Consider the following 51,825-nt stretch of genomic DNA (forward strand, 5'->3'; position numbering starts at 1 on the left):
GCTGGAGCGTACGGCGCTGCCAAAGCAGCAGTTGCGACGTGGAATGTCGATCTGGCCGCCGAACTGGGCCCAGAAGGCATCACGGCGAACATCGTCTCCCCCGGTTACATCGCCGACACCGAGTTCTTCCGGGACTTTCTGACGGACGAGCGTCGCGCGATGCTGATCGAATCCACCAGCACCAAGCGCGCCGGAACCCCGGACGACATCGCATCAGCCGTCCATTTCTTGGCCTCACCGGGTGCCCGGCAGATCACCGGTCAGGTATTGGCAGTCAACGGCGGTGAGAGAACCAGTCGCTGATCACGCCAGGTGGCGCTCGAAGAACGAGTCGATTCGCTTCCAGGCATCCTGCGCTGCAACAGGATCGGGACCGATTCCGAGGATGCGCTCCAAAGGACGAAGCACCTTGGGTCCGGCCTCCGCGTCGTTGAGGAACGCGTGGCCGGCGGTGGGGTACTCCTTGACGTCGTTCTCGATACCGGCATTGCTGAGCGCCGTCTCCAGCTTCGCTGCCGCGCCCCGGAGCGAAAAGTCCTTGCCTCCGAAACTCCCGACGATCGGGCACGCATCCACCACGGCCTCATCGAGTTTGCGTGGAAGCTGACCGTAGTTCACCGAGGCAGCGTCGAAATCTCCGGCGCTGACCATCGCGAAGCCGCCGCCCATGCAGAATCCGATGACACCGATCTTTCCGGTGCAGTCCGGGGATTCCACCAGCCAACTGCGAGCGACTTCGATGTCGGTGAACGCCTTGCCGTGTCCTCGAAGCATCGACGTCATGGTGGGCACGAGGCACCGCTTCGCCCCGCCCGCGCTGTAGAGGTCGACAGCAAGCGTCAAAAACCCCGCAGCGGCCAGCCGCTTGGCTTGCCGCTGCGTCACCTCCTCGAGCCCGAAGGCCTCGTGAATCATCACTACCCCCGGCCACGGGCCGGGGGTAGTGGGGGTTTCGAGTATCGCTCGCAGCGGTTGTGATCCGCCGACTACTGCGGCGCGGCCCGTCAGATCTATGTCCACCATGTTTCGATGCTAGGCCGACGCGGCGTCAATAGGCTCGGAAGCGAGGTCAGGGGAGCTGTTTTCCCTGGCCCGCCGCAAGCCCGGTCAAGACCTCGGCGAGCTGCGGCAAGGCGTACGGCGCGCTCAGTGGACCGAAATTGTCGACAAAGGCATTCGAGAGCAGAAGTTCGACCGGCGCATAGGCTCGCGCCTTCACCGCGGGGAGGTTCTGGAAAACTGCGAAGTTCTCCAACCTCGTCGTCGCTTCCTGATCAGAAGCGAGGCTGAGCAAAATGTCTGCGGGTGCGAGTACCTCCGCCTGCTCCATCGACAGCGCAGTCATCTGCTCGGCGTTGTATCCGCGATAGTCGAGTCCGAGTTCGCGCAGCAGAACCCCGGGCGCACTGGCATCCCCCTGCACATACAACTGATCGCCGTACATCGAGCCGATCATGATCGTCTTGCCACCCAAGCCGTTCAGGGAAGCTGCGGTGTCGGAGATCAGAGCGTCGGTCCGGGCGATCGCTGCAGCAGCAGCCTCGTCGACAAAAGCTGCCTGCCCGACCGTGGCGACGCCGTCACGCCACGAGGTGGTCCAGTCCAGCGCGATGACCGGCGCGATCTGGCTGAGCCTCTCGGCTGCCGGTTCGAGATAAGTCTTCATTCCGATGATGAGATCCGGTGAGTAGCGCGCGATGATTTCCGGGCTGATTTCGCCTGTGGTGTCGAAGCTTTCGAGATCGGCTATTCCAGCGGTGCTCTGCCACGGCAGTGCACCGCGGTCCCACGCACCCGTATTGCCGTAGGCGACTGGGTGAACGCCGAGAGAGAGCAGGAATTCGAGATCCGTGAAGTCGCTGGCAACAACGATCCTTTCCGGCTTCCCCGAGATCGTGGTGGTGCCGAGCGCATTGACGACTTGGCGTTGCTCACCGGCGTCTGCGGCATCTGACGCCGTCGAACAACCCGCAAGGATGGCGGCCGCTGCCACTGCGCCGACCCCGAAGAACCCACTGCGGCTGAGCTGGTCCACAAGTTCAGCGGTCGTCGGTGATTCGCGAATCGTTCCGTACACGTGTGCACTCTCCTTCTCGGCGTCTGCTGCGCGCACCGAGGGCACAGCGAAAGAGAGGTTAGCCCACCCTCATCTTCCATAGGGTTCCTACGTTTGCGATTCCGAGAGATCGGAGCGATAAAAATGGACCGTTCTCGAGCGGACAAGTACATTCCCGCTGATCTATCACCGCAGGCAGTTGGGCGAGCCACCAGTCCCTGCCTTCGGCGATCGGGTCGCTCCAGCATCGAAAATCAGTTGAAGATCAGTTGCCATTCCCTCCTCGAAAGCTTCCGAATTACCGTCTTTTGCACGTCGCCCACCGTTCGACTTGCGCGGCGTGGGAGGATAGACATATCGAGATCGGGACTTCGATGTGAGGGCCCGGATCGAGTTTGTAGGGAGTATCGGTATGGCACAGGGCATCGTGAAGTGGTTCAACGGCGAAAAGGGCTTTGGTTTCATCGCTCCCGACGACGGAACACCGGACGTGTTCGTTCATTACTCTGAAATCTCGGGCAACGGCTACAAGTCGCTCGACGAGAACCAGCGTGTGGAGTTCGAGGTTGGCCAGGGCCAGAAGGGTCCTCAGGCCACCAATGTGCGCGCTGTCTGATCAGTGACACAAGAAGAGGGCCGCACCCGCAAGGGTGCGGCCCTCTTCTGCATCGGATTCACCTCTGAATCACTGATCCTGAATGACGGCCAACGCTCCAACGATGTTCGACTCCGCCACCGACTTCAAGATTCCGAGATCAGCCAGAACACCTGATCCGTCTTCGAGTTCGAGCAGTGCGAGCAGGATGTGCTCGGTTCCGATGTAGTTGTGGCCCAGGCGAAGAGCCTCGCGGAACGTCAGTTCCAGGACCTTGCGCGCACGAGCGTCGTACGGAATGAGTTCTGGTAGTTCGGAAGTCGGAGCCGGTAGTACACCGGCCACTGCAGCTCGGACGGATCCGAGCTCCACCCCCTGCGCCACTATCGCCTTCGCAGCCAACCCGGCAGGCTCCTCGACGAGCCCCAGGAGCAGGTGCTCCGGCCGGATCTCTGCGTTACCGGCGGCGCGGGCTTCGTTCTGCGAGGCCATGACGACGTTCTTCGCCCGGGGAGTGAACCGGTTGAACCCTTCGTTCGGATCCATCGGCTTCTGATCACTCGGCGCCTTGGGAACAAAACGCTTCTGCGCAGCCTGCTTCGAGACACCCATGCTCGCGCCGATCTCCGTCCACGACGCTCCCGACCTACGCGCCTGGTCGACGAAGTGGCCGATCAGGTGATCTGCAACTTCACCGAGATGATCAGCGGCAATCACGGCGTCGGAAAGTTGGTCGAGAGCATCGGTGTGCACCTTCTTGATCGCGTCGATGAGGTCGTCGAGTCGAACCTTGTTGATCATTTCCACTGGTTTGCTCATGCGTCAACCATAGGTTGACGCAATCGAAAACGTCAACCCTAGGTTGACGATCGTCTTCGCCGCCCAGTGCTCAGCCGGAAAAGAATTCACGCAGAGCCGGGACAATAGCGTCGTCGGCGACGCCGTGGCCCTGACCGGGGATCTCCAAAGTCTTTGTCCCCGAGACTTTTGCAGCGATTCTCGTCGCCGAGGCAGGTGCCCATTGACCACTGTCACCGCCGTACATGACCAACGTGGGGACGGTAATGGAGGCAAGCCAGTCGAGCGACTGACAGCCGTGATCACACACAGCGACGTCGTAAGGCAAGGTGTGCGCGATGGCGCACATGTCGGGCCAATCGGCACTCCGCTTGATCTCGTCGACCATCTCCGCGGATGCACCGGTCAGATCCAGAAAACGCGTCACAGCACCTTCCCTGTCGCCGCCCGCAATCAATCGCTCCAGGTCACTTTGGGCAGTCTCGTCACGCTGGTCGTCGTCCATGTACGGCGCCTCGTAGACGGCGAGCTTACGCATCGGAACGGCCTGCGCAGCGGCCTCCAAAGCCAGCGCGGCACCCGACGACAATCCGTAAACGAGCGGTGTTTCACCGGTGGCAGCGACGACCGCCCGCAAGTCCTCCACCTCGGCGTCGATCGAGAACGCGCGACTGTCACCGCTGTCCCCGCGTCCGCGCCTGTCGTACGAATACACCGTGAAGTCCGCCGCCAACTCTGCAGCCAGGGAATCGAACCATCCGCGGTCGCAGAACGCTCCGGCGACCAGGACCACTGCTGGTCCGGCACCGGAGCGTTCGTATGCGATGGTCGTACCGTCGCGGGATTGCACTACCGCAGGGGATTGCTCTGTTTGCACGTCGATCTCCTCAGGTCTGGTCAATGCCTACCTGATTAGACCGCCCGCGCTACCGAAACTCATCGGTCCGGTCGGCAGAGGCTTCAGCTGATCTTGTTGTACAGGGCATCCCAACCCTGTGCCACGTACGAAATCGTGTAGATCGAACCGTAGAACGTAGAGCCACCCAGACTGGTGACGTTGCCCGCCTGCACTGCCGGGAGTCGCTGCCACAGCTTGCTCGCCACCAATGCCTGGTACGCGGCACTGTCCTCGTTCTCGGTGATCATGAAGCCGTCGACGCCGGCCAGCACGTCGAGGCCTTCGAGGCTGACGCCGCCCTCGGGATCGAGCCCCTCCGAGGTGGCGGTTTTGCCACCGATGTCGCCGAGCGTCATGTCGCTGGGCTTGTCGCCCTTCTCGGAGGTACGGATGCTCGTGACGTACAGCGTGTTCGTGTCCGGCATGAACGAGACACTGGCGACGGTCTTGGACGCAATCTTCTCGGCATGACGACTGCGGATGTCGGAAATCAGATTGTCGTAGTCGAGCGTCAATCGATCGAGTGTGGCCGTTCGACCGAGCCAGCCCGACAACCGCGAGAGGTTTGTGCGCCAGTCGTCGGTGAACTCTGTCGTCAGAACCGGTGCGATGGTGGACATCTCGGCCACCGGCCACCACTCGCTCTCGTAGTTCAGGCACACGATCAGGTCGGGCTCGAGCGCCAAGATCTGCTCGCGGTTGGGGATCTCCGACAGGAACGGTACCGACGAATCGATAGGCACCCACGGTGTCGCCTGGGCGTACGTGTAGCCGACGAGCGGAAGTTCCAGCGCTACAGCAGGTTCCAGATCGAGCCGCGAGTCGATCGCGACAACCCTCTTCGGATTGACAGGAATGTCGTACGTTCCGAGAGGTGTCGTCACAGAACGCATTTCGGTTTCACCCGAACTGCTCCCGCTGTCACCGCAGGCCGCCAGGAACGCGCCCAGCCCGGCGATTCCGGCACCGAAGCCGAACTGCCGACGTGTGAGGTCCGAAACGAGGCGGTTGTCGGAGTAGCCCTCGGGAAGCAAGAGCGTGGATTGAGCGGGCATGCGTGTCGAACCTCCAAAAGAAATGAATCATCCACTGTTGCGAGCGGATAAGGATGCCCTAACAGCGTACGCAGGGAGGGTCGTCGCGATCGGCCCAGAAATAGTCGAATCAGGCCAATTCGCACCCCTTACTTGTCGAGTTTGCGCATCTCGACGAAGTAGACCGCACTGAACGCGAGGTAGGTGCCGACGATTCCGAGGACCGAGATGATCAGGACGAGAGCGAGAAACATAGCCATGATGGTCTCCACTGACACGGGTTGTTCACGATGTCGATCGAGAGAAAATGGCTTCGAACTGCGGCGCTGCGACTCGAAGCGGGGCCGAAACTTTCGGTTACACACACCACGCTAGCCTCAGGCGTCTCGAGTTTTGATGAACTCGAGGTGAACTCTCCTACGGCTACGTCACACTTTTCTGTCGGACGGTCAGTTCGGTCCGAGCACCTGTCCGGACCATTCGACCAAAGGCGTCAGTGCGCGCCACGCTGTGCGAACTTCCTTCAATGTCCTGGCGCTGTCCAGCCACGACGGGCTTGGGTAACTACGACCAGCAGTCAGCGACTTGTGACGCAGCAATTCGATCCGCGGGTGATCGACCGTGTATCCGCGAGGCGCCGTCTTGAGCTTGTCGCCGCCGATCGTGAATCCGGCCTTCTCGACGGAGGCCAGGATCTTCTCGAGCTCCGGCCCTCGAACGTCGTCGTCGACAGCCGCACGATAACGCGCGATGGTCTCCGAACTGCTGGCGTAGAAACCACCGGCCACCATCAACCCTGCCGCGTCGATCTGCACGTAGTAGCCGCAGCTCTCGGCGAGACCGACGAACGCTCCCTGGTGCGTCTTGTACGGGATCTTGTCCTTCGAGAATCGAACGTCACGATACGGCCGAAAGAGCTTGGCCGTGCCGAATTCGTCCTCCAACGCTGCGGTCAACGACGCCATCGGACGACGAACCACTTCGTCGTACGTCTCCTTGTGCGCTGCCCACCAGGTCTTGCTGTTGTCGGCTTCCAGGTCTTCGTAGAAGTCGAGTGCAGCAACGGGTATGCCAGTGAACGCAGCCATGGCGTAAGCCTAGCTGCCTGTTCGGCTTTGGACCGTCTGCCCTGCACCGATGCCCGGATCGGCCCGAATCCGTAGACTGCATGGAGATGATTTCCGAAATACAAGCATGGGAACTGACCGATACCAACCGAGACTGGTTGATTCACCGACCCGTCGAGATCGCGATCTACGTGGCACTCGCAGTCGTTCTGCGCTTCGCACTGCACCGCGGGATCGATCGAATGTCGAAGCCTCGCAAGTCTCCGAACGCCAAGGTGAACGAGCGCAGATCGCAGCGAGCCCGGACCATCGGTTCGGTACTCAAATCGACGGTGTCCATCGTCATCCTGGTCTGGTGTGTGCTGCAGATTCTCGGCATCCTCGGGATCAACGTCGCGCCGTTCATCGCATCCGCCGGAGTCATCGGCCTTGCCATCGGTTTCGGTGCACAAAACCTGGTGCGTGACTTCCTCTCCGGTATCTTCATGTTGCTCGAGGATCAGTACGGTGTCGGCGACGTCGTCGATCTCGGCGACGCGGTCGGCACCGTCGAAACAGTGGGCCTGCGCGTCACCACGATTCGAGATGTGAACGGCACCTTGTGGTACTGCCGCAACGGCGAAATCCTGCGAGTGGGCAACATGAGTCAGGGTTACGCCACTGCAGTTCTCGATCTCCCGATCGCCCACAATGCGAACGTGCACAAAGCGTGTGAGGTGGCGACGCGAGCTGTCCTCGAGGCGGCAGAGTCCGAACCGATCAGGGCGGACATGATCGACAAGCCGGAGATGCTGGGAGTCAATTCGGTTACTGCCGAGGCAATTACCATTCGAGTGACGGCGCAGGTCAAGCCTGGGCGCCAATGGGCAGTCCAGCGCGCATTTGCGCGCTCGGCGCTGACTGCGTTCGAAGAGCAGGGTATCGAGGCACCGTACCTGCCTGTTCTGCGATGACGGTTGAGACGGAAGCGTCTGCCCTTTCCATCAAGTGCGCGAGCCCCCGGCGCGGTCGATACCGCCGGGGGCTCGCTGGTGCCTGAAGCATGATTCAGACGGTGGAGGTCGAGACCTCCCGATCAGCCGATCTGTTGCCAAACGCCTTGTGCAGGAACATCGTCAGTGCAATGGCTACCACGATTCCGATCAGCGGCGGGATTCCCACCTCGAACTCACCGGAAAGCCAAGCGAGGAACGCTGCGACGGCATAGACGGCCAGGTTTCGCCAGTGGACCGGCTGCGGGGTGTACCCCTCGGGTATGCCTCGCCGCCACCGGCACAGGAAGTCAGCGATGATCACGCCGCCCAATGGCGGGATGAAAGTTCCGAGCAGGCTCAGGTAGTCGACCAGATGGTTGTGCACACCGGTCAGAGCGAGCGCCGTGCCGATCACACATCCACCGATGACGAACGGGGTCTTGCGGGGCTTTCTGAACAGTTCGGCACCGGCCACTCCGAATGCGTATGCGGTGTCTGCGTTGCTCTTCCAGAGGTTTCCGAACAGCAAGACCAGGCCCCAGCCGACAAGCCCGAGGTTGTAGAGGATCAACACGAAGTCACCCTCGTGGAACGTGATGGCTCCGATGGCGCCGAACAGGATCATCAATCCGTTTCCGAGGAGGAACCCGATAACGCAGGCCCACACCGCTTGTGATCCGGAGCGAGCAAATCTGGTCCAGTTGGGCGCTTGCGTTCCCGCCGATACAAACGTGCCGACGACAGTGGTGATTGCGAGCGCGATCGTCATGGTCGTCTGCGGTTGAACCGAGACCAGGCCGGAAAATCCACCGACCTCTTCGAGGGACCGGAACACGACCCAGCAGGCCAACGCCAGGATCAAGGGCGTCGAGACGAGCGAAACCCAGTACATTCCGCGGTAGCCGTAGCAGGCGGTGACGCACATCAAGATGCTCGCCGCGATCATCACCGACGCCCGCGCGAGATAGGACTCCCAGCCCAATGCCTGCGCGGTGAGATCACCGATCGTGCCGATGATGACTCCGTACCAGCCGATCTGAGTACCGCCCAGCAGGATCGAAGCGAGCTTGGACCCGCGAGTGCCGAAACTGTAGCGCGCCATCACAACTGTAGTCAGTCCGGTTCGGGCTCCGACGAACCCCATCATGGCGACGTAGACCCCCAAGATGGCGGATCCGGCGGCGATCACCACCATCAGTTTCCAGAACGAGAACGCGGTACCGAGCGCTGCTCCGGCCAACATCGTCGGCGTGAAGATGGTGAACCCCAACAACACGACTGCGAGCGAGAAGAACGGCTTTCGTGCATGAAGCGGAACCGGAGTGACGGGATAGTCTGGATCGATCGGGGGGCCTGCGCTCTCCGAATCGCCTGCGACCGTGGCAGGTTCGACGGCGCTGCTCATACAACTTCGCCGATGTCTTCGAGCCACAGGCTCGGGCGCTCGGCCAGCATGCGGTCCATCAGTGCCACACACTCCGCGTCGTCGACGACGTCGACCTGAATTCCGCTGCTGCGCAACCATTCCTCCGACGCCTCGAACGAACGATTTTCGCCGACCACGATTCGAGGGATCTCGTACAGGCGCGCAGTTCCGGCGCACATGAAGCACGGCGACAAAGTCGTGTAGAGGACACACTCGCGATACACCGAGGCCGGCAGTCGTCCGGCGCGCTCGATGCAGTCGGTCTCGCCATGACGGATGGCGCTGTTCATCTGGACCCGACGGTTACGTCCGACTGCGAGAACCTCGCCCCGGTGAATCAGCGCCGCGCCGATCGGCACGCCGCCCTCCTCCCAACCGATCTTCGCCTGTTCGATCGCAAGTCCGAGAAAATACTCATCGGTGTGTGCCGGATGATTCATGTGCGCTCCTGGAGTCTGACCAAAATCGTCGATTGTGGCTCGTGTCACAATCCGACCACGGTGGTAACAGCCCGACAAGGGACAACCTGTCAGTTCGGCAGAACTAGCTCTATGACGAAGTGCCCCCTCGGCGGACGATATAGAAATGCTCCCGACTCTGCGACAAGTTCTTGCGATGCCCTCGTTCAAGGCCGCCGCAATCGAGGTGCTCGCGGGCGACATCGATACCGCGGTGGTCCGCTGGGTCCATTCGTCCGAGGTGTACGAGATGGGTGGGCTGCTGTCCGGAGGTGAGGTCCTTCTGACCACGGGCCTCGGTCTGCACGGGCGATCTCCCGAGCAGCTCACCGCCTACATCGACCAATTGGCGGACGCGGGATGCGTCGCACTCGCGATGGAAGTCGGGCGCTCGTTCCTCACGGCCCCTCCCGAACTCGTCGAAGCTTCGCGCCGACGGGGACTCGCGTTCTTGGCCTTGCACGCAGTAGTGCCCTTCGAGCGGATGGTCGAAGACTTTCACGACCTCATGCTCCGCCGCACTCTCGGTTCGGCGCAAGCGGGCGAGCCTGTCTGGCAAGAACTTCTGAGTCTCGTGGTGGCGGGCCAGGGCATGACCGCGCTGCTCGACAAGGTGTCACGACTCGCGGGGTGCGGCGTCGATCTGCTCGACGCGGATGGCAGAACCGTCGAGCGCAGCACAACCGGCGCAGAGCGATCCGAGACCGAACGCACTATCCACGACGTACGCGGCCCGACGAACTCACTCGGTCGACTTGTCCTGTGCGGGCCGGCAACCACACGCCGAACCGCCGTCGCAAACTGCGCCGCCGTCGCGGTAGCTCTGGAACTCGGCCGTCACGGCGATCTCGGCCCAAGACAGTCACTCGCCCAATCGGTGATCACCGACGTGGTGGGCGGTGTGCTCACATCGCACGGCGACTTGTCCGAGCGACTGACAGCGGCCGGGTGGACGCCGTTGTCGGAGGGGCACCACGTCCTCGTCGCCGCTGTCGACATCGATCGGCAAACCCCGGTTCGAGAGCTCGCTGACCGAGTACACGACGCCGTGCGGGCCGTATTCGGCTCCTGTGTCGTCGGGACTGCGGCCAATCACGTCATCGTGCTCGCGCACGGGTGGGCGTCCGCATCCCCCGCTCGAGTGCGGACTGCGTTCACCGAAGCCGACGAACTGCTACGCCGCGGGCCGGGCGGTTCCGCGGTACGCACGCTCGGAGTGGCGACGCCGGTCGCGGACCTGTCGGGCGTCGGGGCTGCGGTCGCGCAAGCTCGCGAAGTCGTCCAGATCGCGCGGCGCTTCGGCACCCGGACCGGAGTGATCCTCGCGAGGGACGTCGGCGTCCAACGACTGCTCGCCGCCGGAACGACACCCGCTTCGCTGTCCGTATTCGTAACCGAGCAACTCGGTTCGCTGATCGCATACGACACAGCACATTCCGCCGATCTCGTCCGAACGCTCGACGCGTACCTCGCACATCGGGGCGGCAAGGCGAGAACCGCGGATTTCCTCGGCATTCGGCGTCAGTCGCTTTATGCACGGCTCACGCGTATCGAGAAGCTGATGGGTGTTTCCCTCGACGATCCGGCACAGGTGGTCTGCCTCGGGCTTGCGCTGACCGCATGGCGCATGCGCACCGGCCTTGATCCACAAGCAGCGTTCGAGCGTCTCCCCGGGTGAGCGACAACCTCTGCGATGATGAACGAATGACCGGAGCAGCGGAGTTGATGATCGAGATCCCTGCCGGCGAGGTGCACCTTCGGGACGACCGCAAAGGTACTGCGTGGACCTCGAAAGTCGAATCCTTCCGCCTCGCACGCCATCTCACCACCAGGGCGCCGCTTCACGGAGATTCGTCGGACGATTCGAGCAAACCAGCGGTCGACCTTTCATGGAAGGACGCCATCGCAACCTGCAACGCACTTTCGGTCGCGGACGGTCTGACACCCGCATATCGAGACGTCGACACCGATTCTCCGCAGTGGGACCGGGGCGCAACTGGCTACCGGCTCGCCACCGAGGCCGAGTGGCAGTACGCATGCAAGGCCGGCACCTCCGGCTACCGCTACGGCGAGATCGACGAGATTGCCTGGTACAGCGACAATTCAGAGGGTAGGGCTCGTCCCGTCGGAACGAAGGCACCCAACAACTGGGGCCTGTACGACATGATCGGCAATGTCTGGGAATGGTGCTGGGATCTCTACGACCCCGAGGTCTACGGCACGTACCGGATCTTCCGCGGCGGCAGTTGGGCCGAAAGTGAGCGCGGTTGCGGCGCTACCGTAAGGCGGCGAAGCCACCCGACGTTTGCTATCGACGACCTGGGATTTCGCCTAGCTCAAACGATCTGAGGGCAGACGGCCGAGGACTTCGAGCACAGCCTCGATCTCTTCTCGACTGCGCAGCCGAACTATCGGCAACGACGGCACATCGACAAGAACCGTGGCCATTCGCTCGGCGTTGCGTCCGTCGCTTCGCCAGGCCCACCGAACCACATGATCCGGATCGAAGAGAATGGTGTGCAGAGGCGGTTCCATGTTGCGGTTCCACAACACCTCTCGCTGCAGACGCCGACGTACGGTTCGTGTGATCACCTGGCGCATCACCGTCCGCCGAGGCAAATCCAACCACAGCATCAGGTCCGCACGCTCGGCCAGAAGCTCACGCACCGCACCGTACTGCCACTCGGTCACCCAGGCCGGCTCGCTGGAAAAGCGTCGTACTTCGGTTTCGAAACTGTCGAGCGGAATCCAGTCGGGCCCGTGGAACAGCGAGTCCAGCTCAGTGTGTTCGATCTCGAGAAGCCGCCCGATTCGACCGGCGAGAGTCGTCTTTCCGGCACCGGAAGTCCCCGCGACAAGGATCTTCTGCGGACGAATCGTCAGCGCGGCGGGGTCTACGAAAGGCACCGATACACCCTAGGGGCCTTACACTTCGCAGTCCACCCATTCGATGTAACCGGTACCGTTGATCGACGCACCGTCGAAGCTTCCCCGGTAGGTGTACGCGCCGACGTATCCCTTGCCGTGACCGTAGCGCCACTCCGAGTCGATCTCGGCCTCGAACTCCACGACCGTCCTGCCGTGATCGCGTACCTGCCAACGCAGTACGCGCGGCACACGCATCTCGCGACCCTGTGGGTCGACGTGCAATGCGTCGGCGTACTCGAGCACGTCGAACTCGACGTCGTCGAAGACCTTCGCACTACCGTCGACAGTCCGAATGTAGGCGAGCTTGCACGCCGTAACGCCTGACGCTCGAACATCGGTGAGCAACAACTGATGCCGGTCGTCCAGTTGAACGATCTGGTAGGTGAAAAAGTCGGCCGGGAGCTTCCACGACTCGGGAAGCCCGCGGCGAGTCAACGATTGCGGTGTCATGCACCGCGCGTACTCGACGGTGCACGGACCCGAAATACTTACCGGTCCATCCGGACTCGCAATTGTTCCGGAGCACTGTGCCAGCAGACTGACGTGGTCGTAGACGGGATTACGCACGAACCACGACGCTTGATCCGTTGCCACGATCTCGAGATCGACGTCGAATGAGTCGTATCGCCCGGTGACTCGGAAGTTCGGATAGCTGTTCTCGATGATCAGGTTGTCACCGAAGGCGATTCGCGAACCATCTTCTTCGAACGCACACTCATCGGCAGCGTCGTACGCCCGGTAGAAGTGATGGCCCGGCGCTGCGGTGGAACTCAGCACGGTTGCGGTGTTTCGCGCGTCTGGTGCAGCGAGATAGTCGTTGTCGAACACCACCGTCCCGGTTGCACCGATCAACGTCATGGTGTTGAGGTAACGGAAAGGCCCTGGCAGCCGGGGAACGAAGATCCCGTAGTGCGTCCACGCGAACTTACGCGAAGCCAGGTGCGGACGCATCATGTCGGGCCGATCGAACGGGCGTACCGATTCCGCCATTCGCTTGTCGATCAGCGGTAGCGCGCCGTCCAGCAAGGCCCGAACCGCGGGTCGCCACAATCGGCGCGAGCGGGTGGCGGGAACAGGGTCGGAACGATCAACGGTTTGTCCGGTCACGCCCCTAAGTTAATGTAACCAGTCGTAACAAACAAGTGTCGAAGTTTCCTCGATGACCTCACACCCTGAACACCCGCGCCCTGCCCACCGGGCGAATAGCATGTGAGAATCCGCGTACCGGAACCGGTCGCAGAGAGGGCGCAACAATGCAGCACGAAGAGTCGTCGTTCACCGGAGTCGCCGGTACCAAGATCGTCTACGACGTGTGGACACCGGACCGCGAACCCACCGGGGTTCTCGTCCTGTGCCACGGACTCGGCGAACACGCGAGGCGCTACGACCATGTTGCTGCGCGGCTCGGGGAACTCGGGCTCATCGTGTATGCACCCGACCATCGCGGGCACGGACGCTCTGGCGGCAAGCGCGTTCACCTCAAGGAATTCTCCGACTTCACCGACGACGTCCACACGTTGTTCTCGATCGTGACGGCGGCACATCCCGGCAAGGACAAGTTCCTGCTCGGGCACAGCATGGGCGGCGCGATCGCCCTTTCCTATGCCCTCGACCATCAGGCCGATCTCAAAGCCCTCGCCCTGTCCGGACCTGCGGTGATCATCGCAACCGGCACTCCGAAGATCGTGATGCAGTTGGGCAAGATCGTCGGCAAATACCTCCCGGACGTGCCCGTCGAGAACCTGGAAGCTGCTGCCGTATCGCGTGATCAGAAGGTCGTCGACAAGTACAACGCCGACCCGCTGGTTCACCACGGCAAGGTTCCCGCCGGTATCGCGCGCGGCATGATCACCGCCGCGGAAGGCTTCCCGGCGCGCCTGCCCTCGCTCACCATTCCCGTACTGCTTCAACACGGCTCGGACGACCGTTTGACGGACCCGGCCGGCAGCAAGCTCGTCGCAGATCTGGCCGGCTCTTCGGATGTCACCTTGAAGGTGTACGACGGCCTGTACCACGAGATCTTCAACGAGCCTGAGCAGGAAGAAGTTCTGAACGATCTGATCGAGTGGCTGCGTCCGCGGGTCACCGGAGCATAGTCATGTCTACGTGCGGGATCCTGCTGGCGGCCGGGGCCGGATCCCGCATGGGCAAACCCAAAGCGCTCGTCACAAACACCGAGGGTCAGTCTTGGCTCCACCACGGGGTGACGACACTGCAGTCCGCAGGCCTCTCACCGGTCATCGTGGTCCTCGGCGCGCAGGCAGAGGACGCCCTCGAACTACTGCCCACCACCGATGTCATTGTGGTGATATCGGATTGGCAACACGGAATGAGCGCGTCACTGCGCTGCGGACTCGAGGCCGCCATGCGAATCGACGACGCAGATGCGGCAGCGATCTCTCTGGTCGACGTCCCGGACCTCAACGCCGACACCGTGACGCGGATCGTGGGTCACAGCTCCCCATCACGAAACATACTGCGAAGAGCTGTCTTTCACGGCCGTCCCGGCCATCCCGTCCTGATCGGACGCGACCACTGGCCGACGCTTGCAAAGTCACTCACCGGGGACGGCGGCGCCAACACCTACCTACGCGAACACGGGGTCGAGTTGGTGGAGTGCAGCGACCTCAGCAGCGGCGTCGACGTCGACTACCCCGAAGCCTGATCGCACGTCACAATCCTCCCAGGTGGTGGGTGTCCGTATTCGGTGTAAAGATGGCCCGATGAAACGTACCGTCGCCGCCCTGCTCGACATCGAGATCGACGAGGCGACCAACCTGGAGTTCAAGATCGCGGTGACGCGCGCGCCGGGTGTCGAACTGCTGGAAACGATGTCGTTCGTCCATGACGGCAATCCGCTCGAACCCCGCGAGATCACCGCCGAACACGGTACCCGGATTCACCTACTCGACTGTGCCCCAGGCAAACTGATCGTCAGCTACGACGCAACCGTCATCGGCCGCGCAGAACCGGCGTCGGTCAGCGACTACGACGTGTCGAAATATCTGCGCCCCAGCCGGTATGCCGAGGCCGACAAGTTCTTCGGTTTTGTCGCCGGGCAATTCGATCTCGCCACTCCCCCGGCCGAACTCCTCCTCGAAGTCACTCGCTGGGTGAGTACACATTTGAGTTATGTTCCCGGCACCAGTCGCGGCACCGACAGTGCGGTCGACACCTTGCTCGCCGGCGCCGGAGTGTGCCGCGACTACTCGCACCTGACCGTCTCACTGCTGCGCGCCGTGGGGATTCCCGCTCGACTGGTGGCCGTCTACGCGCCGGGCTGCGATCCGATGGATTTTCACGCCGTAGTCGAAGCCAATATCGACCACGTCTGGCGCGTGGTCGATGCAACGCAATTGGCGCCGCGCAGCAATCTTGTGCGCATCTCGACCGGCCGAGATGCCGCAGACACAGCCTTCCTCGACAATCACGGCGGTTCGATCACGTTGCACGCCTCGGAAGTTCGCGCAGTCGTCGACGGCGTTCTCGACAACGACGACTACGCAACACTCACATCGATCGGCTGAAAAGCGTCAGGCGCTGATCTGGTTCTGCGAGGCCATCGTTCGCTCGAGGAACTTGATCGTGAGATCGACGATCGCCTTCCCCTCCCGAAGAGCTTTCCCGATCACCGGGAAAGCATGGATCTGCCCACTCCAGATGTGCGTTTCGACGGCTTGTCCTGCCTTGATCAAGTTTTCGGTCATGATCTCGACGTCCGGACGCATCAGTTCGTATTCGGCGGACACCAGGAACGACGGCGGAATCAGACTGGCGTCGGCGTTGATCGGCGACTGCGCACCAGGAATCTCGTCCGGACCCTCGAGCCACCGGTCCTTGAGCTTTTCCACCTGTGACATCGGTAGGTAGGCATCACGTTTCATGAAATCGGGATCATGGTCCTCGAGGTTCACGTTGAGAAGAGGGGAATATCCCACCACGGCAGCGGGCCGCGTGATTCCGCGCAGTGCGGCAATTTCGGCGACCTTCATGGCCAGGTATCCGCCCGCCGAGTCACCGGCAACCACAATCTTGTTCGGGTCTTCGGCTGTCTCGAGCAACGCGGTGTACGCGGCCATTGCGTCCTTGACGGAGGTGCCGATGGAACCTTCCGGCAGCTGGCGGTAGCGCACGGAGATCACCGGTACTCCGGCCTTCGCAGAGAGCAAACCGCACAGTGCCCGGTGCGTTGCCAGACCGCAGAAGACGAATCCCCCTCCATGGAAGTAGAGGATCGTGGCGCCGGCCAACTCGCCCTGCGCTTTGCGTGGATGCTGCACCTTCTCGCTGGGCACACCACCCAGCGTGAAAGGCTCGATATCGAGGTTCTTCGGCTTCGGCAGTTTGTCCGCCATCGCGTCGAGTCGCTCGAGTTGGCGGATACCACGTTCGGTGGTCGGCCACAGGGTGAACATCGGCTTCACGAACGTCCTGGTCAGGCAGAAGATAACCCGCGCTCGCGGACTCACGTTCCAATGCCATACCGTCGAATCTCGCGTCCGCATAGCGTCCTCCCAGGTCAAGCCGTTTTGTGCATTTGAGTTACACATACTTGTCGGCTGCTGATGTGAACGATAACTGACGCTGCGTCAAAATGACACGACGGGTATGGATCAATTGCTCGAGCGTGTGCAAGTTCTGGTCGCGATCACGGCCGGGAGAGATATGCGCACAGTCCGCGGTGCCCTCCACGCATCATCGCTTCATGATTCCACTCGAACAGCGGCTTCGCGACCTTCGCGGCCAGACCAAGCGCTCCGGACACCGCTACCTGTTGCCGAAATTCGGCTGTGCAACCAGATCCAGCGGGGCGCACCGCCCAGCTACTCCACCCGGTCATTGCGCCGGTGAGACGCACTTTCAGAAAGCGGTCAACTGAGTCTTCCACCTCGCGTCGCCCGAAGACCAGCAGCGTCAGAGGGACAGCGCTGCGGATGGACATGGAGCCTGAATGCTCGTCGATCGTCCCGACTCGGCGTATCTGAGGCCACCACTGCGAATACTGTTCGGCATCCGCGAGAACCTCGTAGACGCGGTCAGCAGAGGCAGGAAGCGTCCAGACGCTGTGGAAGTCGAAGTCGGTCACGGTTCAGTCCGTCTGCGCAGCAGCAGTCACCCAAGCACCGTAACCCGAACCGCGGGTGCCTACTCGCCGGGCTTGCTCAGTATTCGAATGTCTCCACCCGTCGCAGGATCTCCTCCGCGATCTTGGCGGGACTCCCGCCCACGTCGACGACGATGGCCTGCTCGTCCGGGTCGACGGCCTCGAGTGTCGAGATCTGGGAGTCGAGCAGCGAGGCGGGCATGTAGTGATCGAGGCGAGCGGTCAATCGCTGGCCGATCTGATCCCGCGAACCGGCGAGGTGCACGAACACGACGTGCTCACCGCGAAGCACGTCGCGGTAGCTGCGCTTGAGTGCCGAACACGTGACGATGCCCGGCTGACCGGCGTCGGTATGGCTCTTGATCCAGACGGCGATCTTGTCGAGCCAGGGCCAGCGGTCTTCGTCGTTCAACGGATGCCCGGTCGCCATCTTGTCGATGTTCGCCTGCGGGTGGAGATCGTCGCCTTCTTGAAGGTCCCAACCCATCGCTCCGGCGAGCATGCCGCCGACCGTCGACTTTCCCGAACCCGAGACACCCATCAGGACGAGCACGGGATACTGCTTCTGCTGTGCCGCTTCGGTGTTCATGTGCTCGCCTACCTAGATGAATGCGCTCAACACGAGCACTCCGGCCAGGCCCGATACCGAGATGATGCATTCCATCACGGTCCAGGTCTTGAGGTTCTGTACCACGCTGACGCCCAGATACTCCTTCACCAACCAGAATCCGGCGTCGTTGACGTGCGAGAGGAAGAGCGAGCCCGCACCGATCGCCAAGACCATCAGCGAGACATGTGCGGACGAGAGGTCTGCCGCAACCGGAGCGAGGATGCCCGACGCCGTCACCGTTGCCACCGTTGCCGAACCTGTTGCGACGCGGATCAATACCGCTACCAGCCAGGCCAGGAACAGCACGGGGAGGCTGCTGCCCTTGATCGCGTCGGCGATCACTCCGGCGATACCGGTGTCGATCAGGACCTGCTTGAAACCACCACCGGCGCCGACGATCAACAAGATGCCTGCGATGGGAGGTAGGGAACTCTCGAGTGACTTCGAGATGGCCTTGCGGTCCATTCCGCCGCCGCGACCCAGCAGCACCATACCGACCAGAACCGCGAGACCCAAAGCCACAACGGGTGTTCCGAGGAAGTCGAGGACGGACTTGGGGAGTGCCTCGGAATCGGGTGCGATCACGTCTGCAAATGCTTTGCCCAGCATGAGAACAACCGGGAGGAGGATCGCTGCGAGAGTAGCCGCGAACGAGGGACGCTGCTTCTTCTCTTCCTCGCCTCGATCTTCGCCTGTGACAAAAAGATCCGGGACCTTCACGTCGACCCACCGCGCGGCGTACTTACTGAAGACCGGTCCGGCGAGAACAACCGTGGGGATCGCGACGAGGACACCGAGAGCGAGGGTGAGGCCGAGGTTTGCGTTCAAAGCCGAGACGGCAACCAGTGGCCCGGGGTGCGGGGGAACCAAACCGTGCATGGCCGAGAGGCCGGCGAGGGTGGGGATCGCGATGCGCATCAGGGACAAGCCGGAACGCCGCGCGACGAGGATGATGACCGGCATCAACAGCACGAGACCGATTTCGAAGAACATCGGCAGACCGATCACTGCGCCGACCAGAGCCATGGTCCACGGAAGCGCCTTGGTGCTGGAACGGCCGACCAGCGTGTCGACCACTCGGTCGGCACCGCCGGAATCGGCGAGGAGTTTGCCGAACATCGCGCCGAAACCGATCAGGATTCCGACGCTTCCCATGGTCGACCCGAAGCCGGTGGCGAACGCCGCGACCGACTCGGCCGATCCGAGGCCGGCCGCCAAACCTACGCCCACCGCGCCGATGGACAGCGCGAGGAAGGGATGCAGGTCGAGCCAGGTGATCAGCGCGATGATGACCGCGACGCCGGCGACTGCAGCGATGATCAATCGTGCGTCGCTACCAGCGGGGACGACCTCGGCCGCCAGCAATGCTGTGGTGTTCATAGGGACTCCCAGTCCGATGAGTGATTGAGGTCACTGTTCCTTAATTAACCTACAATTTCAAGAGCAGACACTAATTTGTAGTATTTATTCGGCTTCCGCCGGGCTTACTCCATACGCATGGGACGATCTACGTATGCCTTCTGTCCCGTTTCAGCAGTTACACGACTCGATGCTGGAACAGCTCGGCCAAGACATAGTCGGTGGTGTGCTCGCTCCGGGTACCACGATCTCCGCCGACGAGGTGGCAACGCGCTACGACGTGTCGCGAACCGTCATCCGCGAAGTTGTCCGCGTTCTCGAATCCCTCGGACTTGCCTCGGTTCGTCGACGCGTCGGAATCACCATCCTGGGCTCCGAACACTGGAACTCGCTCGACCCCAATGTCATCCGCTGGCAACTGGCCGGTCCTGATCGGTTCGAGCAGCTGTCTATCCTCAGCGAACTCCGTTCCGGCATCGAACCTCTGGCTGCGCGACTCGCCGCAACTCGCGCCACACCTGAGCAGTGCGGCGCTCTCACTGCAGCCGTCATCGGCATGTCAGCTACCTCTCGCGCTGCCGATACCGGCGCCTATCTCGGCCATGACTCCGACTTCCACCGCACCCTGCTCGCCGCCTCCGGTAACCCGATGCTGCGGGCGATGTCGCAGATCGTCGTCGAGATACTCGAAGGCCGCACCCGCCACTCGTTGATGCCCCACGAGGCCGACCCCGAAGCGATTCACCTGCACGGAGTGGTCGCATCGGCCATTCAGGCCGGAGACGCCGACGCCGCGGAAGCCGCCATGCGCTCGATCGTCGCGGAATCCGCAGAAGCGGTCGAAACAATGCGCGAAAGCCCCGAACCGCCGCCTCATCTGTAAGTCGAGCCACAGACTCGGCGGAATTGGCCCGCAACTGCTCCGCAAGTGGAACGCTTGGCGCCATGACAGCACTCGCTACCCAGAACAGCGCACTCTGATGGCCCGCCCGGTACGCGTCGTCGTCCTCGGTGCCGGATCGTGGGGAACCACGGTGGCCGGCCTCGCCGCCCGCAACACCCCGACCCTGTTGTGGGCACGCAATTCCGAAGCAGCCGACGAGATCAATTCGCAACGGACCAACTCCAAATACCTTGGTGAGCGCAAACTTCCCAAGGGGCTCAAGGCAACCTCGGATCTGGTCGAAGCCGCCCGCGAAGCGGACGTACTCGTATGCGGGGTGCCATCGCACGCCGTTCGCTCCACCCTCGCCGAGATCGCCAACGAGGTTCGGGCGTGGGTCCCGGTGTTGTCACTGTCCAAGGGTCTCGAGCCCGGCACCCGGCAGCGCCCCACCGAAGTGATCGCCGAGTGCCTGCCCGGCCATCCCGTCGGACTGCTCGCGGGCCCCAACATCGCCAAGGAGATCGTCGACGGCATGGCCGCGGCATCGGTCGTGGCGACCCAGGACGATCGTGTCGCCGCCGCGCTGCAACCCCTGTTCGCGTCGTCGGTCTTCCGCGTCTACCGCAACACCGACGTGCTCGGCTGCGAACTCGGCGGCATCCTCAAGAACATCGTTGCCATCGCCTCGGGCATGGCCGACGGTCTGGGAGTCGGTGACAACACTCGTGCGATGGTGCTCGCACGTGGTCTCGCCGAGATGACCCGACTCGGTGAAGCGATGGGCGCCAACCCACGCACCTTTGCCGGCTTGACGGGCGTCGGCGATCTGATTGCCACCTGCATGGCTCCGACTTCTCGGAACCGTCGCGTCGGCGAAGCTCTGGCGCAGGGGTTGACCGTCGAGGAGGCGGTCGCCAAGCTCGGTCAGGTCGCCGAGGGCGTCAAGACCGCCCCCACTGTCATGGATCTGGCCCGTGAATACGGCGTCGACATGCCGATTGCCGCGGAGGTCGAGGCCGTCATCGGTGGTCGCCAAAGTGCCAGCGACGCATATCGCGGACTTCAGAAGGTTGCCCCGGGCGGCGAGCACGAAGTGGCGTGAGGAAGATCTACAGGTATCTAGCGATTTGGCTAGATACCTGTAGATCGCCCGAGATCACGGAATTGGAGCGTCGACGAAGATGTCGATCGCCAACGGTGACTGACCGCCGTACTGCGAGAAATCCGAGATCCCCGCCTCGCGCAAGATCTCGACGTCGAGCACTGTACGACCGGTATCCGTGCCGGCGGGACGCCCGAGAATCTCGACAGCCGCATCGGCCATGATCTCGGGTGAACGCGAGTGCTCGATACTGTCGTCTCCCCCGAGCAGGTTTCCGACAGCGGCCGTGGCGATCATGGTCTCCGGCCACAGGCAATTACTCGAAATCGGTGCACCTGAATACTCTGCGGCGATACCCAAGGCCGCCAATGTCATTCCGTATTTGGCCAACATGTAGCCCGGATGAGCACCCAACCAGTGCGGCGAAAAGTTGAGCGGCGGCGACAGCGTCAACACGTGCGCATTGGCCGAAACCCGAAGGTACGGAAGGCACGCGCAGGTGAGCGCGAAGGTACCACGGACATTGACCTGCTGCATCAGATCGAATCGCTTCATCGCGAGATCTTCGGTTTTCGAGATGTCGAGGACGCTCGCGTTGTTGACCACGATGTCGATGCCACCGAAGTGCTCTACCGCTGCAGCCACGGCCCGCGCGATGTCGTCGTCGTTCCTCACGTCGCCGACGACCGGAACGGCATGACCCTCAAGCTCGTTCAACTCGTCCACAGCCGTGTGGATAGTTCCGGGCAGCCTGGGATCCGGCGTATCGGCCTTGGCGAGCAACACGATATTTCCGCCGCGGCGCGCTATCGCACGGGCGATGGCAAGTCCGATGCCACGGCTTCCCCCGGACATGATCGCGGTTCGTCCGCGGAAGTTCTTGTCGTCCAAAACGAATCCTTGTCATCGTCGACGGTCTTCGTCGTTGCGGGTGTGGCCGCGGGAAGTCCCGGCACGACCACTCGTCGACTTCCACGATATGAGCGCCTTCATGCGATGACTACGTCCGCAGAGCATCAACAATCGTTGGTCCGTTGTCCTGACGGGACAACGGATCAATCCGGTCAGCCACCCACCGGGCGCAGAATCCACCATCCGCCGAGCACGAGCACCGCGACGTTCACGAGCAGGAACAACCCGACCCAGACGATCGCGGGTATCGGTGAGAGCCTGGCCAATTGGTCGGCGTCCGAGTCCGGTGCCCCGCCTCGTCGCATTCGCTGCCGTTGAAGTTCCACGACCGGGCGTGGTCCGGCAAAGAGGAGGAAGAGCGTCAGGAAGTACGCTGCGGCCACTTGCTGCTCCTGGGTCCCCCACCAGACGAGCCCGAACAACACGGCTCCCACGACTGCAAGTGAGAAGACTCCGTAGAGGTTTCGGATCAGGACCATCATCACCGCGATGACGAATACGCCGATCCACAGCACCGAGACCGCACGCTGCGCGCCCAACAACCCGGCCGCGCCGAGTCCGAGAATCGACGGTCCGACGTACCCCGCGAACGTCATCAGAATGACGCCGAAGCCGGTCGGTTTGCCCGACGAAATCGCGACACCCGACGTATCCGAATGCAGGCGAAGACCTTTCAACCGTCGACCGACCAGGACGGCGACGATCAGATGAGCGCCCTCGTGTGCGATGGTGACGACGTTGCGGGCGATCCGCCACAGGTGTGGTTCGAGAACGATGATCACGGCGATCAACGCGGCCAGTTGAACCACCCAGGCCGGCGGATTGGGACTGAGCGCCGCCACCCGATCCCACGCGGTTTCGAGCGCGTTCACTCCGCTTGTCCGCGCAGGTATCGGCCGAAGTGCGGGACCGTGAATCCGATGGACCCACGTTCTGCCGAATAAATCAGTCCCTTCTTGATCAGTCCATCGCGTGCCGGCGACAGGGAAGCCGGCTTGCGCCCCAACTCGACGGCGATCTTCGCGGTTGCGACGGGTCCGTCGTCACCGGCGAGATCGGCCATGGCGCGCATGTACTCACGCTCCGCGGGCGTTGCTCGCTCGTACCGTGATCCGAAGAAGCCGACAGCGAGTTCTTCCTCAGCCGTCGGCGCGCCGACGCGCACGTCTTCTGCCGTGATCGGACTCGACGCCGCCACATCCCACGTGGCCTTTCCGTAGGCCTGAACGAAGTACGGGTACCCGTCAGCCGCTTCGTAGAGGGCATCGAGCGCGGATTCGGTGAACTCGACGTCCTCACGCTCAGCAGGCGCAATCAGTGCCTGATCTGCAGCTTCACGCTCGAGGCGGTCGATCCGGTGGTAGCTGAACAGGCGCTCCGAGTAGCTTTTCGACGCCGACAGCACAGCAGGCAGATGCGGAAGCCCCGCCCCGACGACGATCAACGGTGCCGCGTCCTGACTCAACTCGTGGCAGGCCCCGCAGATCGCCGAGACATCCGCGGCAGCGAGGTCCTGCATCTCGTCGATGAAGATGGCGATCCCGACGCCCACATCCCTGGCCAGCGACGACGCGTCGAGCAGCAGCTCGACCAGGTCGATCTCGATGTCGCCGCTGTCTGCCCGACCTTTGATCGCGGGTGCGTCGATGCCTGGCTGCCAGCGCTCGCGCATTCCCTTGTCCGCAGTGGCGCGTAGGGCAAACGATTTGAGGACTCCGAGGAATTGGTCGACCCGCTCCGGATCGCGATGGGAGACCGCGATCTCTCGGACTGCCATGTGCAGCGCCGACGAGAGTGGGCGTCGTAAATCCTGATCGGGGCGCGCCTCGATCTTGCCGGTCCCCCAACTGCGGGAGATCGCGGCCGAGCGCAACTGATTGAGCAGGACGGTCTTGCCGACGCCACGCAATCCGGTGAGGACAACACTTCGTTCCGGGCGGCCACGCGCAATTCGCTCGAGAACGACGTCGAAGGCGTCGATCTGCTTGTCGCGCCCGGCGAGTTCCGGCGGGCGTTGACCGGCACCGGGGGCATACGGATTGCGCACGGGGTCCATGCCCATCGACGGTACAAGCCGAATAGACGAATATCCCGCTCTCTAGCGCGTGTCCTAGAGAGAACTAGGAACCGCAATATCGGCTCGACCTTGTCGAACCGGGCTCCGGCATCGTCGTCTAACCTTCCAGGCTTGACGCTCGGGCGAAGTCCCCGGCCACGTGGGCCCCAATTGCCCCGGCCAGAATGATTGCCGGATGCGCCGCGGCAAGATACAGCCCCGACACGCCTTCGGCGAAGCCCAGCAGCGGGCGGCCACCACGCGGGATGGGACGGTCAGCGACTACCGCCTCGATCAGTTCCACTTGGTCACCGTCCACGAGTTGACTGCGGATCGCGTGCAGCGTCGGCCCCGCAAGCTCACGAGCATCTCCGGAGAACCCGACCGGAGCATCTTCAGCCGCAATCAGTGTCGTGTCGTCCAATTGCCGGATCTCGAAATCCGGAGAGGAGAGTATTCCGTTCACCAATGGGTGGGGCGTCGAGAATCTGATGAGGCAACACGGGGAGGCGTCGACCTCGACGTCCACTCCCGCCGACGCCGCGAGTCCAGGGATCGCGGTACCCGCAGCGAGCACGGTGGCCGACCCGTAGACGGGACCGTCGGCAGTCATTACTCCGCACACTCTCATGCCCTCCGTGAACCCCCCGAGCGCACTGACACCGGAATACACTGTGGCACCGTATGCTTCGGCACCTTGCAGGAGCGATCGAGCGAACGCAACCGGGTCAACGCCACCGTCATCAGGCGCGTACGCTGCCACCACCGGGGCCGTCCGCAATCCCGGCTCACGAGCAAGGATTTCCACTTTACCGATGAGGTCGACGGGATGGCCGAGTGCTCGATGAGCATCTACGAACGCTCGGGTGTCCGCATCCGTCTCTTCCCAAGTGATCGCGCCTCTGCGGCGCAAACCGATTGGCTCGACGAGTTCGCGCTCCAGGCGGTCGAATTCGACTGCAGCGCCTTGCCGGAACGGATCTGCGTAAGTTTCTGCGGCACTCTTCGAGAGGCCGACCCAGGCAAAGGAGTTGCCGGTCACCCCTCCCGCCACCGAGCCGTGCTCCAGCACGGTGACTCGGAGACCAACGCGCGCCAGGTGATACGCGATCGACGCGCCGACGACGCCGGCACCAATCACCAGGATCGGACTGTCGTTTCGACCATTCGGATGCGTCACCAGTGGACCATATCTGCGAGCCGCAACCTGGATCCACTCAATTTGGATGCAAGGACGTCGGCGGTTAGCGAAGGACTAGGCCTGTTCCCGCTCGGCGCACATCGGAACCGATACGGTGTGCTCATGCTCTGGCGTTGGTTCGCAGTCGTGATCGTCATCCTTGCTGTCGCCGGCATTTGGCGGGTGACCACCCCCGAACGTCCTGTTGCCGCAATAGTCGACGCCGAAACGCTGACGTGCGCGCCCCCGTATCCGATCGGCCCACTCCAGACGACACCAACGGCAACGGTTCCAGACGATTTCGTACCCGTCGCCGCCGTCACGTGCGACCCGTTTGTCAGCGACAACGTGGCAGCCGACCGAACCGTCAGCTTCTCTGCTCACCGTTGGGAGGGCGATTTCAGTCGGGCGGTGGAAATGCTGAACCGCTCGTCCGCGCACAAGACTTGGTTCCCCGAAGGCTGCGGTGACAACTACAGCCTGGCTGTCCTGGACCAATTCTGGTTGGTCGACGATCGAGGCCGAGCAACTCGGCCGGGGTATCCCTCCGATTCGTGTGGACTGCCGAAACCCGGTGGCCTGGCCGCCATCAAGGAACTGACACCGGTCGGCAGTACCGAACACCGAATAGCGTTGTCCGACGATCAGATCTACGAACTGTCGCATTGCAGGCCGACCTACCGAGCAGCCACGACAGGTACAACGGCGCTGACATCGCTGTCGGCGGGCAGCGTTTTCTGCCGATTCTCCTCCACCGAATTCGTAGGCACATCGTCTACGACGGAAACCTTCGACGGACTTCCACCCGCTCCCGACTGTGACGCGGTGGCCACCGAGGTGGCGTCGACGATCTACGTGGACCGTCCTACGAACGAGGAACAATTACTCACCGTCGAACTCGACGGCTGTCGGCGCGTCATCGCCGACGGATACGCACCGATGCAAGCGTCGGACGAGCTGTTGGTGTCTTTCCGGTAGTGCTGCGCCACAATGCAGTTGATCTCCCGCCCGGATGCGTAGGTCCCGATGTGACCAGTGACAGCCCGCAATCCTGTCAGGCGCCCGGGAACTGAAGGTGCGCCTGGGTCTTTCCCAGAACCGTCTGGCCCTTGTGCGTGACTGTGACATCGATCCGCGTTGTCCGCATCGTGGCGTCGATCCGCGCGATCTTCGCAGTGATGGAGAGATCAGCACCATCGACGGCATCGACTACGACGGGTCGAGTAAAGCGAGTTTCGTACGAGAACACACCACTCGGATCGCCAACCCAGTCGACGATGGCCTTCAAAGCAATTCCGGCAGTGAGCATTCCGTGAGCCAGAACTCCCGGTAGCCCAGCCGCGGTAGCGATTGCGTCGTTGAAATGGATCGGGTTCATGTCGCCGGAGGCACCGGCGTAGCGAACTAGGTCATCACGAGTGAGGACCAGATCAACCTTCGCGACGATGTCACCGAGGACGAGGTTTTCGAAAACCGGCACGACGGGTACGGTCATGCGCCTTCTCCTCGCGCCAGCAGGGTCGAGGTGACCGTCGCAACCAAAGCGTCGGTCACGTCGTGGATCTCGGAAACTGTCGACAGGATCGCACTGCCTGCTCGCACTGTCACCCCTGTAATCGTCAGTGTCGTAGACAGGTCATCGCCGGCGACTATCGGACGCTGATGCTCGATCTTCTCGGAAGTATGCACCACACGAGTCGGATCGAGCCCAGTATCCGGCGTGCGCAGCAGTGCCATGATCGCTCGTTGCTGGACAACGGTTGTGAATGTTGTCGGCGCGATGACATCGACGAACCCGGCCTCCCTGGCGACACCGACATCATGGTGCAAGGGGTTGCTCGAACGCACCGCCAGAGCGAACTCGCGAATCTTCTCGCGCCCGACAAGGTACGAAGACGAGGGAAACACCCGGCCGGCGAGCGCTGGGTTCACAGGAGACATCCCGGAATACTAACGGCGGCCGACTTCGGGTTGATTCGTGGCCTGAGGTCTCGTCGGCCCGAGAATGCGATCGAGGAGACGCTCAACCAACTGGACCGCCAATTCTGCTGTGGCGTAGCCGGGAAGCATCCCCTGGGCGAGCCCGGCGACAGCCGCCAGAATGAGCTCGGCGTCGAGGTCGGGATCCATTGACGGCGCAACCGCGTCCCGATTGGTCACTCGTTGAAGCTGGCCGGAAATGAGCGCTGTCAACTCTCTTGGGGCAGTGAGGGTTTCCTCGGCGGCGATTCCTTGTCCGGTCAGTGCGGCAGCGTGGAAGGCGCCGAGAACAATCGCTTCCTCCCGACGTTGTCGATCGAGTGGGAGCATGCCAACAAGGAACGCTGAAATAACCTCGCGGGGTGTCGCTTCCGCGCCAAGAACAGACAACTCCTGCATCAAGCGAGCACCCGCATCCTGACGCACAGCTTGATGCGTCGCGAGAAGGAATTCCCGCTTCGTGCCGAAGTAGTACTGCACGAGTCGCACCGAAATCCCTGCCTCGGCAGCAACGGACTGAAATGTCACCGCCGCGAGCCCACCGTCGACAATCACTCGCCGCACCGCATCGGTGATCTCCCGTTGCCTCACTTCATGGTCGACCAGTCGCGGCATGAGGCTGTCCTTCCCCTTTCGAATGGATGACTTTGACTCGTTAATGATACGCACGTACCGCATTAGTGATACGGTCATACCATCAAAATTGAAAGCAGCGAGAGGGAAGCTCATGCCGAAGATCGGACGATTCAAGAACGAAGCATCAAAGCAGGCGTACCAGAGCATCTACCGAGAACTGGAGAGCACCTGGCCGGTTCCGTCGACACAACTCGACGTGCCGACATCGTTCGGAACCACCCATGTCCGTAGGTCGGGGACCGGCACGGAGACGCCGATCGTCCTGGTGCACTCTCTCGGGGCCAACTGTCTGCAATGGCACATCGTCATCGAGGACCTGTGCCGAGACCGAGTCGTGTACGCACTGGACACGATCGGCACACCAGGCCTCAGTGTCCAGACTTCTCCACTGACCGGGGAGTCCGACTTCGCCACCTGGATCAGCGAGGTATTGAACGAACTCGAGGTCGATCGCGTCCACCTGGTCGGCTACTCGCAGGGCGCGTGGCATGCCGTTCTCGTAGCACTTCATTCCCCTGAACGACTGGCGAGTGTGACGCTCATCGAACCGGGTGGAGTCTTCGACAAGCCCTCGTGGCGTGTGCTGCTGAAGATGGTCCGCGCCGGTATGCGCCGCACCGACAAGAATATTCGCAAGCTCAACGATTGGCTGTCCCCCGGGTACGTTCTCGGCGACCTCGAGTTCGCCCTCGCCAAGGAAGCGCTGAACTACCGGCCCGGTATCGGGTGGGCACGAATGCTCAAGGATGCAGAAGTGCAGTCGATTTCGGTTCCCATGCTCGTAATCTCCGGTGCTGAGACGGTGGTCTCCAACCCCGAGCAGGTGGCCGCGAGGTTAGCTGATCTTGTACCTGAAGCCGAAGTGGAGATCTATGCCGGAACCGGCCACGGAATCCTGGGACACATACCCGATCGGGTGATTCCCCGACTCATGAAGTTCGTCCGCAATCATGACGACGCGAAGCGGACGTGATCTCGCGGACCAGCCGCCGACAAGGTGGTGATGAAGCCGGTCAATCAGCTGGCCAAGGCGGTACAACTGACAGAGGAGAACATTCCTCTCCGACCACCGCGGTCAGGTAATGGTGGCCGTTGCCGCCGCCGTTTTGGTCGTGGCGGGAGGTCTGTGGTGGACGAAGACCATCTCCTCGCGCAGATACTCGGTGGCAGTGCTTCCGACTACGAGTCCGATTGACGATCACAGATGCGGACGTACCTGGGCTCGCGGTGACGGCCCGAGGTCGAACCCCCAGCGCCGCCCGAGCATTGGCGACCGACGCCGCCGAAGCTCTCTGTTCGATGTTCGAAGAAGCCAACGCAATGACTTCCGGAGGGTTCACGTTCACCGTCGTTCCACCGGGGAACTGACGGATCTATGGTCAGTAGCGCGGCCGCACCAGGTTTATGCCTGTTCGCGCTAGGCTGCGAGGGAGACGGCCTGTTCGAAGGTATGGACGAGCACTGCACGTCGAGCGACCTTGTGATCCTCGTCCGGTTCGAGTTCGTCAATGTAGCCATCCCACACGCGCAGATATCGATCGCGCCAGTCGATCAGCACTTGCGTCGATGGAAAGGTCACACCGACTCGTTTCGTCTGGGCAATATCGGTGAGGATCTCGAGCCACGCCGGCACCATCTCCCCGCCCCATTCATCCGGCTCCAGACTCGAATCGTCTTCGAACTCGGCAGTGATGTCGTCCACGATTCGACCGGTCAGGGCCCCAACCCATCCGCGACGGTGTCACTGTCAAAGTTTCCCGGACCCCAGACTCCCACAAGCCCTCCCATATCGATTGCGGATAAATTCAGGTCGACAGTCGCGTTGCCGTCGCAGCAGGCCGTGAGCGTGCTCGCAGTCGCAGGTCGGCAATTGCAAATTGGAGAATCTGCCGCCCGCTCAGTCAGAGCTTGCGGTCATTGGCGCCCGCCCAAATCGGACTGTCGACTATCTTCCGAAACTTCGGCGACCCACCGATCGCTGAAATTTTGAGCATCAACCAGTTCCAGATTCTCACAGCCACCTCCGCGTCGTATCTCACCGTCAACACTAACCGACCGGCGGGACTCTTTTGGCTACCGGTACACCACTATGCGTCGACCAGTTAGATCAAGTGTGAACTCGAACTGGCGCAACAGATCGCCGGGAACTGAAGGAGCGCTTGGGTCTTTCCCAGAACCGTCTGGCCCTTTGTGTGTGACGGCGATTGGTTCTGGGTGCATCGATCCGGTCGGAAGCACTGCGATGTTTGTCGGCACACGGAATTGCGCTCGGTGGAGATCGAGGATCCGTATCCACGGGTGTCGCAGGCAATTCCTGAAGATTCGCAGGGGAAATAGCTGCGCATCGCCACCCCCAACAGCGATTCCGTCGATTGTGTAACAACCACACGAAGAACAGCCATCGATGTCCGAAAGGAAGACTGATCCGGCGAGACCGCGAGGTAGTGTCACATCTGCCCAGCAAAACTCGCCACGATCTCGAGAAGACGGTCGGCCTCGCCAACTGCCACTTCTGACGTTACGACGTTGCTGGGCAGGTGTTTACGGAAAAGGGTTTCGCACGCGGGGTACCGATCGCTGATGGGATTGATCACCCCTTCTCCGAAAGATGTTGGTAACGAATCGAACCCCGAGCATAGAGGTGCAACGATTGGGCGAGTTGATTCAACGCCCCGGTGTGCGATCTATCTGTTTGCGCCAATCATTTTCGGCAAAGGCTTAATTCGCCGAACGGGGCCGGGTACTGCAACAGCTGGTCGAGTATTCGATCACGCGTCTTACGCTAAGGAAGGACCGAGAACATGACTGAAGTAATTTCGTGGATTGTCCAGAATCCGATTGGTGCCGTCGTCGCGCTTGTTGCCGACATCATAATATTGACGATGTCGTCTGTCGCGGGACACTCGTAACCGAATCCGCCCGTCCTTCACGGTATTCCTAAGTCGGGGAACTACATTCGAAACACAGAGGGCCGCAACCGCAGCGTACTGTCGGCGCTCGTCACTGACCTTTCGTGGCCTCATATGCCCAACTGCGCTGGGTCCGTACTGACGTCCCTCGTGTCGAGTGTCGCACCACCAGTTTCAATCAGTCACGCCATCACTACTCAGGAGGAATCACAATGGGTTCGATCAACGCATTCAACGAATGGGTCAACCAAGCTACGTATGCGGGCGACCCGTTTGCCACCGCCATAGCGATCGTCCAGTTCTTCGCGGTGAGTCTCGTCAACCTGTTCACCGGCGGCCCCATTCTTTAAAGGAGTCCACTCGGTCTCACTTCTGCTCGGCGTCCATCGCAGCCTGTTCTTCGGCTGTACTGCTCCTCGCTAAAGGTGGCCGGGACATCGCTGACGAGCATGATGCGCAGTTCGGCCTCGCGGATGGTCACTGAACGCAGTTTTGGACGGTCGATCAGGACGAGTCGACATCGGAGCGAATGAACACCGAAGTGCCCAAGCATGTTCGACGCTTGGGCACTGTCGGGCTTGTTACCCGGCAGTCGGGGTGGGCTCGGGGTTTTCCTGGATGTATCGCAGATTGCGAACCCGTACGCTATCGCAATGGACTTGATGGTCTGGATCGTCACGACGCCATTTCTTGCAGCAGCACTGGCGGGCGTGATGCGACGAACGCTGGGGACGAGAGTCGGATGGCCGCGAACCCTTGCGGTCGCGGTGATAGCACTCTCGGTGGGGGTTCCACTGTCGGGATACGTCGCAACACTTGCAGGAATTGCCAGCCAGGACGATCAACTTCTGGTGAGCGTAGGAACAGCGCTCATATTCTTCGGAGTTGTCGCGCTCTGGGTGTTCGCAGCATGCCTGGCCGCATTGGTTTTCCTCGAAGTTGTCCTTCCAACAGGGTCCATCCCCGGACCGCCAGAAGCATTGCAGCGCAGCCGCAAATCGTGGCGACGAACCAAGCGATACGTCCAGATCATGGGCATCGTCGTGCGAGCGGGAGGCGGGCCCGCTCTCCGTGCTGGGCCATCAGCGCCTCAGTTCGGGGACGCGCTGGTGGAAGTAATCAACCGGTGCGGTGTCACTTTCGTCAAGCTGGGACAGATCCTCGGCACGCGAGACGACCTCATACCACCCGAGTTGGCTCGCACTCTCTCGTCTCTGCAAAGTTCGGCACGACCGGCTGATCCAGTCCGCATTGCGGAGCTACTGGCATCGGAACTCGGCGACGCACCAGAGTCGGTGTTCGCATGGTTCGATGTGGAGCCGTTCGCCGCCGCCTCTGTCGCACAGGTACATTCCGCGCGCACCGTTGAAGGCGTCGACGTTGTGGTGAAGGTTCAACGGCCCGAGGCGAGCGCACAAGTGAGCGTGGATTGCGATATCTTCCTTCGCGTGTCATCCCGCGCGGAGACCCGTTTTCCCTGGGCACGCGATATCGGCGTTCACCGACTCGCCGGGGGCCTCGTCACGTCACTGCTCGAGGAACTCGACTACCGCACCGAAGCAGCGAATACCGGCGCGATTGCTTCCACCATGTCGAACCGCCCGGATATCGTCGTTCCGCACATCTACCCCAACCTCAGTAGCGGACGGGTGCTCGTGATGGAACGTCTTCACGGCACACCGCTCTCCGACGGTGAGTCGGCGCTCACCGGCCTCGACCGCGACACCCGCAGCAGCATCGCCAACGAACTTCTTGCGTCGTTGCTCGACGGGATCTTTGTCCACGGCGTGTTTCACGCGGACCTGCACCCCGGCAACATCATGATCCTCGATGACGGCCGGGTCGGGCTCCTCGACTTCGGCGCAGTAGGGGTTCTGGACGGCGAGACACGGATCTTGTTCGCCGTGCTCCTCAACGCTGCCCTCGCAGGTGATCCGGTGGCGACAGTCGACGCGATGCTGATGGCATTCGACGTGCCGCCCGAAGTTGATCGCGGAGCACTACGTCACCAGGTGGGCCGAGAGATCACCCTGCTCAGTGTCCAACCCAATGTTTCCATGGCATCGTTCGCGCGAATGTTCACCGTGCTTCGCGAACACCGAATCGGAGTGCCGGGAGACGTCGCCGCCGCTTTCCGTTCGCTCGCGTCCTTGGAGCGCGCCCTGCGGCTCCTGGATCCGCAGATCGACCTCGTCACTGCTGTTCGGGCCGAAGTACCCCGACTGTTGACCCATGTCGCCAGCCCGACTGCAGCCGCGCAGGCAATCCTGTCGACGACGGCGGTCACAACCGCGGTGGTCCGGCGCCTGCCTGGTCAGCTCGATCAGATCGCGACCTCGATCGCGTCGGGAAGCTTCACACTTCGCACTCGCTCGGTTGCACACCCCGACGACAGGCGATGGCTACGACGGTCGGCGAACAACGCCCTGGGTATGGCGGCGGGAGTGACCGCGCTGATCGTCGCGGCGATCCTGCTGTTCGTACCTGGCGGACCACAACTCACACCTCAGCTGTCGGGCTATGCACTCGCGAGTGCGGTACTGGGCTTCGTCGGCGTCGTTCTGTGCATGCGGACCGTGTTCCGTTTGTTCACACTCGACAACAGGTAACCGAGAACTGATTTTCATCGCTTGATCTCGATGTCGTCGAAGTCGAGCGCCAGGAGGGTCGGCCGCGAGAGAACGCGACTGCCTGGGCCCCGCGGGAGAACGCGCCGTCGAGTGGGAAAGGTGAGACCGTCGAACTGACGGTGATGGTCACAGTAGAGAGCAGCTTTCGCCCAGCTGCCTACCGGTTCGGCGACGAAGTCGTGACGGCGGATGAGGCCACCGTTGTCGACATAGAAGGTCTGCTGCCGGCAATGGGTGTCGATTTCTGGCGCAAATGTTGCTTGTAGTCGTCGCCATTGCTGCCCGGATTCCTGCCAAGGTTCGGCTTCGGTGACAGTGATGTCGTCGCGGGCGAGCAGCAGCGGTGCGTTCAGATAGTTCCAAAAGGCGTAGCCGGCAAAGTAAGCGGTGTCGAGCGCGTCCCAGTGGAGGTTGCGCCGGACTCCACTCAACCCGAAAAACTCTGGACGTGGGTCGGTTCGCCTCCCGAGTTCTTCGCCGTCACGAGTTTCGATCCGCACGACGCCCTTGTCGAACACAGCGCACTCGCCGACACGCGGAAAGTCTTGGAGGACAGTGCGTTGCTCGGCGACTTCAACCTCGACCGTGAACTTCGCCAGCTTGTTGCCGGGGAAGCGCTGAGGCAGCAGACCGCCCAAACGTCCCCGTGCCGTGATCGCTGAAACAGACTGCCAACGTTCGACTCCGCCATGTGCGGTGAGGACTTCATCGAGTAGTTCGGTCATATGTCGACGCTCTCCGTCCCCTGACGGAACTGTGGAAATCAGCGATCAGACGGACGCGTAGTTGTAGTTGCGTTCCTCCCGCGGTACCACTGCCACCCCGCGGTGATGATGACAGCGCCGGCAAGGGACCCGAGGATGCCGCTCGGGCGCAATGATAATCCGTCGCCTGCAATCAAACTCACGAGCAATCCGCCGACCAGCGAACCACCGATTCCCGCGATGAACGCGAAGGTCCAGTCCACTCGTGCGGTCGTTTTCCCCAGAATCAGCTGGGCTCCCGCTCCGATGACGATCCCGAACAGGAGTATTCCGATGATGAGCATGAGCTGAGACCCTTTCGTGGAGTGACGACGCAAGGCGCGAACGACTTACTCTGCGCCATCTTTCCGGTATGTCTCTTATGTCGTGGTGAAATCCGTGTGAAAGGTTGTCGCCACCCACTCCACACTGCTAGGACGAGGCCAGTGTCGTCGCCCAGCGGTAGTCCGCCTTACCAGCCGGGGTTCGCTTGACTTCATCGACCAGCACGATCGTGCGCGGCACCTTGTAGCCGGCCAACGTCTTGCGGCAATGTTCCTGTACCGCTTCGAGAGTCAACTCGTCGGATCCGGGGTAGGTCGCGATCACCGCTGCGACCTGCTGCCCCATGCGCGGGTCGGGCGCGGGGACAACGAGTGCGTCCGATATTGCCGGATGCGCGTGAAGGGCGGCCTCGACCTCTTCGGCGAAGACCTTCTCGCCACCGGTGTTGATGCACTGCGAGCCACGACCCAGGAAGACAATCGTGCCGTCCGCTTCGACCTTGCCCATGTCGCCGAGCACCGAAAGACGGGTGCCGTCAGCGCGGGTCGGGAACGTGCGGGCGGTCTTCTCTTCGTCCTTGTAGTAACCGAGCGGGACGTTTCCGATTCGCGCGATGTAGCCCACGTCGTCGGAGCCGGCGGGGATCTCTTCGAGCCGCTCGTCGACCAGGATCATGTTCGGCGAGGGCGGCATTCGCAGATTCCCCGCCTCGTCGATGGAGAAGGCGCCGTCGTTACCGGACTCCGAGGCTCCGAAGTTGTCGCGCAACAGCAGGTCCGGCTTCACCGCCAGCATGCGATCCCGAACGCTGGTGGACCAGATCGCACCACCCGACGTGATCGAGAAGAGACTGCTGAAATCGACCTCGTCTTTGCGTCGTTCCATCTCGTCGACCAACGGCAGTCCCATGCCGTCACCGACGATCAGGATCACCTGTACCGAATCCTTCTCGATCGCTTCGACGACCTTCTCCGCAACGAATTCTCGTCGTAGAACCACGCGGGCACCGAGGGTGAGGAAGGTGAACAGCGAATACAACGCTGCGCCGTGCATGAGGGGGGCGGCAATGAGGAACGAGAGTTCCGGAAATTCCTTTGCAGCGCTGGCTATCTCGGCGAGGTCCTGTCGAGCTTCCTCGCCGTACGGATTTCCGCCGGAGAGCGGCTTACGGAAGAAGTCGTCGTGACGCCACATGACACCCTTCGGGTATCCGGTCGTCCCGCCGGTGTAGAGCAGGTACACGTCGTCGCCCGAACGAGAATCGAACTCCCCTACCGGTGACATCTCGCGAGCGTCGTCGAAGGAAACCACCGACACTTCATGCGTTTTCGCGGCAGCGACCAGTTCGGCCTCGACCTCGCCGATCACGATCACCGTCTTCACCTTCGGGCATGCACCGAAAAGGGAAGCAAGGACACGCTGATGCTCGGGGAGTTCCACGACCACTGCGACCGAGTCGGAGTTGGTGAAGATGTACTCGAGCTCGGCGGGCGTGTACCGGTAGTTCACGTTGATCGGGACCGCACGGATCTTGATCAACCCGAGGATCGACGTGACATGTTCGACGCTGTTCTTCAGGAACAGGGCTACATGATCGCCGCGCGAGATGCCGGCTTGCGCGAGCAGGTTAGCCGTTCGGTTGGCTTCGGCGTCCAGCTCAGCGTAGGAGAAGTTCTCTCCCTCGTAAGTCAAGGCGACGCGATCAGGCACCGAGCTGGCGACGGTTTCGAATACATCAGCGAGGTTGAACTGCATCGTCTTCCCTTTCAGAGTCTGCGCCGCGATACCGAGGCATACAACCCTGAATCTAGAACACGTTCCATGTCACCCGAGGCAAAACGGAGCGATTAGCTGACCATTACCTGGACCTGACCTTGATCGGCGCAGCGACGGCCGAGCCCGCACCGCCCGACACCCATTCGGCGAGCAAGGTCTGCCATGACCCGCAATGGCAGCGCAGGTAGGTGACCGTCCCCTCGCTGGTCCGATGCCGAGATTCGATCTCCCAGCGGTGGATGCAACTTATCGGCGCGAAATCTGTTTTCTTCATACGACGAGCATGATGTAATGGCATTGTGCATCTCAACCCTTACGGCGAATATGCGGTGACGCTGGCCGCCGACCTGGCCAATCGAAATCCCGAGACCTTGGCCGAACTCGTCGAACGCTGCGTCGATGCAGGCATCATTCTCGATTTCCCCATCGCCGAGAAGGACCTCGACGAGACCCTCGACCTTCTGATCGAGTGGTCGAAAATCGTCGACGTCACGGAGGAGGCGGCCCGCGCCGAGTTGGTGAACGTCATGCTCGAGCAAGCGTCGGCGTATCCGCGCATGACCAACCACGCAAACGACGGGTGGCATCTGCACTACCGCGATCCGCAACAGTCGCTCGCCGAGGTCCTCAAGGCCCTCTTCTCGGTAGGCACGGCGCTGCACCTCGTCGGCCGCGGAATGCACAGATTAGGTCGGTGCACCCTGGACGAGTGCACCAACATCTACGCGGACACCTCACGCAACGGCAATCAGCGGTACTGCTCCCCCACGTGTGCGAATCGCGACGCGGTGCGACGCCACCGCGCGCGCAAGTGAGCCGGACCGACTACGACGTGGGACCCACTACCTCGAAGTCCGAGCCACCTTGGTAGTCGAACTGGAAGCTGCCGCCGCTGCTTCCCGAGCTGATTCGATTCCACGCGTCGATCAAGTCCTGGACCGTGTTGTATCCCAGGTCCTCCAAAGAACCTGAGAGACTTCCGGTTCCGGCGCCCTCGAACCAGCCGCCGACCACAACGGCCTGCGGAATCGCGATAGTGGGGTTGGTCGGATCGAGCAGTCGAACGCACGCTCCCGCAACGGCGTACACCCCGGCCGGCAGATTGCCGACGGTTCGCGTAATCGTCTGACCAGGCGAAACGGCAAACAGATCGAGGATGTTACTGACGGTCGGGTACACCAACACGCCGGGCTGGAGCAGCTTTGCCGGATCGCGGATCACGTCGGGGACATCCCTGGCGTTGAGGATCGCCACCGTGCAGTTGATGAAGCTGAACCGCGGGTTCGGATTGGTGATGGTGAAGGTGATCGCATTGTCCGCTGCGCTCACCGACACCGGAGGCGGGAGAATCGCCGGTGCTGCCGACGCCGTCGCCGGAGTCATGACAACAAGTCCCACGACGGCGGCCGACGCCGCGACAATGCTTCCGAGAGCGCGTTTGAATCCACGACTTCGCATTTCCGAACCTCCAGGCAAGTCGGTCAGATCACCAGATGCCTGAAGAATAGACCGCTCAGTCGGAAAATTGGGGAGACAGACGGTGAGCTACCCGAAAAGTCCTTCGAGGCTGCCGCTGCCGAACAGGTCGCTCAGGCTTCCGGTATTGATGCCGCTGAACGGTCCACCGATGACAACGAGGCTCGGCACGCCAGGAACAGGCTTACCCAACGTCTCCAGATCGAGAAGATCGGAGCAGGCACCGAGCACGGCGTAGGTTCCGTCCGGAACATCGGTCACGGTGCTGGTGACCGTCTGCCCCTTACCGACGGCGAACAGTGAGGACGGGTCGGTGATCTTGGGGTACACCACAAGGTTCGGATCGAGCAGCTTGAGCGGATCATCAAGCACAGCAGCAGAATCCGCGGCGTTGACGACAAACGCCTGGCACAACGGGGCAATGCCCGTGTTGTTGTTCGTGATCGTCAGTGCCAGATCGTTTCCGGTCACCTTGTACGAGACGACCGGCGGGACCACCTCGGCCGACGCAGTTGCAGGATTGACCATCGCGACGCCTGCCGCGGTTGCAGCGGCGACTGCCACGGTTCCCACGACGCGACGTACTCCACTCGTGCCCAGCTTCATCGAGGATCCTTTCGTACTGCGCCTTGAGTTCGGCAACAGTGCGCAGCCTAGAACGGATCTACTGACCGAATTGCGTGAATAGTCCCGGAGGGAGGCCGTGCCCGAAAGATCGGGACAAACGTCCCCTTCTCGAAGAGCTCGCTGTTCGACTCAGTTCCCACTGGAGACGAAGGGCGTTCGCACCGGTCCGCCGACCGAACCGTGCGGTGCTACCAATCCACGCTTTTCGAGGATCGGACGCACACCCTCACCGAACTGATACGCCTCTTCGAGATGGGGATAGCCCGACAATACGAAGTGATCCAGGCCGATCGCCGCGTACTCGGCAATCCGATCAGCCACTTCTTGGTGCGAACCGACCAATGCGGTGCCTGCACCCCCTCGCACCAATCCGACGCCGGTCCACAGGTTCGGCGCAATCTCCAGCGACCTCGCTCCGACGCCCTCCTTGTAAGCCGAACCGCCGCCGTGCAATTCGAGCATCCGACGCTGACCTTCGGAGCCGGATCGCGCAAGACTCGCCTGAGCCTGCTCGACGGTCGCCGGATCGAGCGCACTGAGCAGCCGATCCGCTTCTGCCCATGCCTGTTCCGAGGTGTCCCGGCTGATGACATGCAGACGGATTCCGTAGTCGAGGTGACGACCTTGAACTTCCGCGAGGTCGCGAATCCAGGCGATCTTGGCGGCAACAGCGGACGGCGTCTCACCCCAGGTGAGATACGTATCCGCGTAACGCGATGCGACGGTTCCGGCCGCCGGCGACGATCCACCGAAGAAGATGGGCGGTACCGGATCCGGAATGCGCTGCAGCGTAGCCTTTTCCACGTTGACGTACTCGCCGGAGAAATCAACCGGACCGTTACCGGACCACAACTGGCGGATCACGTCGAGGAACTCGCCGCATCGTGCGTACCGTTGGTTCTTGTCGAGGAAGTCACCGAACGTGCGCTGCTCGTGGTCCTCCCCGCCGGTCACGACGTTGAGCAGCAGACGACCACCCGACTGCCATTGGAAGGTAGCGGCCATCTGAGCGGCCAGCGTCGGGCTGAGCAATCCCGGTCGCAGAGCAACCAGAAACTTGAGCGTCTCGGTGGTCTCGACCATCATCGCTGTCGTCAGCCATGCGTCTTCGCACCACGCGCCGGTGGGTGTGAGAACGGCCTCGAAGCCGTTCGTCTCGGCGGCCGCGCCGATCTGATTGAGGTATTTCAGCGTCGCCGGACGATCACCGGACATCGAGCTGCCGTGCCCACCCGCCATCAGATTCCGGGAATCACCGTAAGTAGGCAAGAACCAGTGGAAGCGCAGTGACACGGTGATTCCTTTCGTCGACGAACAGGCAGAACTCTTCTGTCATTACAACCACAGTCCACCTCGAAGAACAGGGTTGAAATCACCCTGATCGCTAGGGGTGCCCACTTTCGGCTCCGGCGATACCTTCGTGAATTTGCACCGCGACCCGGGGGCTCCGATGACCACGTTTGCCGAAGTCGAGCACAATTCACCGTTCTCGAACGAGACCGACGACGAGCGGCGATCCAGACTGAGAACCGTCGTCGCCGCGAGCCTGCTCGGCACGACGGTCGAGTGGTACGACTTCTTCCTCTATGCGACGGCCGCGAGCCTCGTCTTCAACCAACTGTTCTTCCCCAACCAGAGTTCCTTTGTCGGGACCATGCTTTCTTTTGCGACCTTCGCGGTCGGCTTTCTCGTTCGCCCCATCGGCGGAGTGGTGTTCGGTCACATCGGCGATCGCATCGGGCGCAAGAAAACGCTTGCCCTCACGATGTTCATCATGGGTATCGCGACGGCGCTCATGGGTGTCCTTCCGACCGCAGCTCAAATCGGGGTCGTTGCACCGATTCTGCTTCTGCTGCTTCGTATCCTGCAGGGATTTGCTCTCGGTGGTGAGTGGGCCGGAGCCGTTCTTCTGGCGGTCGAACACAGTCCGGAGAAGAAGCGCGGGCTGTTCGGCAGCATCCCGCAGATCGGACTGGCTCTCGGCTTGGCTTTGGGCACAGGAATGTTCGCACTACTTCAAACGGTCTTCGACGACGAACAGTTTCTCCGTTTCGGCTGGCGCATAGCCTTTGTTCTCAGCTTGGTGCTCGTGATCGTGGGGTTGGTGGTCCGTTTGAAGGTCGACGAGACGCCGGCATTTCAGGCCGTTCGCGACCTCGAACGACGCTCGTCCGCCCCGCTCAGGGAAGTCTTTCAAGGAAGAGTCGCGCGAAACACCGTACTGGGCATGCTGTCTCGCTGGGGCGAGGGCGCCGCGTTCAACACCTGGGGCGTCTTTGCAATCACGTATGCAACCAAGACTCTGCATTTCGAAAAGGTTCCGGTACTTCTTGTGGTCACCGTGGCCGCAGTAGTGATGGCGATCTTGCTGCCGTTTTCCGGTTCACTCACTGATCGGTTCGGCCCGCAACGGGTCTACATCGTGGGCATCGCCGCGTACGGCCTCGCGATCTTCCCCGCCTTCGCACTGTTCGGCACCGAGAATCTCCTGCTCTTCGGAGTCGCGATGGTCGTGGTCTTCGGAGCGATTCACGCCTTGTTCTACGGCGCCCAGGGAACGCTGTATGCGAGCCTCTACCCCACAGAAATCCGGTACACCGGGTTGTCGGTCGTTTACCAGTTCTCGGGTATCTACGCCTCCGGCGTCACACCTCTGATTCTGACAGCACTGATCGGCGCCAGTGGCGGTTCGCCCTGGCTGGCATGTGGATATCTGGTGGCCACCTCGGCGATCAGCGTCGTCGCCACTGCGGCGATCAGGAAGCGTGATCTGCATCTGTAGCGATCACACCTGAATATTCACTTCTCTTGAACATTTACTAGATACGCATAGAAATACCTGCGAAGAAGAACAGATCGAGATACGCCTACGCATCGGATACATCCGTGTATCGTTTGGGGTCCCACCCTGACGGAGGCGCCGATGACGACTGGAACGGACAACTCGCCGGCCAAGCGTGTCACCAAACGCCGTGGTCAGACCCGGCAGCGCCTGCTCGACGCGGCTGCAGATGTCTTCTCCGAAGCCGGGTTCGGGCACGCCACGGTCGAGCAGATCTGCGAACGCGCCGGATACTCCCGAGGCGCGTTCTACTCCAACTTCGATTCACTCGACGAATTGTTCTTCGCGATGTGGGAGCAGCGATCTGCATCAATGCTCGCAGACCTGAGGTTGGCGACGGAGTCGATCACCGCCGGCAACACCGTCGACATCCATGCCGCTGTCGCCCGGATCGTGGCGGTGGTTCCGGTCGACCCCCAGTGGTACCGGATCAACGCGGAATTCACAGCCCACGCGCTCCGTAACCCGGCACTTCGCAAAGCCCTTGCCGACCGTGAAGACGCGATCCTTCGCACCCTGTTGCCCATTGTGGAGTCCGCACTCAGCGACGTCGGGCGAACAATCGTCGGCGACCCGACGGCGTTGGGACGGGCATTGGTTGCAGTGCACGACGGCACCAGCGTGCAGTGCCTCGTCGATACCGACACCAACGCCGCCTTTGCACTGCGCCGCGATATCTTCACTCGAATTCTGCTGTCCTACAGCGAAATAATCCAGAACAACCAATCGGAAGAGGAGTTGTCGTGAGCGAACAAGCTGACGTCATCGTTGTCGGGACAGGGCTGGCGGGACTGGTCGCCACCTACGAACTGACGCGCGCGGGCCGCAAAGTCCTTGTCGTGGAACAGGAGAACGCTGCCAACCTCGGCGCGCAGGCATTTTGGTCTCTCGGCGGACTCTTCCTCGTGAACAGCCCCGAACAACGCCGACTCGGCATCAAGGACTCCCTCGAGTTGGCGATGCAGGACTGGATGGGCACAGCGGGATTCGACCGTGAGCGCGAAGATCACTGGCCTCGCCAGTGGGCCAAGGCGTACGTCGAGTTCGCGGCCGGCGACAAGCGTCAGTACCTGCACGACCTGGGGCTTCGCCTGATGCCCAATGTCGGCTGGGCCGAACGCGGCCGCGGAATGGCTCTCGGACACGGCAATTCGGTGCCGCGCTTCCACCTCACCTGGGGAACCGGCCCCGGTGTGGTCGATGTCTTTCTGACCAAGGTGATTGCTGCCCAGAAACGTGGACTGGTCACGTTCAAGCACCGCCACCAGGTGGATCAGTTGGTGGTGACCGACGGTGCGGTCAGCGGTGTACGAGGAACCGTCCTCGAACCTTCCAGTGATCTGCGCGGTGTGAAGAGCTCACGCACCCCCGTCGGCGAGTTCGAGTTCGCCGCACAGGCCGTCGTAGTGACATCCGGTGGAATCGGCGGCAACTACGAACTGGTGAAGAAGAATTGGCCGGAGCGACTCGGCACGGCTCCGAAGCACATGCTGACGGGAGTACCGGCGCACGTCGACGGGCGCATGCTCGAAATCACCGAATCCGCGGGCGGAAACATCGTCAACCGCGACCGCATGTGGCACTACACCGAAGGCATCCAGAACTGGAATCCGATCTGGCCCAACCACGGAATCCGAATCATCCCCGGACCGTCCTCGATGTGGTTCGACGCCACCGGCAAGCGTCTGCCGGCCCCCAACTTCCCGGGCTTCGACACAATGGGGACCTTCAAGTACATCCTGGACAGCGGCCACGAGTACACATGGTTCCTTCTCGATCAGAAGATCATCGAGAAGGAGTTCGCACTCTCGGGATCGGAACAGAACCCGGACTTCACCAACCGCGACTTCAAGCTCCTCCTCGAACGAATCAAGAAGGGCGCGCCGGGACCGGTCGAAGCGTTCAAGCAGAAGGGCGCCGACTTCGTTGTGCGCAACAACCTTCGTGATCTGGTCGACGGCATGAACGCCCTCACCGACGAACCGCTCCTCGACTACGAGGACATCGAACGCGAGATGATCGCCCGCGACCGCGAAGTCGACAACAAGTACAGCAAGGATTTCCAGGTCACCGCCATCCACGGTGCCCGTAATCTGTTGGCAGACAAGATCGTCCGCGTCGTTGCACCGCACAAGATCCTGGACCCCAAGAACGGCCCACTGATCGCGGTCCGGTTACACCTACTCACACGCAAGACCCTCGGAGGCTTGGAAACCAACCTGGATTCGCAGGTCATCAAGGCCGACGGCAGTGTCTTCGACGGCCTGTACGCAGCCGGTGAAGTCGCGGGCTTCGGCGGCGGCGGAGTCCACGGTTACAGCGCACTCGAGGGGACCTTCCTCGGCGGCTGCATCTTCTCGGGCCGCGCAGCCGGACGAGCATTGGCGCGCGACCTGTAGCCCCGAAATCAGGCGAGCGAATGCGTGACCAGAATGTGGTGGGCACGCATTCGCCGCGCCTCGTGCACGGATTGATGGTGGTGATGGTGCGTCGGCCCGCGCGCGTGGCGGACCAGATCGTGAACAGTTCGGATGACGGTCGGCATCGCGACCCTCCCTCAGGAGATTGTGACTGCTGCTCTTGCCTGTGGAATCACTGTCTGGACACCGCCACTCGCGCCACCTCCTCCGGATCGATGAGGTGTGTATGGTCGTCGTCACCGACATCGATCTGCACGATGTCGATACGTGCGTTGAATGTGGTTGCGCCACTGTAATCGACACTGACAGGCATGCCGTAGTCATCCCCGATGTCGGTGGTCTCGTCCGCGGAGAAGACCATCGGTTGCGTCTGCTCGACGCGCCCTGAGCCCACTTCGCGACCGTCGTGATAGATCGTGACCCCACCGCCTCTGGCGAGACCACCTCCGTCGTAGGTGAACTCAGCTCTGATCTGGTGTGATCCTGCCGGAATGTCAACGTCGGAACCGATGACGAACTCGGTCATGCCCAATAGGTTGTAGACGAATTTGGCGCGGCCTTCCCGCGCGTAAAGTGCCCAGCCACCAAATCTGCCTCCCTGCGCGATCATCACACCGTTGGCAGTAATGCCATCCGCGACGTCGACTGCTGCTGTGACACTGAATGATCGGTTCTTGATACTCAGCACGCTGTGCTCGCTCAGCCGTTTCATTCCGGGAAACAGAACCTGTCGATTCCCGGACACCAACTGCGGACGCCCCGCGATGTGAGGGTTGAACCTCTCGAATCTTCGGTCGTCGATCGGAAGCACGTTGTACTTGACTGCTTCGATCAACCACAAGCGTTGCAGTGCAGCGAGTTTCTCCGGCAACTCGGCCGCCAAGTCTTTGGACTGCGTCCAATCCTGAGACCCGTCGTAGAGCTCCCACACGTCGTCGTCGAGAGCGGGGAGTGCCTCCGCGAAAAGCCACGGAGTGCTGTGCCTGGTGACCGCACTCCAACCCTTGTAATAGATTCCACGGTTGCCGGCCATCTCGAAGTACTGCAGATCGTGACGTTCGGCGACTTCGGCGTCGTCGAAGGTGTAGACCATGCTGGTCCCCTCGATGGGTGATTGCTGGACGCCGTTGACAAAGGTCGGTTCCGGTAGTTTCGCGACTTCGAGGATCGTCGGTGCAACGTCGATGACGTGGGTGAACTGCGACCGCGTCTCCCCCTTGGTCCGAATCCCTGCAGGCCAGTGCACGATCGTCCCGTTACGGGTGCCACCCCAGTGTGACGCAACCTGTTTCGTCCACTGATACGGCGTACACATTGCCCACGCCCACCCCACGGAATAGTGGTTGTATGCGTCCTTGGTACCGAATTTGTCTTTCACTTCCGCCATGAACTCGGGCGTCTCGATGGCGGCGAGTCCGTTGAAGTTGGCCATCTCGTTGAAAGCGCCGTTGATCGTCCCCTCTGCGGACGCTCCGTTGTCTCCGATGATGTAGTACACGAGGGTGTTGTCGAGAGCTCCGAGTTCTTCGATCGCATCGACAAGCCGGCCGACATGGAAATCGGTGTGTTCGAGAAATCCTGCATAGACTTCCATTTGGCGTTCGAGGACGGGCTTCATCTCCTCACTCATGTCCTCCCACGCCGGGATGGCCTCGGGACGCGGGGTGAGGACCGCATCCGCGGGAACGACCCCCCGCTGTTTCTGCTGCTCGAGAATTGATTCGCGTTGAGCGTCCCAACCTCCTGCGAACCGGCCCTCGTACTTGTCGGCCCACTCCATCGGAACATGGTGCGGCGCATGGGTAGCGCCGGGTGCAAAGTAGACGAAGAACGGCTTGTCCGGAGCCAATGACTTCTGCATCCGAACCCAGTCGATCGCGTGATCGGCAAGGTCTTCGGTGAGGTGGTAACCCTCCTCCGGTGTCTTGTCCGGCTCGACAGGCGCGACGCCCTCGTACAGCGCCGGGTAATACTGGTTGTTCTCCCCGCCGATGAATCCGTAGAAATGCTCGAATCCGCCTTCTCCCGTCGGCCACGACGTGAACGGTCCCACCGGGGATGTTTGCCACGGCGGAACCTCGTGACACTTGCCGAACTGCGCCGTCGAGTATCCGTTGAGTTTCAACGTCATCGGCAGTGCGGCTTTGGTATTCGGCCGCAGCCCGGAAAGACCAGGAGCCGAGGTAGCGGTTTCGGTGATCGATCCCATGCCGACCGAATGATGGTTGCGCCCGCTCAGAAGAGCGGCGCGGGTCGGAGCACACAGTGCCGTCGTGTGAAACCGCGTGTACGTGAGCCCATTACTTTGCAATCGCTCAGCAGTCGGTGTGTCCGCTGGTCCTCCGAAGGCACTGCTCGCGCCATATCCCACGTCGTCCAACAGGACCACCAGAACATTGGGTGCGCCGGCCGGCGGTAGTAGCGGAGTGATCGGCGGAAACTCGGTGTCCGGATCCTTCGCGTCGTACGTCACCAGACCAAGATGTTGTCGATCCGGAATCGGTAGTACGGCGCGGCTCTGGTCTGTCGGATCCGTCATGACGTCTCGCCTTCTGTCTCTCACATGGCTCTTTCAAGCGTTTCAGGATCACGACGACGTCGACATCATCCGTTTCGGGTGAAGGCGCACCATTGCCGCAGCGTGGAGGCTTGAAGTGTGGATCAGCCCGGACGTTTCGCTCCCACCCCGATCGGGCATGCCTTCCTCGTCCCCCGGCGCCGTGTACGTGCCGGCCTGACCCAGATCCTGTGCGTCGTCGTGGGACTGGCTGCCGGACTGGGGATGCCGTATGTCCGGAGCGGCCCGATGATTCCCGCCCGTCAGGTCAGCGAGATGCTCGTTGCCCTCGGACTGGGGTTATTGGGTGTAGTGGCAGTGATCTTCTCGCTGCTGTTCCTCGTCGTCCAGTGGGCCGCGACCACCTTCACTCCTCGCTTGTTGTTGTTCCGCGACGACCCCATCGTGTGGCGGACGTTTGCCTTCGCGATAGGCCAGTCGGTTTTCGACATCACGGCGGCGCTCGCCATCAGCAACGAAACGGATGTGTCCGTGGTTGTGCCCAGCCTCGCAGTGCTGGCACTCTTGGCCACGCTGACGCTGATCAGACTGCTCCAGCTGCGCGCATTCTCGGCCATCCAGTTGGCTCCTGTACTGACCACGATCTCGAGTCGTGGCCGAGCAGTCTTCGCCGCCGTGTACCCCACCACCGATCTGGAGTTGCCTCCTCTACCAACACTTCCGGTGATCACGACAATCGAGTGGCATCGACCGCCGGCCGTTCTGCAGCAGATCCTCGTCGAAGATCTGCTGCAGAACGCTCGGAACTGCCGATCCATGGTGGTCCTCCGAGTGTCGCCGGGTAGCACGCTGCGAGACGGATTGCCGCTCGCCGACGTCTACGGCGGACCCATGCCCGCCAACACGATCCTTGACGCCTTGGTCAGTGGGAGTGAGCGGACCTTCACCCAGGACCCCCTACTCGCGATTCGGTTGTTGGCTGACATCGCGCTCAGAGCGCTCTCACCCGCTATCAACGATCCTGCGACGGCCGTGCAGGCTCTGGACGAGATCGAGGACCTCCTCTCTCTGGTGGCCTCCGTACGCGCAGATTCGATCCGGGCCGTCGACGAGCGTGGTGATCTGCGTGTGGTGATTCCACTGCCCGACTTCACGAGCTTCGTCAGAACCGGACTGGACGACGTCATAGCCTCGGCATCGAACTCGCCACTCGTTCTGGGCCGACTTCGCGACCTACTTTCGCACGTCGCCGCCCAATCGGAGTCTCGGAACCGCGATATTCTCGCCAAGCGCGCTCGCTGGATTGATCAGCTGTCACAAGGCTTCCCGCGACTCGAACCCCCGTTGTGAACCCGTACAGATTTGCGGGCCATCGCGTCAAAGCATCGTCAAGATCAGTCTCAGAGCTACGGGAAATGACGATACTGACTCGGTGAGACATGCAGTGATACTCGGACACCGTGGAGTCATATCGTCGACGACCCGCCCGGCCCGTGGGCCAGAGAATCCGAAGCTCTCCGTCGCAACCGGACTGGCAGGGCTTTCGCTCGACGCGATGGCCTCGGTGTCGTACGGGCCAGAAGCCATCGTGTTGGTGTTGGCCCTCGCCGGCGGCGCAGGGATCGGGTTCACCGTGCCGGTGACAATCGCCATCGCAGTGCTGCTTGTGGTCCTGGTGGCGTCGTACCGCCAAGTGATCGCCGCATTTCCCGAAGGCGGTGGCGCCTACGCCGTCGCAAAGAAGCATCTGAGCCCGCGGGCAAGTTTGACCGCCGCCGCGTCGTTGATCGTCGACTACACCCTCAACGTCGCGGTATCGATCGCAGCCGGTGTCGCGGCTCTGACCTCCGCCTTCCCCGCACTTCTTCCCTACACGGTCTGGATCGCACTGGCCATACTCGGCGGCATCACGGCACTGAATCTGCGGGGCATCGCAGATTCCGCGCGGGTATTCATGTTGCCCACCGTGGTTTTTGTCGTCAGCATCTTCACGGTGATCGGTGCCGGACTGCTTCGGGAAAACCCTGCCGCCGCCACGGCTCCCTTTGTCGTCGACAACGCACACACGATCGGCATTCTCCTTCTGCTCAAAGCCTTTTCGAGTGGTTGCGCCGCATTGACCGGAGTCGAAGCCATCGCCAATGCGGTACCCAGTTTCAAGAAGCCTCGCGTGCGTAGCGCTCAGCGTGCCGAAGTAGCTCTGGGAATCCTTTTGGGCACCATGCTGATCGGCCTTGCCGTGTTGATCGAGAAGTTCTCACTGGCCCCGGTCCCCGGAACAACGGTCCTGTCGCAACTCACTTCCGCTGCCCTCGGAAATGGTGTGGGCTACTACGTCGTCCAATTCTCCACCGTGATTCTGTTGGCGTTGGCCGCGAATACCTCGTACGGCGGACTTCCGAACCTGATGCGAATCCTCGCCGACGACAACGTGCTCCCGCACCGCTTCAGCCGGAAGTCGACGCGCGACGTCTTCACGTACGGCGTCTTGTCGCTCGGTGGCGTCGGTGCTCTCCTGCTCATCGGATCCGGCGGAAACATGAACACCTTGGTGCCGCTGTTCGCCATCGGTGTGTTCATCGGATTCACGCTCGCGCAGTTCGGCATGGTGCGCCACTGGCTCGCCGAACAGACGCCGGGCTGGAAGTGGCGATTGGCGCTCAACGGTTTCGGGGCTGCGTTGACTTCGATCGCAGCAGTGGTGACCACCGCCATGAAGTTCACCGAGGGCGCTTGGTTGATCGCTCTCGCGCTCCCTGCGCTCGTCCTCGGCATGGAACGCATCCGCGGTGCGTACACACATATCGGTACGCGGTTAACCGTTCAGGGTGAGAACGATTCTCTGTCTATCGGATACAAACCAGCGGTCCTAGTACCCGTGTCCGAAATTACGTCGCTCTCCACCCGCGCGATGGCCGCGGCAACGGCGATGTCGTCACAGCCCATCGCAATTCGAGTCTGCCTGGCCCACGAATCGACGACGGACTTCACACGCCGATGGCAAGCCCGACACCCGAATTCGCGTTTGATCGTCATCGAGGACACCGAGAATTCCGTGGGGAACACCCTCGCCCGATACATCCGCACACACTTCCCCCACCGAGAGACCTTTGTTGTCGTCGCCACCATCGACCCGGCGACCAGATGGCACCGGTTCCTCCCGAGCCAACGGACCGATGAGATCGCTCATGCACTGCGCAAACACACCGAGGCCGTGGTGTGCCAGATTCCGGTTCGGATCGATCCGGCTCACCGCGATCCCGCCCTACGCGCGTAAGCCGACGCTCAGAGCGAAGTCCCGAACAACATGCCGAGCAGATACGTCGCGCCGGCAGCGCCGTAGCCGATCGCAAGTTGGCGAAGCGCCCGCTTGAATGGCGGCCCGCCCGAGAGCAACCCGACCACAACGCCCGTCGTCAGCAACGCGATCCCCACGAGAACAGATGCGACGATCAGAGCCGTCATGCCTTCTAGGCCGAACAGATACGGCAGCACCGGAATGATTGCGCCCGAGGCGAAGAAGCAGAAACTTGCCGCCGCTGCGCCCAACCCGGTTCCGACAGCTTCATGGTCGTCGACAACGTCGGCGGCGCCGAAGGTGCTGTTCGCGAGGACCTCGGCGGCGCGCTGATCCGCTTCCTCGGCGGACATGCCGCGGGCCCGGTAGACCAGGGCCAATTCGTTCGCGTCGACGTCGAGCAGTCCGACAGCTTCGCTGGCAGCCGGACCAGGATTGGACGCTTCCAACAACTCTCGCTGCGAGCGGACTGAAACGTACTCGCCGGCGCCCATCGACAGGGCGCCGGCCAGAAGCCCGGCCATGCCGGTGATCAGAACGATCTGATTGGAGACGCCGCTACCGCTGATGCCGAGCACGAGAGCGAGATTGCTGACGAGGCCGTCGTTGGCTCCGAAGACGGCGGCACGAAACGTCCCCGAAAGTCTGTTCCGACCCCGAGTGGCCAAGGCCCGCACCACTTCTTCGTGGATCTTCTCGTCCGCGCCCATCGATGCAGTCGCGTCGGCGTCGTTGGGATACGGGGATCGCGTCTCCGCGCGCTGCGCAAGAGCGAGCACGAAGACGGAGCCGAAGCGCCTGGCCAGAAAGCCCAGTATCCGAGTGCGGATATCGCCGCGAAGTGGTTTGCCGACGTGATCGCCGAGTAGCGCTCGCCAGTGCGCCTCGTGTCGCCCCTCCGCGTCGGCCAGTGCGAGAAGGATTTCGCGCTCCTCGCCGCTGCGCCTACTCGCGAGGTCTCGGTAGACGGCGGCCTCGGCTTGTTCGTCGGCGAGGTATCGTCTCCAGCGCTTGACATCTCGCGGGTCTGGATCGGGTCGTGCGGCCGGAACTGTGGACATCGTGTTCCCCTTTCCGGTGAGGCGGTCACGCTTCGAGTACGCGGTCCATCCACGTCGTCAGATCGTTGATGACGTCGTCGCGGTTGGTCTCGTTGAAGATCTCGTGTCTGGCACCCGGATAGGTGTAGTAGGTGACGTCTTCGATCCCCGCCGAGTTGTACCGTTCGACTGCGACGTCGGTACGGCTCAGTGCGGCGTTGAGAGGATCCGAGGTGCCGACGAAGACCAGGATCGGAAGGTCTTGTCGCACGCCCTCGACGTCGACGAACCTCGGTCCCGCTGCGATAAGTCCACCCATGCCGGCGTCGTCCAGGCTGAAACCGCACAGCGGATCGTTGATGTACAAATCCACCTGCGCTTCGTCACGGCTGAGCCAGTCGTGCGGAGTACGGGCCGGTTCGAATTCCGCATTGAACTGGGCGAGGACGTCCGGGCCGTCGTTGACGAGGCTCTCGATCAGTTGATCGACCGCGGTGGTCCCCGACAGTGCGACGGCGTCGATCAGGTGCGAATGATCGAGGATGTACTGCTGCGAAGCGAACGAACCGAGGCTGTGGCTGAGCAGTACGACGGGCAGGCCGGGGTGTTTGTCGCGGATGATGCCCGTGAGGGTCACCATGTCTGCAACCAAGCGGTTCCAGCCGTCGTCGCCGATGTTGCCTGGGCCGGCGTGCATGCTCTCACCGTGGCCGCGGTGGTCCGCCGCGTAGACGTGGAAACCGCGAGCATTCAGGGCTTCGGCAACGTGTGCGTAGCGTTTTGCGTGCTCACCCATACCGTGCGCGAGTTGAACAACCCCTCGAGGTTCCTGCTCGGTGGGCCATTCGTGGACATGAATGACCACTCCGTCGTCGCTGGTGAAGGTGAACATGCGCTACTCCCGGTGGTCGCGATCCGGACAGGTCATTTCTCATGCTAGATCCGCAGCGGCAATCCATCCGGGAAGTAGGTCCTGATCACCGGCGAGCCTGATTCGTTTCTGCACATCCGGCCTCGGATTCGGATATACCGGACACGGATGTTCGGAAACAGTTGTCGACCAGCCTGAGGAGTACAGAGCGATGAATTCGAACCGCATGCGCAACGTCGGCTTGTTGGCGGCTCCACTTGCTGCTCTCGCCCTTCTCAGCGGTTGCGGCTCGGATGAAACGGGAACGGCCGAGAGTTCACCGGCACCCGCC

At 61.9% G+C, this 51,825-nt stretch carries 53 protein-coding genes; 21 read left to right on the forward strand and 32 right to left on the reverse strand.

All coding sequences use genetic code 11. The features are described from left to right. A partial coding sequence (locus ACYP01_RS13665) for an SDR family NAD(P)-dependent oxidoreductase (RefSeq protein WP_459680555.1) occupies positions 1 to 303 on the forward strand: 303 nt, incomplete at its 5' end. Here ACYP01_RS13665 and ACYP01_RS13670 read toward each other — a convergent pair. Together ACYP01_RS13670 and ACYP01_RS13675 are read right to left on the reverse strand one after the other, a co-directional pair. After that, positions 304 to 1,023 (reverse strand): dienelactone hydrolase family protein, encoded by a 720-nt coding sequence (locus ACYP01_RS13670; RefSeq protein WP_459680557.1) that lies wholly within the window; start codon positions 1,021 to 1,023, stop codon positions 304 to 306. A gap of 46 nt (positions 1,024 to 1,069) precedes the next feature. Beyond that, complete coding sequence (locus ACYP01_RS13675) at positions 1,070 to 2,113, reverse strand: ABC transporter substrate-binding protein (RefSeq protein ID WP_459680559.1); 1,044 nt, start codon at positions 2,111 to 2,113, stop codon at positions 1,070 to 1,072. 355 nt (positions 2,114 to 2,468) lie between these two features. On the opposite strand from ACYP01_RS13675, the gene ACYP01_RS13680 reads away from it, so the two are divergent. Then, a complete protein-coding gene (locus ACYP01_RS13680) occupies positions 2,469 to 2,672 on the forward strand; it encodes a cold-shock protein (protein WP_003939930.1) in 204 nt (67 codons plus the stop codon). A gap of 69 nt (positions 2,673 to 2,741) precedes the next feature. On the opposite strand, the gene ACYP01_RS13685 is transcribed toward ACYP01_RS13680, so the two are convergent. The 4 genes from ACYP01_RS13685 to ACYP01_RS13700 form a co-directional block, all read right to left on the reverse strand. Beyond that, positions 2,742 to 3,470, reverse strand: a complete 729-nt coding sequence (locus tag ACYP01_RS13685; protein WP_459680561.1) for a Clp protease N-terminal domain-containing protein — start codon at positions 3,468 to 3,470, stop codon at positions 2,742 to 2,744. A 70-nt stretch (positions 3,471 to 3,540) separates the two neighbouring features. Beyond that, positions 3,541 to 4,326 carry an alpha/beta fold hydrolase gene (locus ACYP01_RS13690; RefSeq protein ID WP_042447011.1) on the reverse strand — a complete coding sequence of 262 codons (786 nt, stop codon included), beginning with the start codon at positions 4,324 to 4,326 and terminating at the stop codon, positions 3,541 to 3,543. 83 nt (positions 4,327 to 4,409) lie between these two features. Then, positions 4,410 to 5,402, reverse strand: a complete 993-nt coding sequence (locus ACYP01_RS13695) for an ABC transporter substrate-binding protein (RefSeq protein ID WP_007729992.1) — start codon at positions 5,400 to 5,402, stop codon at positions 4,410 to 4,412. A 428-nt stretch (positions 5,403 to 5,830) separates the two neighbouring features. Continuing rightward, the gene (locus ACYP01_RS13700) at positions 5,831 to 6,469 is read right to left on the reverse strand and encodes a DUF2461 domain-containing protein (protein WP_003939783.1); all 639 of its coding nucleotides are present in this window, start codon (positions 6,467 to 6,469) and stop codon (positions 5,831 to 5,833) included. Positions 6,470 to 6,549: 80 nt separating this feature from the next. Here ACYP01_RS13700 and ACYP01_RS13705 point away from each other — a divergent pair, with 80 nt between their 5' ends. Further along, positions 6,550 to 7,401 (forward strand): mechanosensitive ion channel family protein, encoded by an 852-nt coding sequence (locus ACYP01_RS13705; RefSeq protein WP_007729990.1) that lies wholly within the window; start codon positions 6,550 to 6,552, stop codon positions 7,399 to 7,401. 94 nt (positions 7,402 to 7,495) lie between these two features. On the opposite strand, the gene codB is transcribed toward ACYP01_RS13705, so the two are convergent. Together codB and ACYP01_RS13715 are read right to left on the reverse strand one after the other, a co-directional pair. Continuing rightward, entirely contained in the window at positions 7,496 to 8,827 is a 1,332-nt protein-coding gene (gene codB, locus ACYP01_RS13710) for a cytosine permease (protein ID WP_063315722.1), read from the reverse strand. Further along, complete coding sequence (locus tag ACYP01_RS13715; RefSeq protein WP_003940577.1) at positions 8,824 to 9,288, reverse strand: nucleoside deaminase; 465 nt, start codon at positions 9,286 to 9,288, stop codon at positions 8,824 to 8,826. Before ACYP01_RS13715 ends, codB begins: the two co-directional genes overlap by 4 nt. A 175-nt stretch (positions 9,289 to 9,463) precedes the next feature. Here ACYP01_RS13715 and ACYP01_RS13720 point away from each other — a divergent pair, with 175 nt between their 5' ends. Together ACYP01_RS13720 and ACYP01_RS13725 are read left to right on the forward strand one after the other, a co-directional pair. Continuing rightward, the gene (locus ACYP01_RS13720; protein ID WP_232508896.1) at positions 9,464 to 10,984 is read left to right on the forward strand and encodes a PucR family transcriptional regulator; all 1,521 of its coding nucleotides are present in this window, start codon (positions 9,464 to 9,466) and stop codon (positions 10,982 to 10,984) included. A 26-nt stretch (positions 10,985 to 11,010) separates the two neighbouring features. Continuing rightward, complete coding sequence (locus tag ACYP01_RS13725) at positions 11,011 to 11,655, forward strand: formylglycine-generating enzyme family protein (RefSeq protein WP_459680566.1); 645 nt, start codon at positions 11,011 to 11,013, stop codon at positions 11,653 to 11,655. Here the strand turns inward: ACYP01_RS13725 and ACYP01_RS13730 are convergent. Both ACYP01_RS13730 and ACYP01_RS13735 read right to left on the reverse strand, forming a co-directional pair. Further along, positions 11,638 to 12,213 carry a P-loop NTPase family protein gene (locus ACYP01_RS13730; protein WP_047272030.1) on the reverse strand — a complete coding sequence of 192 codons (576 nt, stop codon included), beginning with the start codon at positions 12,211 to 12,213 and terminating at the stop codon, positions 11,638 to 11,640. The two genes, ACYP01_RS13725 and ACYP01_RS13730, sit on opposite strands and share 18 nt — an antisense overlap. A gap of 18 nt (positions 12,214 to 12,231) precedes the next feature. Further along, on the reverse strand, positions 12,232 to 13,341 hold the full coding sequence (locus ACYP01_RS13735) for a DUF6670 family protein (protein ID WP_459680569.1): 1,110 nt from the start codon (positions 13,339 to 13,341) through the stop codon (positions 12,232 to 12,234). 146 nt (positions 13,342 to 13,487) lie between these two features. Here ACYP01_RS13735 and ACYP01_RS13740 point away from each other — a divergent pair, with 146 nt between their 5' ends. Genes ACYP01_RS13740 through ACYP01_RS13750 form a run of 3 tightly spaced genes read left to right on the forward strand, consistent with a single transcriptional unit; the run spans position 13,488 to position 15,761 of the window. Beyond that, a complete protein-coding gene (locus tag ACYP01_RS13740; protein WP_019745522.1) occupies positions 13,488 to 14,330 on the forward strand; it encodes an alpha/beta hydrolase in 843 nt (280 codons plus the stop codon). A 2-nt stretch (positions 14,331 to 14,332) separates the two neighbouring features. Next, positions 14,333 to 14,899 carry a nucleotidyltransferase family protein gene (locus tag ACYP01_RS13745; protein WP_037128704.1) on the forward strand — a complete coding sequence of 189 codons (567 nt, stop codon included), beginning with the start codon at positions 14,333 to 14,335 and terminating at the stop codon, positions 14,897 to 14,899. Positions 14,900 to 14,957: 58 nt separating this feature from the next. Continuing rightward, complete coding sequence (locus tag ACYP01_RS13750; RefSeq protein ID WP_054827046.1) at positions 14,958 to 15,761, forward strand: transglutaminase-like domain-containing protein; 804 nt, start codon at positions 14,958 to 14,960, stop codon at positions 15,759 to 15,761. Positions 15,762 to 15,767: 6 nt separating this feature from the next. Here the strand turns inward: ACYP01_RS13750 and ACYP01_RS13755 are convergent, their stop codons facing one another. From ACYP01_RS13755 to ACYP01_RS13770, 4 genes are all read right to left on the reverse strand, one after another. Next, the gene (locus ACYP01_RS13755; protein ID WP_030536535.1) at positions 15,768 to 16,739 is read right to left on the reverse strand and encodes an alpha/beta hydrolase; all 972 of its coding nucleotides are present in this window, start codon (positions 16,737 to 16,739) and stop codon (positions 15,768 to 15,770) included. Positions 16,740 to 16,882: 143 nt separating this feature from the next. Further along, positions 16,883 to 17,320, reverse strand: coding sequence for an SRPBCC family protein (locus tag ACYP01_RS13760; protein ID WP_058226630.1), 438 nt, complete (start codon positions 17,318 to 17,320; stop codon positions 16,883 to 16,885). A 76-nt stretch (positions 17,321 to 17,396) separates the two neighbouring features. Then, positions 17,397 to 17,927: a gluconokinase gene (locus tag ACYP01_RS13765; protein WP_030536532.1), complete on the reverse strand. Its 531-nt coding sequence runs from the start codon at positions 17,925 to 17,927 to the stop codon at positions 17,397 to 17,399. A gap of 12 nt (positions 17,928 to 17,939) precedes the next feature. After that, positions 17,940 to 19,328 carry a GntP family permease gene (locus ACYP01_RS13770; protein ID WP_003939838.1) on the reverse strand — a complete coding sequence of 463 codons (1,389 nt, stop codon included), beginning with the start codon at positions 19,326 to 19,328 and terminating at the stop codon, positions 17,940 to 17,942. A 133-nt stretch (positions 19,329 to 19,461) separates the two neighbouring features. Here ACYP01_RS13770 and ACYP01_RS13775 point away from each other — a divergent pair, with 133 nt between their 5' ends. Beyond that, a complete protein-coding gene (locus ACYP01_RS13775) occupies positions 19,462 to 20,190 on the forward strand; it encodes a FadR/GntR family transcriptional regulator (protein ID WP_030536531.1) in 729 nt (242 codons plus the stop codon). A gap of 97 nt (positions 20,191 to 20,287) precedes the next feature. Beyond that, on the forward strand, positions 20,288 to 21,295 hold the full coding sequence (locus tag ACYP01_RS13780; protein WP_003940093.1) for an NAD(P)H-dependent glycerol-3-phosphate dehydrogenase: 1,008 nt from the start codon (positions 20,288 to 20,290) through the stop codon (positions 21,293 to 21,295). Positions 21,296 to 21,349: 54 nt separating this feature from the next. On the opposite strand, the gene ACYP01_RS13785 is transcribed toward ACYP01_RS13780, so the two are convergent. The 4 genes from ACYP01_RS13785 to ACYP01_RS13800 form a co-directional block, all read right to left on the reverse strand. Further along, positions 21,350 to 22,186 carry an SDR family oxidoreductase gene (locus tag ACYP01_RS13785; RefSeq protein WP_459680575.1) on the reverse strand — a complete coding sequence of 279 codons (837 nt, stop codon included), beginning with the start codon at positions 22,184 to 22,186 and terminating at the stop codon, positions 21,350 to 21,352. Positions 22,187 to 22,359: 173 nt separating this feature from the next. Beyond that, positions 22,360 to 23,079 carry a M50 family metallopeptidase gene (locus tag ACYP01_RS13790; protein ID WP_003940327.1) on the reverse strand — a complete coding sequence of 240 codons (720 nt, stop codon included), beginning with the start codon at positions 23,077 to 23,079 and terminating at the stop codon, positions 22,360 to 22,362. Then, positions 23,076 to 24,263 (reverse strand): AAA family ATPase, encoded by a 1,188-nt coding sequence (locus ACYP01_RS13795; RefSeq protein WP_459680579.1) that lies wholly within the window; start codon positions 24,261 to 24,263, stop codon positions 23,076 to 23,078. The genes ACYP01_RS13790 and ACYP01_RS13795 overlap by 4 nt, the downstream gene beginning before the upstream one ends. A gap of 118 nt (positions 24,264 to 24,381) precedes the next feature. After that, complete coding sequence (locus ACYP01_RS13800; RefSeq protein WP_459680582.1) at positions 24,382 to 25,443, reverse strand: NAD(P)/FAD-dependent oxidoreductase; 1,062 nt, start codon at positions 25,441 to 25,443, stop codon at positions 24,382 to 24,384. A gap of 123 nt (positions 25,444 to 25,566) precedes the next feature. On the opposite strand from ACYP01_RS13800, the gene ACYP01_RS13805 reads away from it, so the two are divergent. Then, a complete protein-coding gene (locus ACYP01_RS13805) occupies positions 25,567 to 26,421 on the forward strand; it encodes a hypothetical protein (protein ID WP_459680584.1) in 855 nt (284 codons plus the stop codon). 76 nt (positions 26,422 to 26,497) lie between these two features. Here ACYP01_RS13805 and ACYP01_RS13810 read toward each other — a convergent pair whose 3' ends face one another. From ACYP01_RS13810 to ACYP01_RS13820, 3 genes are read right to left on the reverse strand one after another with little or no spacing between them, the layout of a single operon-like run. Next, complete coding sequence (locus ACYP01_RS13810) at positions 26,498 to 26,938, reverse strand: MaoC/PaaZ C-terminal domain-containing protein (RefSeq protein WP_003940034.1); 441 nt, start codon at positions 26,936 to 26,938, stop codon at positions 26,498 to 26,500. Beyond that, a complete protein-coding gene (locus ACYP01_RS13815) occupies positions 26,935 to 27,384 on the reverse strand; it encodes an FAS1-like dehydratase domain-containing protein (protein WP_019745537.1) in 450 nt (149 codons plus the stop codon). The genes ACYP01_RS13810 and ACYP01_RS13815 overlap by 4 nt, the downstream gene beginning before the upstream one ends. Positions 27,385 to 27,393: 9 nt before the next feature. Then, positions 27,394 to 28,038, reverse strand: coding sequence for a TetR/AcrR family transcriptional regulator (locus tag ACYP01_RS13820; RefSeq protein WP_003939902.1), 645 nt, complete (start codon positions 28,036 to 28,038; stop codon positions 27,394 to 27,396). Positions 28,039 to 28,150: 112 nt separating this feature from the next. Between ACYP01_RS13820 and ACYP01_RS13825 the strand changes: the two genes are divergently transcribed. Together ACYP01_RS13825 and ACYP01_RS13830 are read left to right on the forward strand one after the other, a co-directional pair. Beyond that, positions 28,151 to 29,032: an alpha/beta fold hydrolase gene (locus tag ACYP01_RS13825; RefSeq protein WP_050654557.1), complete on the forward strand. Its 882-nt coding sequence runs from the start codon at positions 28,151 to 28,153 to the stop codon at positions 29,030 to 29,032. A gap of 218 nt (positions 29,033 to 29,250) precedes the next feature. Further along, positions 29,251 to 29,427, forward strand: a complete 177-nt coding sequence (locus tag ACYP01_RS13830; RefSeq protein ID WP_172827042.1) for a hypothetical protein — start codon at positions 29,251 to 29,253, stop codon at positions 29,425 to 29,427. 49 nt (positions 29,428 to 29,476) lie between these two features. On the opposite strand, the gene ACYP01_RS13835 is transcribed toward ACYP01_RS13830, so the two are convergent. Next, the gene (locus tag ACYP01_RS13835; RefSeq protein ID WP_459680589.1) at positions 29,477 to 29,761 is read right to left on the reverse strand and encodes a DUF4259 domain-containing protein; all 285 of its coding nucleotides are present in this window, start codon (positions 29,759 to 29,761) and stop codon (positions 29,477 to 29,479) included. 1,419 nt (positions 29,762 to 31,180) lie between these two features. Here ACYP01_RS13835 and ACYP01_RS13840 point away from each other — a divergent pair. Both ACYP01_RS13840 and ACYP01_RS13845 read left to right on the forward strand, forming a co-directional pair. Then, positions 31,181 to 31,318 (forward strand): hypothetical protein, encoded by a 138-nt coding sequence (locus ACYP01_RS13840; RefSeq protein ID WP_021345701.1) that lies wholly within the window; start codon positions 31,181 to 31,183, stop codon positions 31,316 to 31,318. A 303-nt stretch (positions 31,319 to 31,621) separates the two neighbouring features. Then, entirely contained in the window at positions 31,622 to 33,577 is a 1,956-nt protein-coding gene (locus ACYP01_RS13845; RefSeq protein WP_459680592.1) for an ABC1 kinase family protein, read from the forward strand. 14 nt (positions 33,578 to 33,591) lie between these two features. Here ACYP01_RS13845 and ACYP01_RS13850 read toward each other — a convergent pair whose 3' ends face one another. The 3 genes from ACYP01_RS13850 to ACYP01_RS13860 form a co-directional block, all read right to left on the reverse strand. Beyond that, positions 33,592 to 34,323, reverse strand: a complete 732-nt coding sequence (locus ACYP01_RS13850) for a hypothetical protein (protein ID WP_042447058.1) — start codon at positions 34,321 to 34,323, stop codon at positions 33,592 to 33,594. 38 nt (positions 34,324 to 34,361) lie between these two features. Continuing rightward, positions 34,362 to 34,646, reverse strand: coding sequence for a hypothetical protein (locus ACYP01_RS13855; RefSeq protein WP_003939785.1), 285 nt, complete (start codon positions 34,644 to 34,646; stop codon positions 34,362 to 34,364). Between the two features lie 127 nt (positions 34,647 to 34,773). Beyond that, positions 34,774 to 36,381, reverse strand: coding sequence for an AMP-binding protein (locus ACYP01_RS13860; RefSeq protein WP_459680596.1), 1,608 nt, complete (start codon positions 36,379 to 36,381; stop codon positions 34,774 to 34,776). A gap of 320 nt (positions 36,382 to 36,701) precedes the next feature. Between ACYP01_RS13860 and ACYP01_RS13865 the strand changes: the two genes are divergently transcribed. Further along, on the forward strand, positions 36,702 to 37,217 hold the full coding sequence (locus ACYP01_RS13865; protein WP_003940315.1) for a CGNR zinc finger domain-containing protein: 516 nt from the start codon (positions 36,702 to 36,704) through the stop codon (positions 37,215 to 37,217). 10 nt (positions 37,218 to 37,227) lie between these two features. Here ACYP01_RS13865 and ACYP01_RS13870 read toward each other — a convergent pair whose 3' ends face one another. The 3 genes from ACYP01_RS13870 to ACYP01_RS13880 form a co-directional block, all read right to left on the reverse strand. Next, positions 37,228 to 37,860: a hypothetical protein gene (locus tag ACYP01_RS13870; protein ID WP_209448004.1), complete on the reverse strand. Its 633-nt coding sequence runs from the start codon at positions 37,858 to 37,860 to the stop codon at positions 37,228 to 37,230. An 87-nt stretch (positions 37,861 to 37,947) separates the two neighbouring features. Then, positions 37,948 to 38,484 (reverse strand): hypothetical protein, encoded by a 537-nt coding sequence (locus tag ACYP01_RS13875; RefSeq protein WP_459680599.1) that lies wholly within the window; start codon positions 38,482 to 38,484, stop codon positions 37,948 to 37,950. 150 nt (positions 38,485 to 38,634) lie between these two features. Then, positions 38,635 to 39,798, reverse strand: a complete 1,164-nt coding sequence (locus ACYP01_RS13880) for an LLM class flavin-dependent oxidoreductase (protein ID WP_042447073.1) — start codon at positions 39,796 to 39,798, stop codon at positions 38,635 to 38,637. Between the two features lie 157 nt (positions 39,799 to 39,955). Here ACYP01_RS13880 and ACYP01_RS13885 point away from each other — a divergent pair, with 157 nt between their 5' ends. The 3 genes from ACYP01_RS13885 to ACYP01_RS13895 all read left to right on the forward strand — a co-directional run bounded on the left by ACYP01_RS13885 (position 39,956) and on the right by ACYP01_RS13895 (position 43,746). After that, positions 39,956 to 41,287: an MFS transporter gene (locus ACYP01_RS13885; RefSeq protein ID WP_210377762.1), complete on the forward strand. Its 1,332-nt coding sequence runs from the start codon at positions 39,956 to 39,958 to the stop codon at positions 41,285 to 41,287. Positions 41,288 to 41,428: 141 nt separating this feature from the next. Beyond that, complete coding sequence (locus ACYP01_RS13890) at positions 41,429 to 42,094, forward strand: TetR/AcrR family transcriptional regulator (protein WP_050654552.1); 666 nt, start codon at positions 41,429 to 41,431, stop codon at positions 42,092 to 42,094. Next, positions 42,091 to 43,746, forward strand: a complete 1,656-nt coding sequence (locus ACYP01_RS13895) for an FAD-binding dehydrogenase (RefSeq protein ID WP_459680602.1) — start codon at positions 42,091 to 42,093, stop codon at positions 43,744 to 43,746. Before ACYP01_RS13890 ends, ACYP01_RS13895 begins: the two co-directional genes overlap by 4 nt. 8 nt (positions 43,747 to 43,754) lie before the next feature. Here ACYP01_RS13895 and ACYP01_RS13900 read toward each other — a convergent pair whose 3' ends face one another. Together ACYP01_RS13900 and ACYP01_RS13905 are read right to left on the reverse strand one after the other, a co-directional pair. Beyond that, positions 43,755 to 43,892 (reverse strand): hypothetical protein, encoded by a 138-nt coding sequence (locus tag ACYP01_RS13900; RefSeq protein WP_153211511.1) that lies wholly within the window; start codon positions 43,890 to 43,892, stop codon positions 43,755 to 43,757. 47 nt (positions 43,893 to 43,939) lie between these two features. Continuing rightward, positions 43,940 to 46,306, reverse strand: a complete 2,367-nt coding sequence (locus tag ACYP01_RS13905) for an arylsulfatase (protein WP_459680604.1) — start codon at positions 46,304 to 46,306, stop codon at positions 43,940 to 43,942. A gap of 117 nt (positions 46,307 to 46,423) precedes the next feature. On the opposite strand from ACYP01_RS13905, the gene ACYP01_RS13910 reads away from it, so the two are divergent. Next, a complete protein-coding gene (locus ACYP01_RS13910; protein ID WP_065351480.1) occupies positions 46,424 to 47,635 on the forward strand; it encodes a DUF2254 family protein in 1,212 nt (403 codons plus the stop codon). Positions 47,636 to 47,840: 205 nt separating this feature from the next. After that, on the forward strand, positions 47,841 to 49,562 hold the full coding sequence (locus tag ACYP01_RS13915; protein ID WP_251014894.1) for an APC family permease: 1,722 nt from the start codon (positions 47,841 to 47,843) through the stop codon (positions 49,560 to 49,562). Between the two features lie 8 nt (positions 49,563 to 49,570). Here ACYP01_RS13915 and ACYP01_RS13920 read toward each other — a convergent pair whose 3' ends face one another. Together ACYP01_RS13920 and ACYP01_RS13925 are read right to left on the reverse strand one after the other, a co-directional pair. Beyond that, positions 49,571 to 50,644, reverse strand: a complete 1,074-nt coding sequence (locus tag ACYP01_RS13920; RefSeq protein ID WP_007729922.1) for a VIT1/CCC1 transporter family protein — start codon at positions 50,642 to 50,644, stop codon at positions 49,571 to 49,573. A gap of 25 nt (positions 50,645 to 50,669) precedes the next feature. Then, a complete protein-coding gene (locus ACYP01_RS13925) occupies positions 50,670 to 51,515 on the reverse strand; it encodes an alpha/beta hydrolase (protein WP_003939910.1) in 846 nt (281 codons plus the stop codon). Positions 51,516 to 51,825: the final 310 nt, after the last annotated feature.

It is taken from the genome of Rhodococcus sp. no. 34 (assembly GCF_054589475.1).

Coding starts and splice junctions, on each gene's coding strand:
- ACYP01_RS13670 (WP_459680557.1), bottom strand. CDS start 1,023: ATGGTGGACATAGATCTGACGGGCCGCGCCGCAGTAGTCGGCGGATCA.
- ACYP01_RS13680 (WP_003939930.1), top strand. CDS start 2,469: ATGGCACAGGGCATCGTGAAGTGGTTCAACGGCGAAAAGGGCTTTGGT.
- ACYP01_RS13685 (WP_459680561.1), bottom strand. CDS start 3,470: ATGAGCAAACCAGTGGAAATGATCAACAAGGTTCGACTCGACGACCTC.
- ACYP01_RS13695 (WP_007729992.1), bottom strand. CDS start 5,402: ATGCCCGCTCAATCCACGCTCTTGCTTCCCGAGGGCTACTCCGACAAC.
- ACYP01_RS13700 (WP_003939783.1), bottom strand. CDS start 6,469: ATGGCTGCGTTCACTGGCATACCCGTTGCTGCACTCGACTTCTACGAA.
- ACYP01_RS13705 (WP_007729990.1), top strand. CDS start 6,550: ATGGAGATGATTTCCGAAATACAAGCATGGGAACTGACCGATACCAAC.
- codB (WP_063315722.1), bottom strand. CDS start 8,827: ATGAGCAGCGCCGTCGAACCTGCCACGGTCGCAGGCGATTCGGAGAGC.
- ACYP01_RS13715 (WP_003940577.1), bottom strand. CDS start 9,288: ATGAATCATCCGGCACACACCGATGAGTATTTTCTCGGACTTGCGATC.
- ACYP01_RS13720 (WP_232508896.1), top strand. CDS start 9,464: ATGCCCTCGTTCAAGGCCGCCGCAATCGAGGTGCTCGCGGGCGACATC.
- ACYP01_RS13725 (WP_459680566.1), top strand. CDS start 11,011: ATGACCGGAGCAGCGGAGTTGATGATCGAGATCCCTGCCGGCGAGGTG.
- ACYP01_RS13740 (WP_019745522.1), top strand. CDS start 13,488: ATGCAGCACGAAGAGTCGTCGTTCACCGGAGTCGCCGGTACCAAGATC.
- ACYP01_RS13745 (WP_037128704.1), top strand. CDS start 14,333: ATGTCTACGTGCGGGATCCTGCTGGCGGCCGGGGCCGGATCCCGCATG.
- ACYP01_RS13750 (WP_054827046.1), top strand. CDS start 14,958: ATGAAACGTACCGTCGCCGCCCTGCTCGACATCGAGATCGACGAGGCG.
- ACYP01_RS13755 (WP_030536535.1), bottom strand. CDS start 16,739: ATGCGGACGCGAGATTCGACGGTATGGCATTGGAACGTGAGTCCGCGA.
- ACYP01_RS13765 (WP_030536532.1), bottom strand. CDS start 17,927: ATGAACACCGAAGCGGCACAGCAGAAGCAGTATCCCGTGCTCGTCCTG.
- ACYP01_RS13770 (WP_003939838.1), bottom strand. CDS start 19,328: ATGAACACCACAGCATTGCTGGCGGCCGAGGTCGTCCCCGCTGGTAGC.
- ACYP01_RS13775 (WP_030536531.1), top strand. CDS start 19,462: ATGCCTTCTGTCCCGTTTCAGCAGTTACACGACTCGATGCTGGAACAG.
- ACYP01_RS13780 (WP_003940093.1), top strand. CDS start 20,288: ATGGCCCGCCCGGTACGCGTCGTCGTCCTCGGTGCCGGATCGTGGGGA.
- ACYP01_RS13795 (WP_459680579.1), bottom strand. CDS start 24,263: ATGGACCCCGTGCGCAATCCGTATGCCCCCGGTGCCGGTCAACGCCCG.
- ACYP01_RS13805 (WP_459680584.1), top strand. CDS start 25,567: ATGCTCTGGCGTTGGTTCGCAGTCGTGATCGTCATCCTTGCTGTCGCC.
- ACYP01_RS13810 (WP_003940034.1), bottom strand. CDS start 26,938: ATGACCGTACCCGTCGTGCCGGTTTTCGAAAACCTCGTCCTCGGTGAC.
- ACYP01_RS13815 (WP_019745537.1), bottom strand. CDS start 27,384: ATGTCTCCTGTGAACCCAGCGCTCGCCGGCCGGGTGTTTCCCTCGTCT.
- ACYP01_RS13820 (WP_003939902.1), bottom strand. CDS start 28,038: ATGCCGCGACTGGTCGACCATGAAGTGAGGCAACGGGAGATCACCGAT.
- ACYP01_RS13825 (WP_050654557.1), top strand. CDS start 28,151: ATGCCGAAGATCGGACGATTCAAGAACGAAGCATCAAAGCAGGCGTAC.
- ACYP01_RS13840 (WP_021345701.1), top strand. CDS start 31,181: ATGGGTTCGATCAACGCATTCAACGAATGGGTCAACCAAGCTACGTAT.
- ACYP01_RS13845 (WP_459680592.1), top strand. CDS start 31,622: ATGGACTTGATGGTCTGGATCGTCACGACGCCATTTCTTGCAGCAGCA.
- ACYP01_RS13850 (WP_042447058.1), bottom strand. CDS start 34,323: ATGACCGAACTACTCGATGAAGTCCTCACCGCACATGGCGGAGTCGAA.
- ACYP01_RS13855 (WP_003939785.1), bottom strand. CDS start 34,646: ATGCTCATCATCGGAATACTCCTGTTCGGGATCGTCATCGGAGCGGGA.
- ACYP01_RS13860 (WP_459680596.1), bottom strand. CDS start 36,381: ATGCAGTTCAACCTCGCTGATGTATTCGAAACCGTCGCCAGCTCGGTG.
- ACYP01_RS13870 (WP_209448004.1), bottom strand. CDS start 37,860: ATGCGAAGTCGTGGATTCAAACGCGCTCTCGGAAGCATTGTCGCGGCG.
- ACYP01_RS13875 (WP_459680599.1), bottom strand. CDS start 38,484: ATGAAGCTGGGCACGAGTGGAGTACGTCGCGTCGTGGGAACCGTGGCA.
- ACYP01_RS13885 (WP_210377762.1), top strand. CDS start 39,956: ATGACCACGTTTGCCGAAGTCGAGCACAATTCACCGTTCTCGAACGAG.
- ACYP01_RS13890 (WP_050654552.1), top strand. CDS start 41,429: ATGACGACTGGAACGGACAACTCGCCGGCCAAGCGTGTCACCAAACGC.
- ACYP01_RS13900 (WP_153211511.1), bottom strand. CDS start 43,892: ATGCCGACCGTCATCCGAACTGTTCACGATCTGGTCCGCCACGCGCGC.
- ACYP01_RS13905 (WP_459680604.1), bottom strand. CDS start 46,306: ATGACGGATCCGACAGACCAGAGCCGCGCCGTACTACCGATTCCGGAT.
- ACYP01_RS13915 (WP_251014894.1), top strand. CDS start 47,841: ATGGCCTCGGTGTCGTACGGGCCAGAAGCCATCGTGTTGGTGTTGGCC.
- ACYP01_RS13920 (WP_007729922.1), bottom strand. CDS start 50,644: ATGTCCACAGTTCCGGCCGCACGACCCGATCCAGACCCGCGAGATGTC.
- ACYP01_RS13925 (WP_003939910.1), bottom strand. CDS start 51,515: ATGTTCACCTTCACCAGCGACGACGGAGTGGTCATTCATGTCCACGAA.